This window comes from Geodermatophilus marinus (genome assembly GCF_003428645.1).
GTDB lineage: Bacteria > Actinomycetota > Actinomycetes > Mycobacteriales > Geodermatophilaceae > Geodermatophilus.
Genome location: NZ_QVQH01000007.1, coordinates 167968 through 225273 on the forward strand (window position 1 = coordinate 167968; position 57306 = coordinate 225273).

Below are 57306 nucleotides of genomic sequence, written 5' to 3' on the forward strand. Positions count from 1 at the left end.
AGCAGCCCGGCCAGGGTGCCGGTGGCGTCGCCCTCCCGGTGGGTGAGGTCGACCATCTGCCACAGGTCGGCCAGCGCCGCACCCGGCCGACCGGTGTCGACGAGCACCTTGGCCCGGATCCAGAGCACGGAGGAGTGCGCCCACGAGTGGCCGAGGTCGAGGGCCAGGCGCTCGGCGGCGTCCAGGTGGGCCAGCGCCCCGTCGACGTCACCGGCGACGCGGGAGAACTGGCCGAGGGTCATGGCGATCTCGACCTGCACCCACTCGATGCCCGAGGCCTGCGCCAGCTCGATGCCGCGGGCGATGTCGCTGGTGACGGCGCCCTCCTCGTCGGGCCGGCCGAGCAGCGCCCGGACGAAGCCGCGCAGCACCAGGGCGAGCGCCAGGACGCCGTCCCGCTCGTCCTGCGCCGCGGTGACGATCTCGTCGGTGCGGGCGAAGATGGCCGGCACGTCACCGGAGAGGTAGGCCAGCAGCGCGTCGCCCAGGAGCGCGCCGCTGCGCACCTGCGGCGCGGCGTCCGGGGTGGCCTCGAGCGCGGCGGCCAGCCAGCGGCGGCCCTCCTGCACGTGCCCGCGGCGGTACCACCACCAGGCCAGGGCGGCACCGATCCGCAGCGCGGTCTCGCCCTGGCCGGTGGCCAGGGCGTGCGCGAGCGCCGCCCGGATCCCGGGTTGCTCGGCGTCGAGCCGGCGGGCGCTCGCGGTCCACTCCGGCCGGCGCAGCGTCGGCTCCAGACGCTCGGTGAGGGCGAGCACGAAGGCGGCCTGGCGGTCGCGCAGCAGGCGGCCGGTGGCCGCGTCCAGGCCCTGCTCGGCGTACTGCCGCAGGGTCTCCAGCATCCGGTACCGCCCGGCGGCGTGGTCGAGCTCGACCAGCGACTTGGCGACCAGCTCCCGCAGCAGCTCCAGGGTGCGGCCCGCGACGTCCGGGCCGGCGACGGCGTCGACCGCGTCGGGGCCGAAGCCGCCGGGCAGCACCGACACCGCGCGGAACACCGCGAGCTCGGCCGGGCCGAGCAGGTCGACGCTCCACTGCACCGTGGCCGCCAGCGTGCGCTGGTGCGGGTGGGCGGTGCGCCGGCCGCCCGACAGGAGCGCGAACCGGTCGTCGACCCGGCCGGCGACCTCCGCCAGCGGCAGGGTGGTCAGGCAGGCGGCGGCGAGCTCGACCGCGAGCGGGAGCCCGTCGAGGGCGGCACACAGCTCGCGGACCTGCCGAAGCTCCTCGGGGGAGGGGTCGGCCAGGTGCGGCGCGGCGAGGCGGGCCCGGTCGAGGAAGAGCTGCTCGGCGTCACTGCCCGGGGTGCCGGCCGGCATGGGCCCGCACGGCAGCACGGCCTCACCGGGCAACCCGAGCGGCTCGCGCGAGGTGGCGAGCACCCGCAGGTCGGGGCAGCGGGGGAGCAGCGCGGCGCAGACCTCCGCGGCGGCCTCGACGACGTGCTCGCAGTTGTCGAGCAGCAGGAGCAGCGGGCGGTCCTGCAGCGCGGTCGCGACCGCGGCGAGCGGGTCGCCCGCGGTGAGGCTCACCCCGAGCACGGTGGCCACCTGGGTGGCGACCAGGTCGGGGTCCTCCACCCCGGCGAGCTCGACGAGCGCGGCCGGCGGCGCGTCGGCCGTCCGGCGGCGCGCGGCCTCCAGCGCCAGCCGCGTCTTGCCGCTGCCGCCGGGGCCGACGAGGGTCACCAGCCGCTGCGCGGCCAGGGCGCCGTCGAGGACGCCGAGCTCCCGGGCGCGGCCGACGAAGGTGGTCAGCGGCACCGGCAGCGGCGGGGGTGCCGGCGCGGCGGGCGCCGCGGGCGGGGCCGGCGCGGGTGCGGGTTCCGGCGCCGGGGCGGCCGGGGGCGCCGGGGCGGCCAGGCCGGGGTCCTGGCGGAGGATCCGCTCGTGCAGCTCCTGCAGCGGGCGGCCGGGGTCGACCCCGAGGCCGTCGGCCAGCAGCCGGCGGCCCTCCGTGTAGGTCTCCAGCGCCTCGGCCTGCCGGCCGGCCCGGTAGAGCGCCAGCACCAGGGAGGCGCGCAGCCCCTCGCGCAGCGGCTCGGCGCGCACCAGCTCCCGCAGGTCGTCGACCAGCTCGGCGTGCCGGCCCAGCCGCAGGTCCAGCTCTGCGGCCAGCTCCCGCGCGTCGAGGCGGGCCTGCTCCAGCCGCTCGGCCTCCTCGACGGCGAAGGTGGCGGCCACGTCGGCGTAGGCGGGGCCGCGCCACAGTCCCAGCCCCTCGGCGACCGCGGCCCGCGCGCCGGCGACGTCCCCCCGGGCGGCGAGCTCGCGAGCGGTGCGGACCAGGCGCGAGAAGCGGACGGCGTCGACGTCCTCGGGGTCGACGGCCAGCCGGTACCCCGGCTCCCGGGTGAGCAGCAGCGTCCACGCGCCGCCGGCGTCGGGCTCGAGCTCGCGGCGCAGCCGCGAGATCACCGCCTGCAGGGTCGCCGAGACCGCGGTGGGCGGCTGCCCGCTCCACACCCGGTCGGCGAGCACGTCGACGGCCACGGTGCGCCCGGCGTCGACCAGCAGCGCCGCCAGGACGGCGCGGTGGCGGGGCGTCTGCGCGGCCAGGGGACGACCGTCGCGCCAGACCTCGACGGGCCCGAGCACGCGGAACGAGGTGACGGACATCGCGCGGGATCCTAGGGCCGGGACGTGCGATCCAGGGCTCCGCCGCACGTCACCGGCCCGCGAGCGCCTCGTCCGGCGTACGTCACCGGGGGCGCAAGCGCCCGACAAGGTGACGCCAAGGGCCGGCGGCGACCCTCCGGGTGACCGATCCCCGCCGCCCGGAGACGCCCCGTGAACCCTGCTGCCGCCGTCCTGCCCCCCGACCTGGCCGTCCTGCTGCGCGGCCGCCTCTCCCCGTCGGCCGGGTTGACCGACGGCGCGGTGGTCCGCCCGGCCAGGCCCGAGGACGTGGTCGCCGCCGTCCGGTTGGCCGGCCGGCACGGCGTCGCGGTCGCGGTGGACGGGGACGGCGTCCCCCCGGGGGCGGGGCGGCTGCTGCGCGTCGACCCGTCGGCGCTCGACGATCTCGACGTCTCCGCCGGCGGGTGGGCGCGGGTGGGGGCCGGGGTCCGGTGGCAGCGGCTGCTCGACGCGGCGGCGCCGCTGTCCCTGGCCCCGGTGACCGGCGCCTCGCCGGCCGAGCGGGTGGTGGACTCGGTCGCCGGGGGCGGGGTGGGGCCTCTGGCCCGCACCTACGGGCTGGCCTCCGACCGGGTGCGCGCGGTGGAGCTGGTGACCGGGGACGGCGTGCTGCGGCGGGTGACGCCGGAGGGCGAGCCGGAGCTGTTCTGGGCGGTCCGCGGCGGGGGCACCGCCCTCGGGGTGCCGACCGCGGTGGAGGTCGACCTGCTGCCGGTCGGCCCGCTGTACGCCGGGACGCTGCGCTGGCCGGCGTCCGACGCCGCCGCCGTGCTGCACGCCTGGGGCGGCTGGGCGGCGACCCTGCCGATCCAGGCGGGCACGGCCGCGGTGCTGCACCGGCCGCGGCGCGGGGCGGCGGGCGTGGCGGTGCGCTTCACCTGGGCCGGCGAGCCCGACGACGGCGCCGCCGTGCTCGCGCCGCTGCGGGCGGCCGCCCGGCCCGCGGGCGACGACGTGGGGGTGCGGACCCCCGCGCAGCTCGAGGTGACCCCGGCGGGTCCGCGGCGCGGGGTGGAGTCCTCGCTGCTGCTCGACGCGCTGCCCGAGGGGGCCGTGGGCCCGCTGCTGCGCGCGGCCCGCGGGACCCCGCCGCGGCTGCTGGAGCTGCGGCTGCTCGGCGGGGCGGTGTCCTGGCTGCCGCAGCGGCCGAGCGCGGTCGGGTACCGCGACGCGCGGCTGGCGCTGCGGGTGGTCGGCGGGGCCGGGGCCGACGAGCGTGCGGCGACCCGGGCCTGCGCCGACGAGCTGGTCGCGGCGTTCGGGCCGCTGACCGGCGGGCGGGCGCCGGCGCACGGCAGCGGGCCGAGCCCCGACGTCCTGGCGCGCACCCCTCGTCCCGCCGTCCGGGAGCGGCTGGCCGCCGTCGCCGCCGCGACCGACCCGCACCGCATCCTCGAGGGGGCGCGCCCCGGGCTGCCGGTCCTGCGGGGGACCCGCTAGGAGCCGGCTGCGAGCTCGGCGCGGCCGGGCCGGGGCGGGTCGGGGCCGGTCGCGGGGCCGGGCGCGTGCGAGGAACAGGAAGCTCTGCCCACGTCCGCGGCCCGCCGACGTGGGTGAAGCCTCCTAACCCCCGGGGGTGGGTGGGCAGTCCGGGGTGCTGGCCGGGACCAGGGCGGCGGCGAGCGCGGCGGGGTCGGGCGCCGGGGCGGGGACGTCCGGGCCCAGGGTCAGCGTCAGGTGCGGGACGTCGCCGGCCGCGGTGGCGACCGCGAGGACGTCGGCCAGCGCCGCGGCCACCGCCTCCTGACCGGGCGGGTGCAGGAGGACCGTGGGCGTGCCGTCCGCGGTGGTGCGCACCCCGCCCACGTCGGCCCCTCCGCCGGCGAGCGCGGCGGCGAGCGCGGCGGCAGGGGCCGGGTCGCCCGTCGTGCTGACCACGTCGACGACCACGGGGGCCGGCTCGGCGGGGCAGGCCTCGGCGCTCTCGACGGGTTCGGCCGGTTCGGCGGGCGGCGCCGGTTCGGTCGTGAGCGGGGCCTGCGTGGTCGGCGCAGCCTCGGTGGTCGGTGCCGGCTCGACCGGCGCCTCGGTGGTCGGCGGTGCCTCGGTGGTCGGTGCCGGGTCGGTGGTCGGCGGCGCCTCGGTGGTCGGGGGTGCCGGCTGGGTGGGGGTGGGCGCGGGGACCTCGGTGGTCGGTGCCGGGTCGGTGGTCGGCGGTGCCTCGGTGGTCGGTGCCGGGTCGGTGGTCGGCGGGACCTCGGTGGTCGGGGGTGCCGGCTGGGTGGGGGTGGGCGCGGGGACCTCGGTGGTCGGTGCCGGGTCGGTGGTCGGCGGTGCCTCGGTGGTCGGTGCCGGCTCGGTGGTCGGCGGGACCTCGGTGGTCGGGGGTGCCGGCTCGGTGGGCGTGGGTGCCGGGACCTCGGTGGTCGGCGGTGTCTCGGTGGGCGTAGGCGCCGAGTCCGTGGTCGGCGCGGCGGGGGGCACGGGGTCCGGGGCCGGTGCGGCGGGCGCCGGGGGGTCGGGCAGCGTCGGCGGTGTCGTCCCGGCGTAGGTGGCGGCGAGGGCCAGCACCGTGGCGACGTACTCGGTGGAGTGGTTGTAGGCGAACACGGCCCGCGCCCGGTCGGCCGCCGTCGTCAGGTCCCGCCCGCCGGCGCAGAGGTAGGCGGCCGCGCCCGCGGCGGCGTCGTGGACGTCGAAGACATCCCGCAGGCCGTCGCGGTCGCCGTCCCGCCCGAAGAGGGCCCAGGTCGACGGGATGAACTGCATCGGGCCGACCGCCCGGTCGTACGTGGTGTCGCCGTCGTAGCGGCCGTCGTCGGTGTCGGGGATGACGGCGGTCCCGTTCCCGTCGAGGGCCACGCCGATCACGCGCGGCGTCGAGCGGCCGTCGGTGTGCAGCACCGCCCCGCCGAAGCGGCCGTGGTTGGACTCCACCCGCCCGATCGCCGCCAGCAGGGCCCAGTCGATGCCGCAGCCGGACGGCGCCCCGTCGGCCGCTGCCCGGTAGGCCTCCATCGCGGTGGCCGGGATGCCCCGCCCGGCGAGCGCCGAGACGTCCGGTGGTGCGGTGGTGGCCGGCTCGGGGCCCACCGGGTTGCCCGGCGCGGGTTCCGCGGGTGCCGCGGTCGGTCCCGGGGCGGGCGGCGTGGTGGACGGTGGCTGCTCCGACGGACGGGCGTCGGTCGGAGGGGCGTCGGACGGCGCGGTGCCGGACGGCGGTGCCGCCCGCAGCCCGGGGGCCGGCAGGTGCCCGGCCCGGAGCCGGTGCAGCACGGGCAACTCCGTCGGGGGCGCGGGCGAGACCGTCCCCCCGTCCGGGCGGGTGTCGGCGGAGGGCGCCCCCGAGTGGGGGACCACGGCCAACGCGACCGCGGTGACCCCCGCGGCCAGCCCGAACGGGAGGTGCCGGCGCCTCCTCATCGGGCCGGCAGTCCCACGCCGCCGACCCGTGGGCCGTTCCCGGTCCGCGTCCGTCCCTCGACCATGGCCGTCCCCCGTGTCGCCGTGCCGCCGGCACCCCGGTTCCCTGCGCGAGGCCACCCAACTCCGGCCGTGGGGCGTCGGGAAGGCCCTCCGCCGCGGCCAGGGGCCGTCCCGTCGGTCGTGCCGGTGGGTGATCGGCCGTGCGCGGTGAGTCCTGGGAGCTGCTGCGCGCGGCGCCGGGAGCCGGGCGGCGAGGTGGCCACGAGCGCGGCGGCCGGCGCTCCGGGTCAGTAGTAGGGGTAGCCCGGGTAGGTGTAGCCCGGTCCCCAGAACGGCGGGTGCCCCCACCAGCCGTAGAGGCCGGCGTAGTAGCCGGGGTCGTCCCCGAGGTCGGGGTCGTAGGGCGGCACCGACGCCATCTCGTCGCGGTTCCGGCCGATCCGCACGCGGTCGGCCTCCAGGGCGACGACGGCGTCGACCGGGACGAGGTAGTGCCGGGCGCCGATGCCCAGGACGCCGCCCTCGCTCACGCGCAGGAAGCGCACCCGGCCCTCCCGGTCGTCCACCAGCAGGTCGTCGACCCGGCCGAGGTCCTGGTCGAACGGGTCCACGACGCGGCGGCCGCGCACGTCGGCCTCGGGGTCGGTGACGGTCCGGTCGGTGTCGGTGAGCCGGACCAGCCGGCCGATGTCGTCGGTCATCGCTCCTCCTCCCGGGACGGCTTCCCGCAGCCCTACCCCGACCCGGGGGGCGGGCACGCCCGCGGCGTCCGCCTGGTTCACTGGTGGTTGAGCGTTGAACGGCCACCTCGGCCGGGCGGCGACCCGCACCCACCCAGGAGGACGCACCGTGCACCTCGGCGTCGACAGCTTCGTCTCGGCCGTGACCGACCCGCGCTCCGGCCACGTCGTCGGCCCGCAGGAGCGCATGGCCCACCTGCTCGAGGAGATCGAGCTCGCCGACCGGGTGGGCCTGCACTCCTTCGGCATCGGCGAGCACCACCGGCCCGAGTACTACGACTCCGCGCCGCCGGTGATCCTCGGGGCGGCGGCCGCGCGGACCTCCCGCATCCGCCTCGGCAGCGCGGTGGCCGTGCTCTCGGCCGCCGACCCGGTCCGGGTGTTCCAGCAGTTCGCCACGCTGGACCTCATCAGCGGCGGGCGGGTCGACCTGGTGGTCGGGCGCGGGTCGTTCGTCGAGGCGTTCCCGCTCTTCGGCCTGTCGCTGGCCGACTACGACGAGCTCTTCGAGGAGAAGCTGGACCTGCTGCTGCGGATCCGTGCCACCGAGCAGGTCACCTGGTCGGGCCGGCACCGCCCGCCGCTCACCGGGCAGGGGGTGTACCCGCGGCCGGTGCAGGACCCGCTGCCGGTGTGGGTCGGCGTCGGCGGGACGCCGGAGTCCTTCGTGCGCGCCGGGCTGCTGGGCCTGCCGCTCATGGTGGCGATCATCGGCGGTGAGCCGCGCCGCTTCGCCCCGCTGGTGGACCTCTACCGCCGGGCCGGCGAGCGCGCCGGGCACGCTCCCGAGCGGCTGCGGGTCGGGCTGCACGTCTTCGGCTTCGTCGCCGAGAACACCCGGGCTGCGGCCGACACCATCTACCCGGGCTGGCACGAGATGTTCACCAAGGTCTCCGCCGAGCGCGGGTTCGCCCCGCCCACCCGCGCGCAGTTCGACGCGACCAGCGGCCCGGACGGCGCCTTCTTCATGGGCGACCCCGACACCGTGGCCACCAAGCTGCGCCGGGTCTCCGAGCAGCTCGGCGGGGTGGACCGGGTGGCGCTGCAGATGACCAACCCACGCCTGGCGCACGCGGACCTGCTGCGCGGCATCGAGCTGCTGGGCACCGAGGTCGCCCCGAAGGTCGCCGACCTCTGAGGGCGGCTCAGCCGCCGGCGAGGAGCGCCCGGACGGCCTCGATCGTGTCGGCCTCCGCCGCCGTCTTGTCCGGCCGGTAGCGCACCACCCGCGCGAAGCGCAGCGCGACCCCGCCCGGGTAGCGGGGGCTGCGCTGGGCGCCGTCGAGGGCGACCTCGACGACCAGCTCGGGGCGCAGCTCCAGCCCCCACGGCGCCTCCGCGCGGGCGTGCTCGGGGAAGGTCCGGGTCTGCCACCCGAGCAGTTCGTCGGTCATCCCCTTGAAGGTCTTGCCCACCATGACCGGCTCCCCGCCGTCCGGGTCCCGGGCGCCGAGGTGGATGTTGGACAGCGTGCCGGTGCGCCGCCCGTACCCCCACTCGGCACCGAGCACGACCAGGTCGAGGGTGTGCACCGGCTTGACCTTCTGCCAGGCCCGGCCGCGCCGGCCGGCCGCGTACGGGGCGGTGAGGTCCTTGACGACGACGCCCTCGTGCCCGGCGGCCAGCGCCTCGTCGAGCACGCCGGCCGCCTGCTCGGGCGTGGGGCGCCGGATGCCGGGCATGCGCAGCGGCGCGTGCTCCGCCCCGGCCAGCAGCCCGGCGAGGGCGTCGAGGCGGACGTCGAGCGGTTCGTCGAGCAGGTCGCGCCCGTCGAGGTGCAGCAGGTCGAAGAAGAACGGGCTGAGCAGGACCCCGGCGTCCGGGGCGTCGCTGCCGAACCGGCTCATCGTGTCCTGGAAGGCCCGCGGGCGTCCGTCGTCGTCCAGGGCCAGGGTCTCGCCGTCGAGGACGGCGGTGCGGCACGGCAGCGCGCGGACCCGGTCGACCAGCTCGGGCACCCCGCCGGTCACCTCCCGCAGGCTGCGGGTCCAGACCCGCACCGCGGCGCCGTCCCGGTGCACCTGGATGCGGGCGCCGTCGAGCTTGTGCTCGACGGTCACCGCGGCGCCGAGGTCGGTCAGCGCCGCATCGAGCGACGCGCCGGGGGCGGCGAGCATCGGCCGGACCGGCCGGCCCACCTCCGGCCGGGCCGCGGCCAGCGCCGGCTCCCCGCCGGCGAGGGCGGCCGCCGCCGTGCCGGGCAGGCTGCCGGTGAGCATGAAGGCGCGGCGGGCGGCTGCGGGCGGGACGTCGGCGGCCGCGGCCACCGCGTCGAGCACCACCCCCTCGAGCGCCCCCTGCCGGAGCTCGCCGGTGAGCAGCCGGACGAGGAAGCGCTGCTCGTCGGCGGTGGCGGCGCCCAGCAGCTCCCCGAGGGCCGCGTCCCGGCGGGCGGCCGACCCGGTGCCCGCCGTCCCGGCCAGCGCGGTGAGGGTCGTGTGGACCGCGGCGACGGTGAGCGAGGCGGCGGGGGCGGGGGCCGGGGCGTGCCGCGAGAGCGTCCGCCACCCGACGCCGAGCCGGCCCTGCAGCGGCTCGCCGGCCAGCCACGCGGTGACCGCGGGCACCTCGTCGGCGCCGGCCCGGCGCAGCACCCCGGCGATCGCCGCGGTCTTCGCCGAGCGGGCGCGGGTGGCGGCGACCGCGGCGGAGGCGGCGACGACCTCGGCGAGCAGCACGCGGCCATGGTGGCAGCCGGGGGTGACACCCCGCCCGCTCGCCGTGCCGACGGCCCGGGCCGGGGCCACCATGCAGGTGCACGGCCACGCACCGGCCCAGGGAGGCACCATGGCCGACACCGGCACCGAGGGGTTCGTCCGGACGCTGGGGCGCTGGGACGTCCTCGCCGTCGCCTTCGGGGCGATGATCGGTTTCGGCTGGATCGTGCTCACCGGCGGCTTCCTCGAGGACGCCGGGACGCTCGGCGCGGCGCTGGCGTTCCTTATCGGCGGGGTCGTCGTGGCCCTCGTCGGGCTGACCTACGCCGAGCTGGTGTCGGCGATGCCGCACGTCGGCGGGGAGCACAACTACGTGCTGCGCGCCCTCGGCAGCCGGCCGGCCTTCGTCACCTCGTGGGCGCTGGTGCTCGGCTACGTCTCCGTGGTCGCCTTCGAGGCGGTGGCACTGCCGCAGACGGTGCTGTACCTGTTCCCCGACATGCTCGCCGGCCGGCTGTGGACGGTCGCCGACTACGACGTGTACGCCAGCTGGGTCGCCGTCGGTGTCCTGGCCGCGGTGGTGATGACCGGCCTGAACTACGTGGGCGTGCGGCCGGCCGCGGTGTTCCAGGCGATCGCGGTGCTCTTCCTCCTGGCCGTCGGGCTGGCGCTGGTGCTGGGCAGCTTCCTCGGCGGGGACACCGCGAACATGCGGCCGCTGTTCACCGGCGGCGCGGCGGGCCTGATCGCGGTGCTGGTGGCCACGCCCTTCCTGTTCGTCGGGTTCGACGTCATCCCGCAGTCGGCCGAGGAGATCCACCTGCCGTACCGGAAGATCGGCCAGCTGCTGCTGCTCGCGGTCGGGATGGCGGTCGCCTGGTACGTGCTGATCATGCTGACCGTGGGGTCGGCGCTCCCGGCGTCCGAGCTGGCCGCCTCGGAGCTCGCCGCCGCCGACGGCATGGCGGCGCTGTGGGGCAGCGGGCTCATGGGCGACGTGCTGGTGCTCGGCGGGATCGCCGGCATCCTCACCAGCTGGAACGGCTTCCTCATCGGGGCCAGCAGGCTGCTGTTCGCCATGGCCCGCTCGGGCATGCTGCCGGCCTGGTTCGGCCGGCTGCACCCCCGCTACCGCACCCCGGGCAACGCGCTGCTGTTCATCGGCGGGCTCTCCGTGCTCGCCCCCTTGTTCGGCCGGCCGGCGCTGGTGTGGATGGTCGACGCCGGCGGCCTGAGCATCGTGATCGCCTACGTCATGGTGGCGCTGTCCTTCGTCGTCCTGCGCCGCCGGGAGCCGGCGATGGAGCGTCCCTTCCGCGCGCCCGGCGGGGCGGCGACCGGTGTCGTGGCCGGGCTGCTCGCGCTCGGGCTGGGCACGCTCTACCTGCCCGGCATGCCCGCCGCCCTGGTGTGGCCCTACGAATGGGTGGTCGTCGCGGCGTGGTGGCTGCTGGGCCTGGTCTTCGTGCTCCGGGTGCCGTCGGTGGACCCCGGGCCGGACGCCGAGCAGCGCGTGCTCACCGCCCGCGCCCGCTGAGCGCCGCGGCGGGCGGTCAGCCGGCGACGGCGGCGACCCGCTCGGCGACGAGGGCGGCGACGTCGTCCGGGCGGCTCACCGGGGGGCAGTGCCCCCCGGCCCACTCCAGGCGCCGGGTCGCCCGCGCGGCCATGGCCCGCTGCAGCGCGGGGTGCACCACCTCGTCGGCCGTGCAGACCACGTAGGTCGAGGGCACCGTCCGCCAGGCGACGGCCTCGGGCGTGCCGCGGAACACCGCCCGCCCGACCGGGCGCAGCCGGCCCGCCGCCGCGGCGGCCGCGCCGGGGGAGGCGTCCGGGTAGAGCAGCGCGGGACCCAGCTCCGGGTCGAGGGCCACCTCCCCGCGCTCGCGGTCCACCCGCAGCGCCTCGCCCAGCCGGGTCTCCGGGTGCTCCTCGCCCGGCAGGACGCGGCTCACCGACTCGCCCTCGTCGAGGCAGAAGGCCGCCAGGTAGACCAGCTCCCGCACCGCCGGGTGCACGCCGGCCGCGGTGATCACCGCGCCGCCGTAGGAGTGGCCCACCAGCACCGCGGGGCGGCCCAGGCCGTCGAGCACGTCGCGCACCACCCGGGTGTCGGTGGCGAGGTCGGTGAGCGGCAGCTCCACGGCGACGGCGTCCACCCCCCGGCCGGTCAGCGCGGCCTGCACGGCGTCCCAGCTCCAGGCCCCGTGCCAGAGCCCGTGCACCAGCACGGCCACCGGGCTGCCCGTCGTCGCGTCGTCCGTCCGGTCGTCCACGGGCCCCATCCAACGCCACCGGCCCGCGCGGCCGGCGCAGGTGGCTCCTCAGGTGGGCCGTCCGCCGCCGGCGTCCGTGCCCGGAACGGGCGGTGCGGACCGCGGCCGGGGCGGCGACCGGCCGGGCGCCGGCGCAGGCGCCCGGCCGCCGGATTCAGCGGACGTGCTGCTCGACGGCGTACACGACCAGCAGCAACGGCCCGAAGGAGCCGAGGACCCCGCAGACCAGCCCGGCGGTCGCCCACCGCGCCCGGCGCCCGCGCCGGCGGCGCAGCACCAGGGCGACCGCGCTGAGCGCGGCCCCGAGCGCCGAGACGAGCAGCCCGAGGGTGAACGCCGCCAACAGCACCCCCGACCAGAAGCCGATCACCAGCAGCAGCCCGGTCAGCCCGGTGGCGAAGCCGGCGACCTCCAGCCCCGATCCCTGGGGCCGCGTGGCCCGACCGGGCCGGGTCCCCGCGGGCTCCGGCCCGTCGTGCGCCACGTGACCGGCTCCGGTCAGCGCTCGCCGGTCACCAGGTGGACGGCGGCCTCCTCGGCGGACGCGGCGCCGCCGGCGTACCCGCGGTCGCGGGCGTGCAGCTCCGGCTCGTCGTCCGGACCGCTGCCCTCGTCGTCCTCGGTGAGCCGGCCGGCGCGGACGTCCCCGACCTCGTCGTCGAGCAGCTCCCCGTCGGTGTCGGTGGCGTCGCCGAGCCCGTCGCCGTCCTGCGGGGCCTCGTCGGGCAGCTCCCGCGCCAGGCGGGCGGCCAGGCCCTCCCCGGCCGACTCCTCCGCACCGGTCGTCCCCCAGTCCTCGACCGCCCAGGGGCGCTCGGCCGGGGACCACCCCTCGTCCAGCGGGTCGACGCCCCGGTCGGCGAGGCTGTCCTCGGGGTCGAGGACGCCGGAGTCGTTCTCGCCGTCGAGGTCGTCGGGGGTCAGCTCGCCCGGCTGCGTGTCCACGGGGCGCTCCTCTCGGGGTGGCGGGGCCGTGCCAGGTGCCCGGCGGGCCCGTGCCGTCGTCGTCGACGACCCCGCCGATCATGGCGGAGGACCGCACCGGGCGGGTGCCCCTCCGACGCGGGTGCCGCGGTGGGCGTGCGACGGGTGCGCGTGCTGTTCGTCTGCACGGGGAACACCTGCCGATCGCCCACCGCGGAGGGGGGTGGTGCGCCACCTGCTGGCCGAGGAGAGGACGGTCGGCGCCGTCGAGGTCGACAGCGCCGGCACCGGCGGCCGGCACGCCGGCGGGTACGCCTGACCCCGTCCGCCCCCACCCGCCACTCGCGTGACACGGGGCCGACACGAGCCCGTGGCACTGTGGGATCGTGCCTCCCGCAGTCCCCGGCGCTCCGTTCGAGCCGCGCACCGCCCCTCCCGGCCCCCAGGACGCGGGCGGTCCCCGCAGTGCCGAGCACGCCCGCCTGGCCGGGTCCGCCGACATGTCGGCGCCGTGGCGGCTGTGGGGGCCCTACCTCGCCGGCCGCCAGTGGGGCACGGTGCGCGAGGACTACTCCGGGGACGGCGACGCGTGGTCGTCCTTCCCGTTCGACCACGCGCACGCCCGCGCCTACCGGTGGGGTGAGGACGGCCTCGGCGGCATCTGCGACCGCTACGGCTTCCTCAACTTTTCGGTCGCCCTCTGGAACGGGAAGGACCCCGTCCTCAAGGAGCGGCTGTTCGGCCTCACCAACGAGGAGGGCAACCACGGGGAGGACGCCAAGGAGTACTGGTGGGCCGTCGACGGCACGCCCACCCACTCCTGGATGCAGTGGCTCTACCGCTACCCGCAGGCCGAGTTCCCCTACGAGGAGCTGCGCCGCGTCAACGCCGAGCGGTCCCGGCTGGAGCGCGAGTACGAGCTGGCCGACACCGGCGTCCTCGACGAGGACCGCTTCTTCGACGTCCAGGTCACCTACGCCAAGGCCGCCCCGGACGACGTCTGCATCGTCGTCACCGCCACCAACCACGGCCCCGACCCCGCACCCCTGCACCTGCTGCCGCAGGTGTGGTTCCGCAACACCTGGTCGTGGGGCGGGGACAAGCGGCAGGGCGTGCTCACCCAGCTCCTGGCGCCGACGCTCACCGTCTCCGGCCTGGAGGCGGTCGAGGCCGAGCACGGCTTCCTGGGCCGCTACCACCTGGCCGCAGAGGGCGACCCCGTCGTCCTCTGCTGCGACAACGAGACCGACGCCGTGACGCTCTTCGGCGCCGAGCGCAACGCCAGCCGGTACCCCAAGGACGGGATCGACCGCCGGGTCGTGCACGGCGACGAGTCGCGGATCAACCCCTCGGACTCCGGCACCAAGGCCGCCTTCTGGTACCGGTGGGACGCCGTCGGGCCGGGGGAGAGCGTCAGCGTGCGGCTGCGGCTGCGCCGTGCGGCCCCGGACGAGGACGTCTTCGGCCCCGGGTTCGACGCGGTGCTGGCCGACCGCCGCGCCGAGGCCGACGACTTCTACGCCTCGGTCATCCACGAGAGCCTCTCCGACGAGGACCGGCACGTCGCCCGCCGCGCCTACGCGGGCCTGCTGTGGACCAAGCAGCTCTACCGCTTCGACGTCGCGCAGTGGCTCGACGGCGATCCCGACTTCCACGCCCCGGAGGCGCGGCGCCGGCGGGGACGGCGGAACACCGGCTGGCGGCACCTGGCGCTGGCCGACGTCATCTCCATGCCCGACGAGTGGGAGTACCCGTGGTTCGCCGCGTGGGACACCGCCTTCCACTGCATCCCGCTGGCCCACGTCGACCCGGACTTCGCCAAGGAGCAGCTGGTGCTCATGTGCCGGGAGTGGGCGATGCACCCCAACGGCCAGCTGCCGGCCTACGAGTGGGCCTTCGGCGACGTCAACCCGCCGGTGCACGCCTGGGCGGCCTGGCACGTCTACCGCATCGACGGCTACCGCGACCAGCAGTTCCTGGTCCGGGTGTTCACCAAGCTGCTGCTCAACTTCTCCTGGTGGGTCAACCGCAAGGACGCCGGCGGGTCGAACGTCTTCGAGGGCGGCTTCCTCGGGATGGACAACATCGCCCTGTTCGACCGCTCGGCGCCGCTGCCCCCGGGCTACCGGCTCGAGCAGTCGGACGCGACGAGCTGGATGGCGTTCTACTGCCAGCAGATGCTCAAGATCGCGCTGGAGCTGTCCCGGTTCGACCAGGCCTGGGACGGGACGGCGACCAAGTTCTTCGAGCACTTCCTCGCCATCGCCCAGGCGATGAACGCCTTCGGCTCGCACGAGGTGTCGCTGTGGCACGAGGAGGACGGCTTCTTCTACGACGTCCTCGTCGCCCCGGACGGCACGGCCGAGCCGCTGCAGGTGCGCTCCATGGTCGGGCTGCTGCCGATCCTGGGGGTCACCGAGATCCCGCGGTGGGTGGCCCAGCTGCCCGACGTCGCGGAGCGGGTGCGCTGGCTGCAGCGGCGCCGGCCCGAGCTGATGCGGCCGCTGCGCAGCCGGTCCGGGCCCGAGGGGCGCAAGATGCTGCTCTCGCTGGTCGGGGAGGAGCGGCTGGCGCGCATCCTGCAGCGGATGTTCGACACCGACGAGTTCCTGTCGCCCTACGGCATCCGGTCGCTGTCCAAGGCCACCGGTCAGGTGTTCGCCCAGGTCGGCGGCCGGGACGTCTCCATCGAGTACGAGCCGGGGGAGTCACGCACCAAGCTCTTCGGCGGGAACTCGAACTGGCGCGGCCCGGTGTGGTTCCCGGTCAACGTGCTGCTCGCCGACAAGCTGCGCACGCTCGGCCGGTACTACGGTGACGCGTTCACCATCGAGATCCCGACCGGGTCCGGCCACCGCTGCACCCTCGTCGAGGCCGCCGACCTCGTCGACAACAGCCTCACCGCGCTGTTCCGGCCGGTGGGCGGCAAGCGACCGGCCGACGGCAAGCGGATCGAGTCCAGCGACTCGGACCTCTGGCGGGAGCACCCGACGTTCAGCGAGTTCTTCGACGGCGACACCGGCGAGGGCCTGGGCGCCACCCACCAGACCGGCTGGACGGCGCTGGTGGCGCACCTGCTCAACCCGCGGCTGCCCCCGGACCCGCGCTTCACCTGACCGGGCCCTGGCGGTGACCCCTGCTCGACCAGGACGGTGACGCGCCGGGGTCGCCCTTGTACTCCGCGTAGGCAGGAACACGCCAGACCGTCGCGGAGTGGGGTGCATCACGGCGACAGTGCACATCACCCGCCGTAGTGTCTTGGCTGCGCTCAGCAAACGAGAGAGCGCGGCGCCGGTCCGCCCAACCCTGCCCACCGGTCGTCCACCGATCCGCCCAGGGCAGGGGTGGGGGACCCACACCCGTCGCCCGGTGCCGGCTGCGGCCGGACCGCGCGCCTCCGGGGTGAAGCCGCGCGCTCGCGGCCGGGCACCGATCGCCCGAACCCGACAGCTCACCTCGCCGGCGGTGATCGGGAGATCCATGTCCAAGCACCGCGCACCCCGCTACGTCCGCACCAAGCAGGCCCTCGCCGGGGTCCCGGTCGCCGCCGGCGCCACGGTGGTCGGCATCGGTGTCCTGGCCAGCCCGGCCCAGGCCGCCGCCACCCACGACTGGACCGGCGTCGCCCAGTGCGAGTCCGGCGGCAACTGGGCCATCAACACCGGCAACGGCTACTACGGCGGCCTGCAGTTCGCCCCTGGCACCTGGGCTGCCTACGGCGGCACCGGGTTCGCGCCGCGCGCCGACCTCGCCACGCCGGCCCAGCAGGTCGAGGTGGCCGAGGCCGTGCTCGCCGGGCAGGGCATCGGCGCCTGGCCGACCTGCGGGAAGCACCTGGCCGGGGGCACCACCCCGGCGGCCGTCCCGTCCGCCGCCCCCGCGGCGCCGGCCGCCGCACCGGAGCAGGCGACCGCCGCCCCCGAGCAGGCCGCCCCCGAGCAGGCCGCTCCCGAGCAGGCCGCCCCCGAGCAGGCCGCCCCCGAGCAGGCCGCCCCCGAGCAGGCGGGGGAGCGGGGTGGCGCCGCTGCCGGGGAGGCCCACACGGTCCGGCGCGGTGACACCGTGGCCCGCATCGCGGCGGCGTACGGCGAGCGGTGGCGGGACCTGTACCAGCGCAACGCGGACGTGATCGGCGGGAACCCGAACCGCATCTACCCCGGCCAGGTGCTGCGCTTGACCGGGGCCGCGCCGGCCCAGGAGGGGGCGGGGGAGAGCTCCGCGGACCGCTCGTGGGACCGCGACGGCTCGTGGGACCGCGATGGCTCGTGGGACCGCGACGGCTCGTGGGACCGCGACGGCTCCGGGGACCGCGCGTCCCGCGGTGAGCGCACCGGTGGGTGGGAGCGGGACGGGGCCGCCGAGGCCGCGCCGGCGCCCCAGGCCGCCGCTCCCGAGGCGCCTGCACCCGAGGCCGCCGCGCTCGAGGCCGCTCCGGTTCCGTCCGCGGGGGAGTCCGCCCCGGCGGTCGCCGCGCCGGTCGCCGCCCAGGCTGTCGAGGCCGCGCCCGCCCCGGAGCAGGCGGCCGTGACCAGCGGCGCCGCCGTCATCAGCAACACCGCCGGAGCCGTGAAGCCGCAGGTCCAGGCCGCCGCCGACCAGGTGGTCGCCAACGTGCGGGGCGCCGCGCTGATCACCATCGGCGGCACCCGCGCCAGCGCGGCCGATCCGGGCGGGCACCCGGCGGGCCTGGCGCTGGACTACATGGTCCACGACGACGCCGCCCTGGGCGACGCGATCGTCGCCTACCACCTGGCGCACTGGGACGAGCTGGGCGTGGACTACCTCATCTGGCAGCAGCGCATCCTCTCCTCGCCGGACGGCGCGTGGAAGCCGATGGCCGACCGCGGCAGCGCCACGGCCAACCACCTCGACCACGTGCACGTCAACCACGTCGGCTGACGCGTCCCCGTGCGGGCACCCCCGCGCAGACGTCCTAGACATCTGTTGCGGCGCCGATCCGGTACCCGCATGCTTCAGGCGGGCGGGGCCCTGGGCGTGGTCCCGGGTGAGCCCCGCCCGCCAGACGGCAGCGGATCGATGTGTGGGGCGCATCGCTCCGGGTAACCATGAGCATGAAACCGGCCCCGGCGTGGTCGTGCAGTCCCCGCGCCGGGGCCGTGCCGTGTCCGGGGTCTGCCGGGGCCAGGGCCTGCCGGGGCCGGGGCCTGCCGCCGGGCGGGCCCGACGGCCACCCCCGGCGCCCCCGCGGCCCGCCGCTAGGGTCGGTGCCCATGCCGTCGAGTCCACCGCGCGAGGCCACCGCGGACACCGTCCGGGACCTCGGGCTGCCCACCCGGACGGTCAGCGCGCTGACCCGGGCCGGGGTGACCCGCACCGAGCAGCTGGCCGCGCTGACCCGGCGGGAGCTCGCCGCCATCGACGGCGTCGGCCCGGGGGCGATCGCGGCCATCCGCGCCGTCGTCCCCGAGCCGCCCGGCCGGCTCGCCCCGGGAGGCCGGCCCGCGCCGCTCCCCGGCATGCCCGGCGCCGCGGACGACGGCCCGGACGACGGCCCCGACGACGGCCCGGCCTCGCCGGCCATCCCGTCGTTCGCGTCGCTGCGCGGCTCGTGGCGGCCGGCGGTCGACGCGCTCGTCGGCGGCGGCCCGGCGCCCGCGCCGCCATCGGGGGAGCGGGGTGCAGGGGAGCCGGGCCCGCCCGAGCCCCGGGCGCAGGAGCAGGACCCGCCCGGGCCCGGTGCGGGGCAGCGGCGTCCGCAGGCACCCCGGCCGCCGGAGTACGCCGACCTCGTGGTGCTCGGCGTGCGCCTGGTCCAGGCCGCCGCGGCAGTGCCGTTCCGGGTCGTGCGGTGGTCGGTGTGCGCCCCGGTCCGGTGGCTCGGCGCGCGCCGCTGACGCCGGCGCCCGGACCGGAGCGGAACACCGCGACGACCGTCACTTGACGAATCGACGATCGCCGATTGTCACGAGTCGATAACGCGTCTACGGTGAGCCGGTCCGGTCGGTCGATCCGTCCCCATCCGGGGGCCCGGCCGGGCGCCGCCGAGTCGCCCCCCGGGGCGAGCCGGGGACCCACCGCAGTTCTGGGGTGAATCCGCCCCGGGCGTCCCGCCCGGGCCGGTAGGGCCGCTTCCCGCCCGAACCCGTCAGCTAACCCGGTAGGCGGCTCCAGGGAGAAGGAGAGCCGCCCGATGGCGTGCCCGCGCACCGCACCAGCCCGTCGTACCCGGGTGGCCCCCCGCCACTGACCCGGCGCGACCGGCCCGGCCTCTCCACCGCACCCGAGCACCCCCGCTCGACCGGCTCCCCCCGGCTGCCCCGGTGGGCCCGTGCCCGAGGACGGTCGCCGCCTCCGCCCGACCGCACCCCGCCGCAGCGGCGCGCCCCTGCCCGCCGCTGCGCCCGCACCCCCGGAGCACCCCCGCATGGACCCCCGCACCACCACCATCGGACGTCGGCGCCGCGCCCTGCGCCGCCCGCCGGTGCGCCGCCGTCCCGCCCTGCTGCTCGGCGTCGCCGCCGCCGGCGCGCTCACCGTCAGCGTGCTCACCGGCACCGGCCCGGCCGCGCAGGCCGAGGCCGGGACGGCGGAGACCGCCAGCAGCCGCTCGGTCGACGTCGCCGAGGAGCTCGGGCTGCCCGGCGAGGCCGCGCCCCCCGCCGAGGCCGTGCCCGCGCCCGACCTGGAGGCGCTCGAGCAGCTCACCGCCAGCCGCAGCACCCGGCAGGCCGACCGCAGTGCCGCCCAGCAGGCCCAGGCCGCGGCCGACCAGGCCGAGCTGGACCGCCGGGCCGCCGAGGAGGCCGCCCGCGCCGCCGAGGCCGAGGCGGCCGCGCAGGCAGAGGAGGCGGCCGCGCAGGCCGCGGCGCAGGCGCAGGAGGCCGAGGCGCAGCAGTCCGGGGAGCAGGAGGCCCAGGCGCCGGCCGCGAGCACCCCGGCACCCGCCGCGGCTCCGCCGCCGGCCGCGTCGGGCACCGCCGCGCCGGCCGGGGCCGCGCGCGTCACCAACACCGCCGGGGTGATCAAGCCGGTGGCGCAGGCCGCCGCCGACGCCGTCGTCACCCACGTCCCGGGCGCCGCCGGCATCACCATCGGCGGCACCCGCGCCAGCGCGGCCGACCCGGGCGGGCACCCCTCGGGTCTGGCCCTGGACTACATGTGCACCCCGGCCCTCGGTGACGCGATCGTCGCCTACCACCGCGCCCACTGGGACGAGCTCGGCGTCGACTACCTCATCTGGCAGCAGCGGATGCTCAGCTCGCCGGACGGCGCGTGGAAGCCGATGGCCGACCGCGGCAGCGCCACGGCCAACCACCTCGACCACGTCCACGTGAACTACGTGGGCTGACCCACCACCGGGCCCCGGCGGCGGTCAGTCGACCAGGTCCAGCGCCACGCCCACGACGGTGTCGGTGTCCAGGCCGTGCCAGCGGTAGACGGAGGCGAGGTCGCCGCTCTGCCCGAAGGACGTGACCCCCAGGTGGGTGGCGGGCACCCGGTGCACGCCGGCCAGGAACGCCAGCGTGTGCGGGTGGCCGTCGAGCACCGTGACCAGCGGGGCGGCGCGATCGGCCGGGAAGACGCTGTCGAGCACCCACGATGGCGCGTCGCCGAGCCCCCGGCGGGCCTGCAGCGCCCGGAACAGCAGCCCGGGGCTGGTGACGCAGACGACGTCGGCCCCGATGCCGAGCGCGGCGAGCCGGTCGGCCGCGGCCAGCGTCTCCGGCACGACCGCGCCCATGGCGACGAGCGTGACCGCCGCTGACGCGGCCCGGCGCAGCGGGTAGGCGCCGGCGACCACCTGGCGGCGGCGCCGCTCGCGGGCGGCCGGGTCGGCGGGGACGGCGGCCAGCGACTGGTCCACCGGCCGGGTGGACAGCCGGAGGTAGGCCGAGCGCCCGCCCGCCCGGCCCAGCCGGGCCATGGCCGCGAGCAGGCACCACTCCGCGTCGAGGGCGAACGCCGGCTCCCAGGTGTCGCACCCGGGCTGCTCCAGCCCGAGGGAGGGCGTGGTGACCGACTGGTGCGCCCCGCCCTCGGGCGCCAGCGTCACCCCCGAGGGCGTGCCGACCAGGATCGACTGGCCCCCGGCGTAGATGCCGAACGACCACGGCTCCAGCGCGCGGGCCACGAACGGGTCGTACAGGACGCCGATCGGCAGCAGCGGCTGCCCCCACCGGCTCCACGTCGCCCCGAGCTCGCCGAGCAGCCCCACCAGGTTGGTCTCCGCGATGCCGAGCTCGACGTGCCGGCCGTCAGGGCGCTCCCGCCAGTGCAGGACGGTCTCGGCGTCGTCGGCGAACCAATTGTGCCGGTCCTCCGACGCCCAGACCCCGACCTTGTTCACCCAGCCCCCGAGGTTGGTGCTGGAGCTGACGTCGGGGCTGACCGTGACCACGCGGTCGGCGACGTCCGGGGCGGCGCGGGAGAGGTCCAGCAGGGTGCGGCCGAGCGCGGCCTGGGTGGTCGCCGTCCCCGAGGGGGTGCGCCCCAGGTCCGCGGGGACGGCCGGGGGCGGCACCGGCTCGACCGGCGCGCGGCGGAGCCGTTCGGACGCCGCGGCCACCAGCCGCCCGCCCGGGCCGTCCGCGGGCAGCGCCGCCCACGGGTCGGCGGGGTCCGCCCCGAGCAGCGCGGCCAGCTCGTGCAGCTGGGCCTCGGTCAGCAGGGCCGAGTGGTTCTGCGGGTGGCCCTCGGTGGCCAGCCGGTGGCCCTTGAGGGTGTAGGCGAGGACGACGGTGGGGCGGGTGTCGTCGATCGCGGCGAACGCCTCCCGCAGCGACGCGAGGTCGTGCCCCCCGAGGTTGCGGACCGCCGCGGCCAGCTCGGCGTCGGGGACGTCGGCGACCAGGCGGGCGACGTCCCCGGCCCCCGGACCGTCCCCGGGCAGCGCCGCGCGCAGCTCCGCCGGGCCGCGGCGGAGCATCCGCTGGTACTCGGCGTTGGGCATGTCGTCGATGCGCCGGCGCAGCGCGGCCCCGCCGGGGCGGGTGAAGAGCTCCTCCAGCAGCCGCCCGTACTTGACGGTGAGCACTTGCCAGCCCGCCGCGGTGAACATGCCCTCGAGCCGGCCGGCGCCGAGGGTGGGCACGACCCGGTCCAGCGACTGCCGGTTGAGGTCGACCACCCACACCACCTCGCCGAGCTCGGCCACCATCGGGTCCAGCACCGCCTCCCAGACCGCGCCCTCGTCGAGCTCGGCGTCGCCGACCAGCGACCACTGGCGGCCGGACCCGCCGCCGCCGAACCGCCGGTCGACGTAGCGGCGGGCGAGCGCGCCCCAGAGCGGCGCCGTCGCGCCGATCCCCACCGAGCCGGTCGAGTAGTCCGCCGGCACCGGGTCCTTCAGCCGCGACGGGTAGGACTGCAGCCCGCCGAACGCGCGCAGCGTGGTCAGCCAGGATGCGTCGAGCTGGCCCAGCAGGTACTCCAGCGCGTGCAGCACCGGCGAGGCGTGCGGCTTCACCGACACCCGGTCCCCGGCGCGCAGCTGCTCGAGCCACAGCGCGGTCATGATCGTGACCATCGACGCGCTGGAGGCCTGGTGCCCGCCGACCTTGAGGCCGGAGGGGTCCGGCCGGAGCCGGTTGGCGTGGTCGACGATCGCGGTGGCCAGCCACAGCACGCGGTCCTCGACCTGCCGCAGCGCGGCATCGGCGTCCGCGGCGGCGCCGGTGTCCGCGGTGGTGCCGGTGTCCGCGGTGGTGCCGGTGCTCGGCTCGGTGCCGGCACGGCCGGGTGCGGGGTCGACGGTCAGGCTCATGGCGGGTGCTCCCGGCTGCGGTGGCGGAGGGGACGCCCGCGAGCGGACCACGCGAGGTCGGCGGCGCACAACCGGGGTCCACCCGGCTGGGCAGCGTGCGCAGCCCGGGCGGTGCGCCGGGAGGGCGGCGGGCGTGGTGGGATCGGCGGTGCCCGGCAGCGGAACCCGGGAGCACCAGGAACGGAGCACCACGATGACCAGCACCACGATGACCAGCACCACGATGACCAGCACCACCGCGACCGGCACGATCCCGGCGCTCCCGCCGGTCGTCGAGCGGATCTACGAGGACGTGCTGCGGCGCAACGCCGGCGAGCGCGAGTTCCACCAGGCCGTCCACGAGGTGCTGGAGTCGCTGGCCGTCGTCCTGAACCGGCACCGCGAGTACACCGACCTGAAGACGGTCGAGCGGATCTGCGAGCCCGAGCGGCAGATCATCTTCCGCGTCCCCTGGCAGGACGACCGCGGCGAGGTGCACATCAACCGCGGCTTCCGGGTGGAGTTCAACTCCGCGCTCGGCCCCTACAAGGGCGGGCTGCGCTTCCACCCGTCGGTGAACCTGGGCATCGTCAAGTTCCTCGGCTTCGAGCAGGTCTTCAAGAACGCGCTCACCGGGATGCCGATCGGCGGGGGCAAGGGCGGGTCGGACTTCGACCCCAAGGGCCGGTCGGACACCGAGATCATGCGCTTCTGCCAGTCCTTCATGACCGAGCTCTACCGGCACCTCGGCGAGTACACCGACGTCCCGGCCGGCGACATCGGCGTCGGGGCCCGCGAGATCGGCTACCTGTTCGGCCAGTACAAGCGGATCACCAACCGCTACGAGTCCGGCGTCATCACCGGCAAGGGCCTGGGCTGGGGCGGTGCGCTGGTGCGCACCGAGGCCACCGGCTACGGCGCGGCGTTCTTCGCCGCGGCGATGATGGCGGCGGCCGGGGAGTCCTTCGACGGCCGGCGGGCGGTGGTGTCCGGCTCGGGCAACGTCGCCGTCTACGGCATCGAGAAGATCCACCAGCTCGGCGGCACCGTGGTCGCCTGCTCGGACTCCAGCGGCTACGTCGTCGACGAGAAGGGCATCGACCTCGAGGTCCTCAAGCACGTCAAGGAGGTGCAGCGGGCGCGCATCGACGTGTACGCCGAGCGGGTGCCGTCGGCCTCCTTCGTGCCGGGCGGCAGCATCTGGGACGTCCCCTGCGACGTCGCCGTCCCGAGCGCCACGCAGAACGAGATCGACCGGGACGCCGCCGCGACGCTGGTCCGCAACGGCTGCCGCTACGTCGTCGAGGGCGCCAACATGCCCTCGACCCCGGAGGCGGTGGGCCTCTTCCGGGAGGCCGGGACCCGGTTCGCGCCCGGCAAGGCGGCCAACGCCGGCGGGGTCGCCACCTCGGCGCTGGAGATGCAGCAGAACGCCTCGCGCGACCGGTGGACCTTCGAGCACACCGAGGACCGGCTCGAGGAGATCATGCGCGACATCCACACCCGCTGCTTCGAGACGGCCGACGAGTACGGCTCGCCCGGTGACCTGGTGCTCGGCGCCAACGTGGCCGGCTTCCTCGAGGTCGCCGAGGCGGTGCACGCCCTCGGTCTGGTCTGATCGGACGGCGGGCCCCGCACCCGGCCCGCACCGGGCGCGGACCCCTGTCGGGGGCGCCGGGTCGGCGGCAGACTGGCATCCCCGCCCCTCCGAGCCGCCGGGAGGTCCCGTGCCCCGCAGGCAGGTGGTGCCGGCCGGCACCGGGACGGCGCGGCTCGCCCGCGTCGGAGCCGCCGGGGTGGCTGCCGTGGTCGTCGGTGTCGCCGGCTGCGACGCCGGTCTGGACGCCCAGACCGCCCAGGAGGTCCCCGACACCCCGGGCGTCGACGGCTCGGTGGGCCAGGTCGACCTCGACGACGTCTACCTCGACTCCGGCTCGGACGTCGCGGCCGGCACGGAGGTCCCGCTGCGGGCGGCGCTGACCAACGAGGGCGAGTCCCCGGACACGCTGACCAGCGTCACCACGCCGGCGGCGCAGTCGGTGCAGCTGCTGGACGAGAACGGCGACCCGGCCACCGGCGGGATCCCGCTGCCGGCCGACGGCCAGGTGGACGCGACGACCGGCCCGCAGCGGATGCGGCTCGAGGGGGTCACCTCGACCATCGGGACGACGGAGACGGTCCCGGTCACGTTCGTGTTCGCGACCGCCGGTGAGGTGCGCCTGGACGTGCCGGTCGGCACCGCCGGGTAACCGGTCGGGTGACCGGGCTCGCGGCCGCGCTGGCGCTGCTCGCGGCCCTGCTGTTCGCGGTGGCCTCGGCGGTCCAGCAGCGCTCGGCGGCCGACGTCCCCGACGAGCGCGCCCGCGGTCCGGCGCTCCTGCTCTCCCTCGTCCGACGCCCGCGGTGGTGGGCGGGCACGCTCAGCGACACGGCCGGGTACGCCGCCCAGGCGGCCGCGCTGGGCCTCGGCTCGCTGCTGCTGGTCCAGCCGCTGCTGGTCACCACGGTGCTGTTCGCGCTGCCCCTGGCCGCCCGGTGGGCGGGCCGGCGGCTGCGCCGGTCGGACTGGGCGTGGGCCGCGGCGCTCGCCCTCGCGCTGGCGGCCTTCGTGGTGACCGGCGAGCCCACCGCCGGCGCCGACCGCGCCGGCGTGCGGGAGTGGGCGCCGGCCCTGGTCGTCCTGGGCCTGCTGGTCGGCGCGTGCCTGCTCGGGGCCGCAGTCCGCCGCGGGCCGGTGCGGGCACTGCTGCTCGCCGTGGTCAGCGGGGTGGCCGCCGGCCTGGCCGCGGCGCTCACCAAGGGCGTGGTGAGCCTCCTCGACGACGGTGTCCCCGCCCTGCTGAGCAGCTGGGAGACCTGGCTGCTGGTCGTCGCCCTGGTCGGCGGGACGGTCGTGCAGCAGTCGGCGTACCAGGCCGGGGCCCTCGAGGCCTCGCTGCCGGCGATGACCGTCGGGGAACCGGTGGTCGCGGTCGCGCTCGGCATCGCCGTCCTCGGCGAGCACCTGCGGGCCGGCGGCACGGAGTGGGTGCTGGTCGGGGTGCTGGTCGCCGTCATGGCCGCCGCCACCCTGGCCCTGGCGCGCGCCGCGGCCAGGAGCGCGCCCCCGGTGCCGGCCGCGGTGCCCTGAGGAACGCGGTGCCCTGGGACCCGGTCAGGCCGACCGGGCGGCCTCCGGAGCCGGTCCGGCCCGCCGGCGGGACAGCAGGGCGAACACGAACGGCGGGAGCGACAGCACCACGGTGGCCAGCGCCAGCAGCAGCACGTAGCGCACCGTGTCGCCGGTCTGCAGCTGGCTCGGCGGGACGAAGCCCAGCAGGAAGGACGCGACGCAGCCGAGCAGCCCGACCCCGCCGACGAGCCACACGCCCGGCAGACCCCCGGGGATGCGGTAGGGCCGCGGCGTGCCCGGCTGGGTGTAGCGCAGCCGGATCACCGCGGCGAACACCAGGGCGTACATCGTCACGATGACCTGGGCGGTGACGGCCGAGAGCATCCAGTAGGACGTGCTCACGCTCGGCACCGCGACGAACAGCAGCGCGAACACCGAGCCGGCCACCCCCTGGACGAGCAGCAGCGCCACCGGGACGGCGTTGCGGTTGGTGCGCCCCAGCCGCGGCGGCGCCAGCCCCTCCTGCGCCACCGCCGCGACCCCCTTGGCCGGGCCCAGGACCCACGGCATGAGGTGGGCGACCCCGCCCAGCGCCACGAGCAGTGCCAGCGGGGCCAGCAGCCAGCCCAGGGAGAACGTGTCGAGCACGCCGGCGAACAGCTCCATCGTCCCCGACACGAGGCTGATCTCGTGCCGCGGCAGCACGAAGGCCATGAACAGCGAGCCCAGCACGGAGAACGACACGGTGATCGCGACGGCGAGGAAGATCGCCCGGGGCACCGTCCGGCCGGGGTCGCGGGTCTCCCCGGCGTGGAAGCCGGCCATCTCCATCCCGGTGAACAGCAGGATGATGCCGCCGAGGAAGGCCAGGTTGCCGAGCCCGACGTCGGGGACCAGTGCGCCGGGGGAGAACGGGATCTGCGACGGGTTGCCCTGCAGCAACCAGGCCGCGCCCAGGGCCACGACGAGCAGCGCCGGGAGCAGGGACCCGGCGACGGTGCCGACCGCGCCGATCGCCGCCGACGCGCGCGCCCCGGCCAGCGCGGCCGCCGTGGTGCCCCAGAAGAACACCAGCATGACCGCCACCAGCCAGAGCCGGTCGCCGGCCAGCCCGGGGTCGACGGCGTAGGCGAGGGAGGCCGCGATGAAGGAGAGCACGGTCGGGAACCAGGCGACGTTCTCGGCGTAGTCGCACCAGACCGCCAGGAAGCCGGTGCGCCCGCCGAAGGCCTCCTTGACCCAGGCGTACACGCCGCCGTCCCGCGGCCAGGCGGTGCCGAGCTCGGCGGCGGCCATGGCGACCGGGACCAGGAACACGGTGACCGACAGGGCGAACAGCAGCAGCATCGCCCACCCGTACTCGGCCATGACCGGCAGGTTCCGCGCGCTCACGATCGACGCCACGTTGATCATCGCCAGCGCCAGGACGCCGAGCCGGGCGCTCCGCCCCGCGCGCGTCACCGGGCACCGGCCGCGTCGAGCGCGCGGGCGAGGGCCCGGTGCACGTCGTCGTCCCCCTCCCCGCGCACGAGCACCGTCCCGTCGCCGAGGGTGCGCACGGCACCGCTGCCGCGGGGGCGGAGCAGCGACTCGAACCGCCGCGCGGCGGCGTCGCGGTCGGCCGCCGTGGCGAAGCGGTCGACGACGACCGTCGCGCCCTCCGCCGGGCAGCGCACCGCCAGGTCGTAGACGCGGCTGGCGACGGCGCCGCCCGCCAACCCGCCGGGCTCGTCGACCACCCGGCACACCTGCAGCCCCGCCGCGGCGGCGGCCGCCTCGACCCGCTCGAAGACGACGTCCCCGAAGGGGGCGCGGCCGTGGCCGGCCCACTGCACGAGCCCCAACGCGCCGAGGGTGGCGGCGAGCACGAGGACCACAGCCGAGGCGGTGCGGCCCGTGCCCGCCGCGGTCACGCCGCGGCCCGCCCCGGCGCGGACGGCGGCGCGGACGGCGGCGCGGACGGCGAGGGCACGCCGCCGACGGCCTTCGGGACGAGCAGCCGACCGAGCCCCGGGACGGCGAGGAACCCCTCGGCGCCGGCGTAGCGCAGGCCCACCCGGGGCAGGTCCGAGCGGTGCCGGTAGGCCAGGACCCGGGGCAGCCACTCGGGGCCGAAGCGGGCGTTGAAGTCGTGCAGCGACTCGATCTGGAAGAACGGGTTGAGCAGCCCGACCGCCCGGCGGGCCACCCGCTGGAGGGGTGTGAACGGCACGTCGTCGGCGAACAGCCGCCCCCACATCGCGAAGTTCATCGACAGCCGGGCGACACCGCGGGCACCCAGGGCGCCCGCCGTGGAGGCGATCAGGAACTCGGTCATGCCGTTCGGGGCGTCCGGGTCGTGCCGCATCAGGTCGAGCGTGTAGCCGAACGACGGGCCGTAGGCGGGCACCAGCCGGAGGAACCCGCCCGGCACCCCGTCGGCGTCGAGCGCCACGCAGAGCAGGAACTCGGGGTCGGCGCCGGCCCCGCGCACGTCCTGGGACAGCGACATGGTGAACCCGCGCTCGGGGGCCTTGCCCCGCCACCGCGCGCTGATCGCGTTGAGCTGCTCGACGAGGCCGGCCGGCGCCTGCGACTCGGCGATCAGCCGGAAGCGGTGCGTGCGCCCCACCCGGCGGACCGCCGCCCGCAGCCCCTTGCGTGCCGGTCCGTCGAGGCCGAACCGCCGGCAGTCGAGGACCGCCTCGTCGCCGAGGTAGAACGCCGAGAAGCCGCGCGAGGCGTACAGCGGCATGCTCGCCTCGCGCACGGCGAGCAGCGCCGGGGTCCAGGCCCGGTCGTCGCACAAGTCCAGGAACTCGTCGAGCACCCGCACCACCGACTCGCGCGCGCCGATCGGGTCGCCGGAGACCAGCGCGTACCCGCCGAGGTAGGTGTAGGCGAGGAAGGCCTCCCCGTCCCGGGAGAAGAAGAAGCTCTTGTCGTCGCGCAGGGCGAAGTACGCCAGGGTGTCCCAGCCGTGGGCGCGCACCAGGTCGCGGGCGCGCTCCCAGTCCTCGGCGGTGTGGGGTGGCCGGGCGGTGAGCGGGCGGAAGAGCAGGACGGCGAGCACCCCGAGCCCGGTGATCCCCAGCGCGAGCAGGGCCGCCGGGAAGAGGGCGGCGAACAGGTCCGAGCCGTACGCGTAGGCGCCGTCCAGCCCGACCAGGCCGGCCAGCACCGTGCGCAGGGCACCGGGGAGGGTGAGATCCGGGCTCAACTGCCCGCGCTGGCTCCACAGCGCGGCCAGGCCGAACAGCAGGACGCCCGCGGCGTAGACCGGCAGGACGCGCAGCAGGCGCAGCAGGGACGGCGGGTCGGGCGGGGCGCGGAAGGCCGACCGGTAGCGCACCAGGGCCAGCAGCAGGGCCGCGTCCAGCACCGCGGCGACCGGGTGCGGGCCCTTCACCAGGTGCGCGACCGCGCCCACCGCCAGCAGGGTCACGGCCAGCCGCCAGGCGAGCAGCTTGCGCCGGGCGAGCTGGTCGGCGAGCAGCAGGAGCAGCACGCCGACGACCACCGACGCGACGTGCCCGGCCGCCGGCACCCCCACCGGGTCGAGCGCCGGCAGCTCCCCGCCGATCCGGGAGTGCGCGACCGGCAGCAGCGGCAGCAGCTGGAGGGCGCCCGCGAGCGCGACCAGCCCGGCGATCACCCGGACGGCGGTCCCGTGCGCGACGGCCGGGCGCCGGACCGAGGTGACGGGGGAGGCCGACGGCGCGGTGGCGGGCAGCGCGACGACCGAGCCCCCGGCCGGGGCGGCCGGACCCGGCGGTCCGGGTGGCTCGGCCGGCCGCGGTGACGGGACCGCGGCCGCCGGGCCGGGCGTGGGCGGCAGCAGCGGGCGCGGCGCCCCCGACGGGCCCGAGCCGGGCGGCGGCGGGGACTCCGGCCGCAGGGTGGGGAAGAGGATGACCTCGCGGATCGAGTCCACGCCCGCCAGCAGCATCACCAGGCGGTCGACGCCGATGCCCAGGCCGCCGGTGCACGGCATCCCGTACTCCAGCGCGCGCACGTAGTCGAGGTCGACGTCGCCGGCCTCGGGGTCACCCTGGGCCTTGGCGCGGGCCTCGGCCTCGAACGCGGCGAGCTGCTCGAGGGGGTCGTTCTGCTCGGAGTAGGCGTTGCACAGCTCGAAGCCGGCGACGACGAGCTCGAAGCGCTCGACGTAGGCCGGGTCGTCCCGGTGCACGCGGGCCAGCGGCGAGACCTCGCGGGGGTAGTCGGTGCAGAAGACCGGCCCGACGACCGCGTGCTGCACCTTCTCGTCGTAGACCTCCTTCATCAGCCGCCCGGCGCCCCAGCGGCTCTCGTACGGGATGCCGAGCCGGTCGAGCACCGCACGCGCCTCGCCGACGGGCATGGCGGGGTGCATGGTGGCCCCGGTGGCCTCGGCGATCATGTCGGCGAACCGCTTCCGCGGCCACGGCGTGGCGGCCAGGTCGATGGCGTGCCCGCCGAGGTGGACGGTGAGGGCGTGGTCGTCGACCCCGCCCAGCGCGGCCCGCGCGGCGGCGGTGACCATGCCCTCGACCAGGTCCATCATGTCGTGGTAGTCGGCGAAGGCCTGGTAGGCCTCGAGCATCGTGAACTCCGGGTTGTGCCGGGTGTCGATGCCCTCGTTGCGGAACACGCGGCCGATCTCGAACACCCGCTCCAGCCCGCCGACGACCAGCCGCTTGAGGTGCAGTTCGAGGGCGATCCGCAGGTAGAGGTCGAGGTCGAGCGCGTTGTGGTGCGTGACGAACGGCCGCGCGCTGGCCCCGCCCTGGGTGCTCTGCAGCACCGGGCCCTCGACCTCGGTGAACCCCCGGTCCTCCAGGTGGTGGCGGAGGGCGCGCACCGCGGCGTGGCGGATCCGGAAGACCTCCCGGGTCCGCTCGTTGGCCTCGAGGTCGGCGTAGCGCCGGCGGTAGCGGGTCTCGACGTCGGGGAGCCCGCGGTGCTTGTCGGGCGGCTCCCGCAGGGCCTTGCCGAGGACGGCGAAGCCCGCCACGCAGACCGACAGCTCGCCGCGGCGGGTGGTCATCACCGTGCCCTCGACCCCCACCCAGTCGCCCCGGTCGACGTCGTCGAACTCCCGGTGCCGGTCGGCACCCAGCACGGAGCTGTCGACGAAGAGCTGGATCGCCCCGGTGCGGTCGCGCAGCGTGGCGAAGGTCAGCCAGCCCTGCCGGCGGATCAGCTCCACCCGGCCGGCCAGCCGGACCCGGTCGGTGGTCCGCACGTCGGGCCCGAGGCCGGCGTGCGCGGCGCGGATCCCGCCCGCGGTCGCGTCGGTGGGGTAGCGGTAGGGGTAGGCGTCCTGGCCGCGCTCGCGCAGCGCGCGGAACTTCTCCAGGCGCCGCTCGCGGACGTCGGCGGGGTGGGTCGAGGTGTCCGCCTCCTGGACCATCGCGCCACGATAGGGGCGGCCCGGCCGGCCGGGGAGGGGTCCGGAGCCGCCGCGGCGGCCCACCGCCGGGACGCGGGGCCGGTGCTACACCGTGCTGTCGTCGCGCGACGGTGGGTCCGGGCGCTGCGGGGCCCCGACGGCCGCACCGGCCGCCGGGCGCGGCGGGACGACGGCGAACAGGTCCACCAGCGCGTCCCAGCGGGTGCGTCGCCCCGGGGGGAAGCGCGCGACCGACCGGCGCCGGCGCCGCGACCCCTCGGCGTACCTGCGCCGCGCCCACGGCGACCCCGGCCGGGCCAGCCGCAGGGCGCCGACGGCCGCGACCAGCGGGACGAACACCCCCACCACGCCGAGCACGGTCCGGCCCTTGAGGACCGCGACGACCGCGAACCCCAGGTTCGCCGCGAGGGTCAGCGCGAGGACCGGCTCGCCCTCGTCGCGGTCGAGGTCGAAGGGGTTGGCGCCGACCAGCAGCAGCCCACCCACGACGAGGGCCACGAGGACGGCGTCGACGGAGCTGCGGCCCTCCTGCGTCCAGTAGACGTCGTCGAGGTGCAGCCACAGCGCGAACTCGTCGAGGGTCAGGGCGGCGCCGATGCCGAAGAGCACGGCCAGGACGTGGAGCCACGGCGGGTCGGGCCGGTAGGTGAACTCCAGCGTGCCGGTGCCGAGGAGGAGGAAGATGCCGTAGACCTCGTGGTGCACGTGCACGCCGCCGACGCTGGCGTCGCGGAACGGGCCGCGGCCGGTCCGGATCGCCCGGGTGACGAAGCGCGTCACGAGGAAGGTGACCAGGAAGGCGGCCAGCAGCCACGCCACGACCGCCCGGCGGCCGGTCACCGCCGGCAGGATCTCCAGCTCGAGGACCACCGGCCCACCCCAGCCTCGTCGCGGACGTCCCCGATCGTCGCGTCGCCGGCGCGGCGGACGGCCAGGGTCGGAGGTCCCGCCGGGGTTCCGGTGCGGGACGGCGGCGAGCACGATGGCACGGGCACAGCGACGACGCCAGCCCGCACAGCCGCCGGGAGGCCCCGATGTCCGCCGAGCCGACGTCCGCCCCGCCGCCCGCGCCCGCCGAGCCGGCGGGCGCCCGGCCCGCGGCGGACCGCGGCTGGTTCGTCCGGGGGCCGTACGCCCCGGTGACCGAGGAGGTCACGGCCGTCGACCTGCCGGTCACCGGGACCCTGCCGGCCGGCCTGGACGGGCGGTACCTGCGCAACGGGCCCAACCCGCTCGGCCTCGACGAGCCGGTCGAGCACTGGTTCCTCGGCCCCGGGATGGTGCACGGCGTCCGGCTGCGCGACGGCCGGGCCGAGTGGTACCGCAACCGCTGGGTCCGCTCCGGTGAGGTGGCCGCCGCGCTGGGGGAGCGGTGGCCCGGGGGGCCGGTCCACGCCGGCATGGACTTCGCCGCCAACACCCACGTCATCGCGCACGCCGGGCGGACGCTGGCCACGGTCGAGGCGGGCGCGCTGCCCTACGAGCTCACCGACGAGCTGGACACGGTCGGCCCCTGCGACTTCGACGGCACGCTGCCCGGGGGGTACGCCGCGCACACCAAGCTCGACCGGCGGACCGGGGACCTGCACGCCGTCGCCTACTTCTGGGGCTGGGACCACGTGCAGCACGTCGTCGTCGGCCCCGACGGGCGGGTCCGCCGGACCACCGACGTGCCCGTCCCGGACGGGCCGATGATGCACGACTTCGCGCTCACCGAGCGCTACGTGGTGCTGCTGGACCTGCCGGTCACCTTCAGCATGGACGCCGCGGCGGCGGGCTCGTCGCTGCCCTACACCTGGAACCCGGCGCACCCGGCGCGGGTCGGCCTGCTCCCGCGGGACGGCGCCGGCGGGGACGTCCGCTGGGTCGAGGTGGACCCCTGCTGGGTGTTCCACACGGTCAACGCCTTCGACGGCACCGCCCCCGACGGCGGCGACCGGGTCGTGCTCGACGTCTGCCGGTACGCCGGCTCCTACGACATGTCCGGCCTGTCCGGGCGGGGGCCGCTCACGCTCGACCGCTGGACGCTCGACCCGCGCACCGGCACGGCCGGCCGCCAGCTGCTCGACGACCGGCCCCAGGAGTTCCCGCGGGTGGACGAGCGGGTCGTCTCCCGGCCGCACCGCTACGCCTACAGCGCGGCGCTCGGTCAGGTCGACCCGGGCACCGTGCGGCCCGACGGCGGCTTCGGCGACGACGCGTTCGCCTCCGCGCTGCTCCAGCACGACCTGGCGAGGGGCACCGTGGCGGCGCACCGGTTCGGCCGGGACGCCGCCGTCGGCGAGGCCGTGTTCGTCCCGGCCGCGCCCGACGCGGCCGAGGACGACGGGTACGTGCTGGCCTTCGTCCACGACCCCGACCGCGGCGCCACCGACCTCGTCGTCCTCGCGGCGCAGGACCTCGTCGGCGCGCCCGTCGCCCGCGTCCACCTGCCGGCGCGGGTCCCGCTGGGGTTCCACGGCAGCTGGGTCCCCACCGAGCAGGGCTGAGCGCGGCCGACGGTACGGCGGACCCACGGGCCTTTTCCGCCCGTGGACGACCCGCCGGCCGGCTACGTCACGCGGATCACCGTCGAGCGGATCGGCGGGATCGGCCCCTGGCGCCCGCGGCGCCCGCCGGGGTGAGGCCGACGGCGCCGACCGGCACGGGCGGTCAGCGCTTCCCCCGGTCCCGGCGACGGCGTGCCCGCATCCGGGTCCGGGCCACCCGTGACCGCGTCAGGAAGAAGGTGACGAGCACCAGGCCGACCACGCCGGCCAGCCGGTTGACGTCGACGGCCGGGCGCCACGCGACGTCGCCGTCCTTGATGACGTAGACGCCGGCCGGCCGGGCACCCATGCCGAAGCCCGCGCCCTGCCCCTCCTGGCCCTTCTCGTCGTGGCCGCTCCCCCCGCCGCCCGCCCCGCCGACGGCGGCGGCGGGGATGACCGTGACGCCGTCCTTCTCGTACGGCTCGGCGAAGACCCGCTTCACGGTGATCGCGTCGCGGGCGCCGCTCAGGACCTCTTCCGGCTTCACGGGGGCCTCCTCGGCGTCGGCACTGGTCTCGGCGCCCCGAGCCTCGCCGTGCGGGCGGGACGCGGGAACGGCCCAACGTCCCCGGGTGCCAGGGACCGCGGCCGGGCGACCCCTGGCCCGCGGCGGCGATGCGGGGTGGAATCGGCACCACCGCCCACCCCGGGGCGGTCCCCGGCGGCACCGGGGCCGCCCCGGCCCGACGAGGGAGCGAGACGACCGTGACCGGACCCGCCGGCCCGCCCGCCCGGTTCGAGGAGGAGCGCTCGGCCGAGATCGTCGCCGCCAGCTTCGCCCGCACCGCCGACCCGCGGCTGCGCGAGGTGCTCACCGCGCTCGTCGGCCACCTGCACGCCTTCGTCAAGGACGTCGGGCTGACCCCGGAGGAGTGGGCGCGGGGGATCCGGTTCCTCACCGAGACCGGGCAGACCTGCGACGACACCCGGCAGGAGTTCATCCTGCTCTCCGACGTCCTCGGGGTGTCGATGCTCGTCGACGCGCTCGCCCACCCCGCCGGCGACGGGGTGACCGAGTCGACCGTCGAGGGGCCCTTCCACCTGGTCGCCTCGCCCGCGCGGGAGCCGGGCGACAGCATCGTCGAGGCCGGGGACGGCGAGCCGTGCCTGGTCACCGGCCGGGTGCTCGACACCGCGGGGGTTCCGGTGGCCGGCGCCGCCGTGGACGTGTGGCAGGCCGACGCCGACGGCTTCTACGACGTGCAGCGCCCCGGCGAGGTGCCGCGGGACAACCTGCGCGGGGTCTTTCCCACCGACGCCGAGGGCCGGTTCCGGTTCCGCACGATCGTGCCCCGCTGGTACCCGATCCCGGACGACGGCCCGGTGGGCCGGCTGCTGGCGGCCACCGGCCGGCACCCCAACCGCCCGGCGCACCTGCACGTCGAGGTGACCGGCCCGGGGATCCGGACGCTGACCACGCACGTCTTCGTCTCCGACAGCCCCTACCTGGACTCCGACGCCGTGTTCGGCGTCCGGGCCAGGCTCGTGCGGGACTTCGTCCGCGTCGACGACCCGGCCCGTGCCGCCGAGGCCGGCCTGCCCAGCCCGTTCCGCTGGCTGGACTTCCCGGTCACCGTCCGCCGGACCTGACCGGGCGGTCAGCCGCGCAGCCGCGCGCGCAGGCCCTCCACCTCGGCGGCGAGCGCGCCCACCCGCTCACCGGCCCGGCCGGCGCGGACGTCGGCCTCGCCCGCCCGGGTCTCGGCCTCGGCGGCCCGGCGGTCGGCGTCCTCCGCGCGCTGCACGGCCCGCGCCGCCGTCGTGACCGCCTCCTCGCGGCGCGCCTCGGCCTCCGCCGTGCGGGTGTCGGCGGCCGCGGCCCGGACCCGGGCGTCCCGCTCGGCCCGGCGGGCCTCGTCCCGGTCGCGCTCGGCGGCGCGGGCCCGCTCGGCCGCCGCTGCCGCGGCGGCGCGCGCCTCGTCGCGGGCGGCGAGGGCCTCGTCCCGGGCGGCGAGGGCGTGGTCCCGGGCGGCGAGCGCCTGGTCCCGCTCCTGCGCCCGGGTCTGCGCGGCGCCGGTGAGCGTGCGCTCGGTGGCGCCCCACCGGGCGCGCGCCTCGACCAGGGCGTCGTGCTCCCGGGCGGCCTCGGCGCGGGCGTGCCGCTCGGCCCGCCGCGCGTCCGCGGCGTCCCGGTCGGCCGCCTGGCGGCGCAGCTCGGCGTCCGCGGCGCCCCGGAGGGCGGCGTCGCGGGCGTCGGCGGCCTGGTCCCGCTCGGCCAGCGCCCGGTCCCGCGCGGCGTCGGCCGCCGCGCGGGCCTCCTCGGCCCGCCGCACCGCGCGCTCGGCCTCCGCTCCGGCCTCCGCCACCCGGCGCTCGGCGGCGGACCGGGTGGCCGCGGCATCGTGCTCGGCGCCCTGCCGGGCCGCCTCGGCCTCCGCGCGGAGCTGCCCGGCCAGCCGGGCCTGCTCCTCGGCGCGCAGGCGCCCGGCGTGCGCGGCCTCCACGTCGGACCGGGCCTGCGCCAGCCGGGCCTCCACGGTCGTCTCGTCCCGGTAGCCCTCCAGGGCCTCGGTCGCGGCGGCGAGCAGCGCGGCCTGCGCCTCCGCCGCCGCGGTCGCCTCCCGCGCCGCCGCCGCCCACCGCGCCACGAGCTCCCGCACCCGGCCCTCCGGCGGCAGGTCGGCGGCGGCCCCGCCCGGCTGCCCGCCGGTCCGCGCGCGGGCGCGGCGGGCGGTCTCGGGGTTGTGGTCCGGGCGGGCGCAGAACCGGGGGGAGGGGCCGCTGCGACCGGGGGTGCGCGATCGGGGCGGCTCGGAGCAGCCGGGGAACGCGCAGCGCTCCTGGCCCCCGTCGGCGGTCGTCACGCAGCGACCGTAGATGCATGGGCGGACACCCACACATCCATGTTTCGTGCCGCGGCGCACGACCGGCTGATAGCTTCCGAGAAGCACCTGTTCTCGGTAGCGATCGGTGCGCGGAGGGAGGGTCGCCGATGAGCGCCACGAGCGCGCGCCGATCCGGCCCGGAGGAGACGCCGGTCGCCGCGTCGGCGACCACGGCGACCGGCGGGCTGCTCCTCCCGGGCGACCTGACCGCGGTCGGCGGCTACGTCGCCGCGTCCCGGGCCGAGGCCACGCGGACGGCCTACGCCCGCGACGTGGCCGCCTGGCAGCGGTGGTGCGCCGGCCGGGCGCTGCCGAGCGGGCCGCCGGCCGACCCGCTGGCCGTCGCCGCCTGGCTGGCCGAGCTGGCCGACGACGGGCGCAGCCCGAGGTACATCGCCCGCCGGCTGTCCGCGCTCAACGACGTCCACCGCACCGCCGGGCACCCGGCGCCCGGGGACAACGAGGGGGTCCGGCGGACGCTGGCCGGCATCCGCCGCAGCGCGGTGCGGGCCGGCGCCCGGCCGCGGACCGCGCGGGCGCTGGACACCGCGACCGTCCGGGCGCTGGTCGAGGACCTCCCCGACACCCCCGCCGGCCGGCGCGACCGCTGCCTGCTCCTGCTCGGGTTCGCCCTGGGCCTGCGCGCCTCCGACCTGTGCCGCCTGCACGTCGAGGACCTCACCCCGGCCGGGCACGGCGGGCTCGACGTCCTCGTCCGCTTCTCCAAGACCGACCAGGACGGCGCGGGGGAGACCCTCGCCCTGGCCGAGGGCGTCCGCGAGGTCACCTGCCCGGTCCGGGCCGCGCGCGCCTGGCTCGACACCCTGGCCGGGCAGGGCGTCACCGCCGGGCCGCTGTTCCGCGCGGTGGGGAAGGGCCGCACCTCCCGGCTGGGGACGGGCGCGCTGAGCACCCGGGGCGTCACCCTGGTGCTCGCGCGGGCCGCCGAGCGCGCCGGCGTCCCCACCGAGGGCCTCTCCCCGCACTCGCTGCGCCGGGGTTTCGCCACCACGGCCTACGCCCAGGGCGTGCCGGAGAAGGAGATCAGCCGGACCGGCCGCTGGCGGTCGCTGGTGGTCCGCTCCTACGACGCCTCCAGCCGGTGGGCCGATCCCGCCTCCGGGTCCCTCGGCCTCTGACCGGCGTCCCGGGCAGGCCCACCGCGGGTGAGCGGGGTCAGCGGCGGCGCTCGCCGTGGTAGGGCGGCGTGCTGTCGGCCACGACGGCTCCGCGCTGGCCCAGCGGCCGTTCGGGCCCGACGGTCGAGTCGCGGGTGGTCTGGCGCTCGGCCTCCGCGTTGAGGGCCGCGCCGACGATCACCAGGAAGACGGTGACCCACAGCCAGAACATGCTGATCGCCACCCCGGCGAGGGAGCCGTACGTCGACTGGTAGCTGCCCAGGTTCTGGACGTAGCTGAAGAAGGCGATCGTCGTGGCGAGCCAGAGCAGCGTCGCGGCGGCCGAGCCCGGCGTGATCCACCGCCAGCGGGCCTGGCGGCGGTCGGGTGCGTACCGGTAGAGGACGGCGAGCACCCCGGCCATGAGCAGGGCGAGCACCGCCCACGACCCCGCCGTCACCACCGCCCCGAGCGGGCCCGGGGCGTCGGGGAGGGCCTGCGAGAGCACGCCGCCCCCGGCGATCAGGCCGCCGAGGGCGACGGCGCCGGCGAGCACGAACACCAGGGCCAGCCCGCTGCGGCGCAGCAGCCCGCGCGTCTCGGTCTCGTGGTAGGCCAGTGTCAGCCCGTCGACGAGGTAGGTCATGGCGGTCGTCGCCGTCCACAGCGCCACCAGGAGCCCGGTCACCCCGCGCCAGGTCAGCACCTGCGTCGACGCGGCGGTGATCGTGGTCAGCTGGTCGGCCACGATCGCCTCGAGGTCGGTGGGCAGCACGTCGGCCACGCGGGAGAGCTGCTGCAGCGCCCGCTCCGGGGTGTTCACCGCGCCGTACACCGACAGCGCGGTGACGAGCACCGGCGCGACGGAGAGGACGGCGAAGAACGCCACCGCCGCGCTCTGGACCATGAGGCGGTCGCTGACCACGTGCGCCCCGACGCGCCGCAGCACCCGCCCCCACTCGCGGGGCGTGAGGTGGTGCGGCGAGGCGGCGTCGCTCGCCCCGCCGTGGCGGCCCGTGACCGCCGTCCCCTGCCCGCGGGTCATGCGTCATCCCACCGCGCGGCCGGGGCCGCCGCAACGCGCGGCGGCCCCGGGGACCCCGTCCGGCCGCGGTCGGCGGTCAGCCCCGCGCCACCCGGCGGACCTCCCGCCACAGCCACGCGGCGAGGGCCACCGGCACGACGACGAACGCCGCCAGCGCCGGGACGGTGCCCACCAGCCCGCCCAGCCACGCCAGCAGCAGCGGGGTCCCGAAGCCGGTGTAGGCGAAGGCGTAGAACGCGCTGTTCACCGCACCCCGGGTGTGCGGCGGTGCCAGCCGCGCGGTGAGGGTGAGCCCGGCGGTGAGGCAGAGCCCGCCCCCGGCCCCCATGAGCGCCGACGCCGGCAGCAGCAGCGGCTCGGAGCCGGCGACGACCGCGGCGACGCCGAGGGCCAGGCCGGCCGCGCCGAGCGCCATCCCGAGCGGCCCGGCGCCGCGCTCGGCCCGCCGGCCGACCCGGGCGGCGACCGCGCTGGCGGCGAGGGCCAGCCCGGCGATCAGCCCGGCGTAGGCGACCCCGACGCCGTCCGGCACCACCAGCAGCGGCAGCAGCGTCGCCGCGACCGCCGGGAAGGCGAAGACGCCGACGGCCGTCGGGGCGAGCACCGCCCAGAACGGCCGCCGCGCCTCCGGCGGCAGGCCGAGCGTCATCAGCCGGCCGCGCCGCCGCACCTGCACCGTCTCCGGCACGGTCAGCAGCGCGCCGAGGCCGACGAGCAGGACGGCGACGTGCACGAGGTAGGGCAGGGTCGTCGGCGCGGGGCCGTACTGGGCGAGCACCCCGCTCATCGCCGGGGCGACGGCGAAGCCGAGGGAGGTCGACACCGCGCCGCGGGTGGCCGCCGACCGCTGGCCGTCGGGGCCGGCCAGCTCCTGCAGCCAGGCGTTGGCCACGGAGAACACCACGCCGGAGACGACGCCCTGCAGCAGCCGGCCCAGGTAGAGCAGGGGCAGGTGGTCGACGGCGGGCAGGAACAGCAGCGAGACCAGGCCGGCGAGGACGGCGAAGGGCAGGACGAGGGCCCGCCGGCCGAAGCGGTCCGAGGCCGCGCCGGAGACGGTCAGCGCCGCGATGAGCCCGACGGCGTAGCAGCCGAAGACCGCGGTGAGGTCGGCGTCCGACAGCCCGAGGGTGCGGCGGTAGACCAGCAGCAGCGGGGTGGGGATGTTGGTGCCCAGGGCCACCGTGAACAGCCCGAAGGTGAGGGCGTCGAGCCGCCGGCGCGTGGTGTCCCGCGGGAGCGTGGCCTCCGTCACCGGCCGGACGCTACCGGCCGCCCCTCCGGGCCCCGGGCCGGCGCGGACGCCCGGCCCGCCGGCGCAGCCAGGCCTCGACGGTGGCGGCGTCGGGGACGAGGGCGAGCGTGGCCCGCGGGTCGACGTCCAGGGCGGCGGTCCGGGTCCAGCGCCAGAGGGCGGCGATGTCCGGCGCGAACCGCTCGAAGAGCGGGACGGGCATCGGGAACCGCCGCGGAGGGCGGCCCAGGACGCGGGTGTGGATCTCCCGGCACTCCGCGAGCGAGCGCACGTCCGAGGCCAGCTGGAGCGCGCGGCCGGCGAACCGCCGCGGATCGGCGAGGACGCGGGCGGCGACCCGGCCGAGGTCGGGGCAGGACAGCCACGGGACGCGGACGTCCCACCCGGCCAGCGCCGGCCACACGTGCCACACGCCGGCGGCCGGGGAGAACGCCCGGTCGGTCATGAGCTCCATGAAGGCCATCGGGCGCAGCACGGTCACCGGCAGCCCGAGCCCGGCGAGGTGGGCCTCGACGTCGAGCTTGGACTCGAAGGACCCGACGCCGGTGCCGCGCTGCCCGGTGCCCGCGGACCCCTGGACGAGGTGCCGGACGCCGGCCCGGGCGGCGGCGTCCCCGACGTTGCACCCCTGCCGGACCTCGCCCTCCAGGCCGCAGGTCATGGGGTTCTGCACGCTGTAGATCCCGTAGGCGCCGGCGAGGGCCCGGTCCAGCGAGGCGGGGTCCTCCATGTCGGCGGCCACGACCTCCGCGCCGGCCGCCGCCAGCGCCCGGGCCGCGCGCCGGTCGGGGCGCCGGCTCACCGCCCGCACCGGCCAGCCGTCCGCGAGCAGCGCACGGGTGACGGCACCGCCCTGCCGTCCCGTCGCCCCCATGACCACGACCAGGCCGCTGCCGACCACGGCGTCCCTCCTCGCACCGCCGGGGACGGGCACGAGCGTGGACCCCGCGCCACCCGGTGTCCAGGGACGGCCGGCCCGGCGGACGCTACCGGCCGCTCCCCGCGGTCCCGGGCTCCCAGCCGCCCCGGCGGGGCCGCTGCCGGGTCGCGGCCGCCTCGTCGTCGGCCCGCTGTCGCGCGTCCCGTGCCGCGGTCAGCATGCGGACGACCTCCTCGCGCCCCAGCGCCCGGGTGAGGGCCGCGTCCGCGGCGGCCTCCCGCCGCAGCCGGGCGGCCTCCTCGGCCGCGCACCGCTGCACCGCCCGGGCCTCCTGCAGCCGGGCGGCGGCCTCGTCCCGGGCCGCGCGCGCGGCCGGTGCCGTTGGTCCCTTTCCCTGCTCCGGGGCGCCGGTCCACCGTGACGGTGTCCCGTCGCGGCCCGGAGGAGGACCGATGCACGTCTCCCTGATCGAGTACCGGCTCAGCGGCGTCGACCGCGAGGAGTGGGCCCGCGTGTGCGTCGAGCAGCTCGCGCCCGTGTTCGCCGCGGTGCCCGGCCTGGTCAGCAAGATCTGGCTGACGACGCCCGACGGGCAGCTCGGCGGCGTGTACGTGTGGGAGGACGAGGAGAGCTACCGGGCGTTCCTCGCCGGCGACCTCGGTGCCGCGCTGGCCGCGCACCCCCACATCGCCGGCCTGACGATGCGGGACTGGCGGGTGGACGAGGCCCCCACGGCGATCACCACGGGCCGGCTGCAGCCGGCCTGACCGGGGCGCTCCCGCGCCGCACCGCACCCCTCGGGGGGACGATGGCGGGCATGCCCGACCCCTCGGAGGACCGTCCCCCCGAGGTGGACTGCGTCGTCGTCGGTGGTGGTCCGGCGGGCATGGTGCTGGGCCTCCTGCTGGCCCGCGCGGGCGTGCGCGTGACCGTCCTGGAGAAGCACGCGGACTTCCTCCGCGACTTCCGCGGCGACACCGTCCACCCCTCCACCCTGCGGCTGCTCGACGAGGTGGGCCTGGCCGGGGCCTTCCTCGCCCTGCCGCACCAGCAGGTGACCCGCATCGGGGTCACCACCGACGACGGCACGTACGTGCTGGCCGACTTCGGCCGGCTCCGCGGCCGGTACCGGTTCCTGGCGCTCGTGCCGCAGTGGGACCTGCTCGACCTGCTCGCCGACGCCGCGCGGGGCCTCCCGCACTTCTCCCTGCGCATGGGGGCCGAGGCGGTCGGCCTGCTCCGGGTGGGCGGGGAGGTCCGCGGCGTCCGGTACCGCACCGCCGACGGCGAGCACGCGCTCCGGGCGCGGCTCACCGTGGCCGCCGACGGGCGGCACTCGCTGCTGCGCGCCGACGCCGGCCTCCGGTTGCGCGAGTTCGGCGCCCCGATGGACGTCCTGTGGTTCCGGCTGCCCCGGGTGCCCGGCGTGGCGGCGCCGGCCTTCGGCGGCGCGGGCCGGGTGGCCCGGGGGCGGCTGCTCGTGCTCATCGACCGGGGCAGCTACTGGCAGACGGCCTTCCTCGTCCCGAAGGGCGGTGCAGCGGCCCTCCGGGACGCCGGCCTGGACTCCTTCCGCAGCGGGCTGGTCGAGCTGCTCCCGGGCATGGCGCCCGCGCTCGGGGTGCTCCGCAGCTGGGACGACGTCCGCGTGCTCAGCGTGCGGGTGGACCGGCTCCGGCGGTGGCACCTGCCCGGGCTCCTGGTGATCGGCGACGCCGCGCACGCGATGTCGCCGATCGGCGGGGTCGGGATCAACCTGGCCGTGCAGGACGCCGCCGCCGCGGCCCGGCTCCTGGCCGGGCCGCTGCGCCGGCGCCGGGTGACCCCGCGGCGGCTCGCCCGGGTGCGCCGCCGGAGGCTGCTGCCCACCGTGGTGACCCAGCAGCTGCAGCGGCAGGTGCAGCGCCGCTTCCTCGCCCGGGTGCTCGCCGGGGAGGACGTCGGCACCCCGCGGGTGCTGCGGGTGCTGCAGCGGCACCCCGTGCTGCAGGGCCTGCCGGCCCGGCTGATCGGCATCGGGCTGCTCCCCGAGCACGCCCCGCCCGGGCCCGCGGTGCGCCCCGCCGGCTGACGGTTCCGCCGGGCCGACGCCCGACGGCCGGCGCCCCCGGGCGGCGACCCGGCCCCTGCCGCGCGGGCGGCGGCCGGGGTAGCGTCGGCGGGGTGACGCCCCCGCGGCGGCGGCTGGACGCCCCCACGGACCTGCGGCCCGGCGACCACGTCTGCTGGACGTTCAGCGGTGCCGCGGGCCTCGCGGCTGCGGTGCTCCCGTACCTCGACGAGGGGCGCCGGCTCGGCGAGCAGCTGCTCCTGGTGGGGCGCTCACGACCCGCGCTGGAGGAGGCCGTGTCGGCCCTGCCGGGGCGGGCGGACCTGCTGGCCGGCGGGCAGCTGGTGGTGCGGACCACGGACGAGGCCTACGCGGCCGCCCGCGGGGAGGACCCCGCCGCGCAGGTCGAGGTCTACCGCCGGGAGGTCGAGCAGGCCCTGGACCGCGGGCGCACGGGGTTGCGGGTGGCCGCGGACGCGACGGGACTGGCCGGGGGCGGGGCGGCCGAGCACCGCCGGTGGCACCGCTACGAGCGGCTCGCCGACGAGCTCATGGGCGCCGTCCCGATGACGGCGCTCTGCCTCTACGACGCCGCGCTGGGCCGGGACGTGCTCGGCCCGCTGGCGCTGCTGCACCCGGGCGGGCACCGCGGTGCCCGGGAGCCGCTGGTGCACCTCTCCGGTCGCGGTCCCCGGCTCTCCCTGCACGGCGAGGTCGACGTCACCCAGGTCGACGACCTGGTCCGCGCCCTGGTCGACGTGGCCGGGGCCGCACCCGGCGAGGGGTACCCGCCCGAGGGGTCCCGGCGCGACGGACCCCGGCGCGACGGACCCCGGCGCGAGGTCGTCCTCGACCTGTCCGACCTCGACTTCCTCGACGTCGCCGGTGCCCGCGGTCTGGTCACGGCCGGCCGGCGGCTCGCCGAGGCGGGCACCGGGCTGCGGCTGGTCGGGGCCCGGCGGCTGGTCCGGCGGTGCCTGGAGCTGTTCGACGGGGGTGTTCCGGTGGAGCCGGCATGACCGAGGTCCGACCGACGGGGGACTGGGACGGCGGGGGGCTGGCCCACGAGGCCTTCGCCTTCCGCACCGACCGGGAGCTGACCGACCGCGTGGTGCCGTTCGTCCTCGAGGGGTTCTCCCGCGGGGAGCCGGTGCTCCTGGTCGCCGGTGAACGGGTGCGGACGCTCGTGGCCGAGGAGCTCGGCGCGGACGTCTGCCGGCTGGCGCGGGTCGCGGCGGCGGAGAGCTGGTGGCAGGGCGGGCACCGCACGCTGCACGCCTACGCCCGGGACCTCCGCGCCCTGCGCGCCACCGTGCCGAACTGGCGGCTGGCCGCGGAGCCGGTGTGGCTGGCCCGCGACGACGGCCGGGAGTGGAGCCGCTTCGAGGCCGTGGCCAACCACTGCTTCACGGCGATGCCGTACTACAGCCTGTGCCTGCACGACCGGCAGCTGCTCCCCGCGCCCGTCCTGGACGCGGTCGAGCGCACCCACCCGCTGACCTGGGGTGGCACCGCCCCGGTGCCGACGCCGGCCTACGACGACCCGCGGTGCTTCCTCCGGTCGGCCCAGCCGGCGATGGGGGAGCAGCCGGCCTCGGCCGGCACCGTGCCGGTGACCACGCCGCGGGAGGCCCGCCGCGCGGTCGCGGCGGCCGTCGCCGACTGGTGGCCGGCCCGGCTGGGGGACGTCGTCCCGGCCGTCCACGAGCTGGTGGTGAACGCCCTCCGGGTGGCCGCGTTCGCGGAGGTGTCCTGCTGGACCGAGGCCGGCACCCTCGTCGTGCAGGTCGCCGACGCGGGGCCGGGGCTGCCGGACGAGACGCTGGGCTACGTCCCGCCGGCCGACGAGCCGCGCTCGTCCCGCGGGATGTGGCTGGCCTGGAGCCTCGCCGACGACGCGGCGCTCGACTCGGGGCCGGCCGGGACCACGATCCGGCTGTTCTTCCGCCGCTGAGCGCCCCGGCCGGCGCGCGCCCGGCGGGCGGCGCCTCAGCGAGCCAGGAAGTGGACGCCGAGCCAGACCCAGGCGACCAGCACGAGGACCCGCCCGGGCGTGGTGCGCAGGGCCGCCTCCACCGCCTCGGCCGCGCGGACCGGTCCCCGCTCCCGGTCAGCGCGCTCGCGGTGACCCCACCCCCGGCGGGCCCGCACCTCGAGGAGAAGCGCGGCGACGAGCAGCAACCCGAACCCGGCGGCGCTCACCGCGGTGCCGCTCACGACGGGCGCGATCGGGCGCGCGGGCGGGTGAGCAGCCAGGCGCCGACCGCCAGCCAGCACAGCGTGGCCGCGGCGCGGGCCACCGGGTGCGCCAGGAGCGGGTCGGCCAGGTCGCTGGCCGTCGGCAGGTCGTCGTCCAGGAGCGTCACCAGCTCCCAGCCGAGGGCCGCGGCCGCCCACGCCGCCCACGGCAGGCCGCGCCGGCCCACCGGCCGCGCGGCCGCACCCGACCGCCGGGCCGTCGCCAGGACCGCGACGACAGCGCCGGCGACCCCGACGGCCCCGAGCGCGCCGGGCGAGAGCTCGCCGGCGACCCCGACCACCGCGGCGACGGCCAGCGCGGCTCCGACGGCGAGGCAGGCGACGGCCGCGGTCGCCGGGCCGGGCCGGCGCGGCCCCGGGGGAGACTCCACCCGTGCATGCTCGCCCGGCCGGCCGGCGCAGGGGACTCGCGCTGGCCGTCCCGCTCGTGCTCGTCCTGGGCGCCTGGAACAACCTCGTCGTCCCCCGGTTGCCCGGCGGGGCGTACGTGGCCACGAACCTGATCGCCACGGCGGTGCTGCTCGGCGCGGCGCGGGCGGCCGGTCTGTCCCGGGCGGAGCTGGGCCTGGACCCGCGGCGGGTCGGCGCCGGGCTGCGCTGGGGCGGGGCCTTCGCCGCGGTGGTCGTCGCGGGCTGCGCGGCCGGCGTCGCGGTCCCGGCGACCCGGCCGCTGTTCGCCGACGCGCGGGTCGCGGGGGCCGGTGCCGCGGAGCTGGCCCACGACGTGCTCGTCCGCATCCCGCTGGGCACCGTCCTGTGGGAGGAGACGGCCTTCCGCGGGGTGCTGCTCGCCGTGCTGGCGCGCCTGCTGGCCCCGCGCACCGCGGTCGTGGCCTCGGCGCTGCTCTTCGGGGTCTGGCACGTCCGCCCGACCGCGAGCGCGGTGGCGGCCAACGACCTGGCCGGCGGCGCGGCCGCGCAGGCCCTCCTGGTGGCCCTGGGCTGCCTGGTCACGGTGGGGGCGGGCCTGCTGTTCGCCTGGCTGCGGGTCCGCAGCGGCAGCCTGCTCGCCCCCGTCCTGCTGCACCTCGCGACGAACACCTCGGGCCTGCTGGCCGCCGCGGTGGCGCAGCGCTGAGGACCGCGCCGGCGACCGTGCCGGCAGGGGTGGCTCCCGGCGGCGGTCTGTGAGGAGATGCCCACGGGGCCCCGGCGGCGGGGCGGGAAGGGGGAGCGCCGGTGCCCACGGTCCGCGCGCTGGTGATCGGCGGCGGGGTGGCCGGCCCCGTCGTCGCCATGGCCCTGCAGAGGGTGGGTGTCGAGGCCACCGTCCACGAGGCGTACGCCGCCCCCGCGGGGGACGTCGGCGCGTGGCTCGGGGTGCAGGTCAACGGGTTGGACGCGCTGCGGGCGATCGGCGCGGACCGGGCCGTGCTGGAGGTGGGCGTGCCCACGCCGGTGATCGAGTTCCGCAGCGGGACGGGGCGGGTCCTGGGTGCCGTCCCCACCGCCGGCCCGGCGCCCGGCGCGGCGCCGGGGGTGTCGGCGAAGCGCTCCGACCTGTACCGCGCCCTGCACGGCGAGGCCCTGCGCCGCGGCATCGACATCCGCTACGGCTCGCGCCTGACCGGAGCGCGCAGCACGCCCGAGGGGGTGACCGCGACCTTCGCCGACGGCGGCACCGCGTCCGCCGACCTGCTGATCGGGGCCGACGGGGTGCGGTCCACGGTGCGCGCCCTGCTGGACCCCGGCTGCCCGCCGCCCCGCTACGTGCCGGTGCTCAACACCGCCGGCTACGCCGACCACACCCCGCCGGGGGCCGAGGTCGGCCGGCTCACCATGGTCTTCGGCCGGCGCGCGTTCGCCGGCTACCTGGCCGCGCCCACCGGTCAGACCTGGTGGTTCGCCAACCCGCCGCTGCCGGTCGAGCCGGGTCCCGGCGAGGTCGCCGCCATCCACGACGGCGCCTGGCGCGCCCGGCTGCTCGACCTGCACCGGGCCGACCGGTCCCCGGTGGCCGACCTCGTGGAGGCCACGCCCGGCCCGCTGCGCGGCTGGACCACCTACGACCTGCCGACGGTGCGCCGGTGGCACGGCGGGCGGGTCGTCCTCATCGGCGACGCCGCGCACGCGACCTCGCCCGCGGCCGGGCAGGGGGCGTCGCTGGCCGTCGAGGACGCCGTGACCCTCGCCCGGTGCCTGCGCGACCTGCCCGTCCCGCAGGCCCTCGCCCGGTTCGAGCAGCTGCGCCGCACGCGGGTGGAGCGGGCCGTCGCCCAGGGGTTCCGGACCAGCAGCGCCAAGTCACCCCCCGCGGTGGGGCGGGTCGTCCGCGACCTGGTGATGCCCGTGGCGCTGCGGTGGGCCGCCGCCCGCGGCAGCGACCCGCAGGCCTGGTTCCGCGCGCACCGCGTCGACTGGGACGCCCCCGTCGGGGCCGCCTGACCGCGCACCCGTGCGCAGCTGCGCGGACCGTTCCCCGTCACGGCACGCCGCAACCGCCGGGAGCAGGGCGCACCGGCACCACCGGCTGTGACCTCGGTCATGGATTCGGCGCCCATCCTGGCGCCGAACTGCTGCCGGGCCGTGGGGAGGAGAGCGCCGTGGGACGTGTCGAGGGCAAAGTCGCCTTCATCACCGGAGCCGCCCGGGGACAGGGTCGCGCGCACGCGGTCCGGCTGGCCGAGGAGGGCGCCGAGATCATCGCGGTGGACGTGTGCCGCGGCTTCGACACGGTGCCCTACGCCGGTGCGACGGAGGCCGATCTGGCACAGACGGTGAAGGAGGTCGAGGCGCTCGACCGGCGCATCGTGGCCCGGAAGGCCGATGTGCGGGACCTGGCCTCCTTGCAGGCGGTGGTCGACGAAGGGCTGGCGCAGTTCGGCCACATCGACATCGTCTGCGCCAACGCCGGGATCGGCAGCTTCGCACCGGCGCTGGAGCTCACCGAGGAGACGTGGCAGGACGTCGTCGACATCAACCTGACCGGGGTGTGGAAGACGGTGAAGGCGACCGCGCCTGCGATGGTGGAGCGGGGGCAGGGCGGGTCCATCGTCCTGACCAGCTCCATCGCGGGGCTGATCGCCTTTCCCAACCTCGCGCACTACACCGCAGCCAAGCACGGCGTCACCGGTCTGATGCGCACCCTCGCCGTCGAGCTCGCGCCGCACCGCATCCGGGTCAACTCGGTCCACCCCACGACGGTGGACACGCCGATGGTGGCCAACGAGGCCATCTGGGGGCTGTTCCTGGGCGGTGCGCAGGGCGCCACCCGCGAGCAGGCGGCCGAGGGCATGACGGCGCTCAACGCCATCCCGGTGCCCTGGGTGGAGGCGGTCGACATCAGCAATGCCGTCCTCTTCCTCGCCTCGGACGAGGCGCGCTACGTCACGGGGACGACCACGGTGATCGACGCCGGCGCCATGCAGCCGTTCAAGATCCCGCACCAGGGCTGACGTCACCACCGGGCCGGCCGCGCGCGGCTGCCGGCGAGGGCATCCGCCGCCGCACGACGACGGCGGCGAGGGCGCAGACGGCCGCGGCGAGGACCGCCCCCGGCCAGTCGACGGCCGCGGTGGCCGCCCACCCCGCGCCGCCGGTCGCCGACCGCCGCCACCGTGGTGCTCAGCACCAGCGGGGCCAGGGCCGCGCCGACGCCCACGCGTCGCCCACCCGGCCGGCGACCACCATGAGGGCGGCCAGCACCAGCAGTTAGGACGTGACCACCCACTGCAGGTCGTCGGTCCGGGCCCCGCACTCGCGTCCGATGGCGGGCAGCGCGACGGTCACCGCGGTCTGGTCGAAGAACACCAGCGCGCTGGCCGACCGGGTGCAGGCGAGGACCTGCCGCTGCCGCCGGTCGAGCGAGCGCCACGGCCGGGCCCCCGCGGGTCAGCGCGGCGCGAGCCGCCGGCCGACCAGCGCCACCACCTCGGCCGGCTCGGGCAGGCCACCGGAGGCCACCGGCACGCCGTCGACGAGCACCGACGACACCGCCATGCCCGCCCGGACCGACCGGCGCAGGGCGGCGCCGCGCAGGCCGCGCCGGCGGCCGCCCCGCACGAGCTCGGGCAGCAGCCACAGCCAGTTGGACGGCGACACCACCTGGACGTCCACGTCGGCGGGGAGGGCGGAGCGCAGCGCCCGGTAGACCGCGCCGACGTCGTCCGCGGGCGGCGGGTGGCGGTGTGCGCCGCCGCCCTCGTCGAAGAGGCGGACGTCTCCGCCGCAGCACCCGCCGGCGGCCGGGGCCGCCGAGCGGGTGCCGCGGACGAGGACGACGCGGGAGCTCACCGCCCGGCTCGCCCGCCCGGGCCCTCGGTGGGACCGGCGGTGGAGTCCCCGTGCTCCGGGTTGGCCCGGGCCACCGCCGACTCCTCCCCGCCCCCGGTCGGGTCCTCGGCGGGCACCGCCCGCCCGCGGTCCCGGAACGCCGACCGCAGCGAGAGCGCGGCCTCGACCATCAGCCAGATCGCCAGGACGAAGATCACCGCGTCCAGGGGCGCCAGGACCCACTGGCCGGCCTCGACGAAGTTGCGCAGGTTGGTGATCAGCGCCCACGACGTCATCACCAGCAGGAACACCAGCGGGACCAGCACCGCCACCGGGTTCCGGCCGCGGCGGGTGACCCAGACCGCGATCACCGACAGCGCCAGGCCGGCGGTCAGCTGGTTCGTCGTCCCGAACAGCTGCCAGAGGACGCCGAAGGTGTAGCCGGCCTCGCCGCCGCCGGGCAGCAGGGCCATGGCCAGCGGGATGACCACGGCGACCGTCGTGGCGAGGGTGAGGTTGCGCGCCAGCACCCGGATGCCGGTGAGCTCGCCGATCTCCTGCACGACGTAGCGCTGCAACCGGACGCCGGTGTCCATGGTCGTCGCGGCGAAGCTGATGACGACGACGGCGGCGAAGATCGTCGCGAGGTCCAGCGGGACGCCGAGGTTGTTCGCGAACTCGGCGACGCCGTTGACGAAGTTGCCGGTCGCCCCGCCCGACGCGGTGGCGAAGTCGGGGTACAGGGCCTCCCAGTCGGCCTGCGTCGCGGCCACGCCGGCGGTGGTCGCCAGCACCGAGCCGGTGGCCAGCGAACCCTCGCCGACGGCACCCATGTAGCCGACGTAGCGGGCGTCGGTCTCCTTGTCGAGCTGCTTCGACGACGTCCCGGAGGCCACCAGGGAGTGGAACCCCGAGATGGCGCCGCAGGCGATGGTGATGAACAGGAACGGGAAGAAGCTCGGTGCCCCCTCGGGGACGTCGTTGACCACCGGCGCCTCGATGGTGTCCATCCCGACGATCACGCCCAGGGCGATCACGCCGAGGGCGATGAACAGCTGGTGGCTGTTGATGTAGTCGCGCGGCTGCAGCAGCACCCACACCGGGATGCGCGAGGCCACCCAGGTGTAGGCGAACAGCAGGACCACCCACAGGTTGCGGGTCTGCTCGAAGCCCAGCGCCTCGGCCCACCCGTCCAGGGAGATCGGGAACGCGTTGCCGACGAGGATCAGCGCGTACAGGACCAGCACCCCGACGATCGACGGGAGCAGGGCCGAGGAGCGGGTCCGGTAGATGTAGATGCCGATGAAGATCGCCAGCGGGATCTCCAGGACGATCGGGATCACCGCGCCCGGGTTGGCGACGAACAGGTTGCCGATGACGACCGCGAACACCGCGTTCACCAGGGTCAGCAGGAAGAAGATGATCGCGAGGAACAGCATCCGGGCGCGGCCGTTGATCACCTCGCCCGCGAGGGTCCCGATGCTCCTGGCCTTGTGCCGGACCGAGACGGCCAGGGAGCCGAAGTCGTGCACGCCGGCGGCGAAGATCGTCCCCAGCACGATCCAGGCCAGCGCCGGGCCCCAGCCCCAGAACACCGCGATCGCCGGCCCGACGATCGGCGCGGCGCCGGCCACGGAGGTGAAGTGGTGGCCGAACAGGACGTGCTTGTTGGTCGGCACGAAGTCCACGCCGTCGTTGAACCGGTGCGCCGGGGTGACGAAGGCCGGGTCGAGGGCGTAGACCCTCCGGGCCAGGTAGGACGAGTAGTAGCGGTACCCGACGAAGAACAGGATCCCGACCACCGCGCCCACGACGAATGCCGGCATCGGCACCTCCTCGGACGGGGCGGCCCCGTCGCCGCCGCTGCAGGGGAGTAGACAACTCCCCGATGGACCCCACAACCGCACGAGCAGTGCATTCGGCCGGTGTGGCCGAACTGTTGTGGCGGACGCCGGGCGGGCCGCCCGGCGCGACGGGCGTCGTCCCCCTGGTGCTCGACGACCGGCCGGTGGTCGCCCTGCCCTGGGCGCAGGCCGCCACGGCCCGGTCCGCGGCGTCGGCGGGCGAGGTCGCGCTGGTCCTGTCCGACCCCCGGCTCACCGGGTCGGCGTGGCGGCCGCTGGTGCTGTCCGGGCGCCCCGCGCTCGTCGAGGACGGCGACGGGTCGCTGTTCACCGAGCGGCTGCTCGACCAGGAGCTGCGCAAGCACCCGCCGTCCCGGGCGCTGGCCGACTCGCCGATGCTCCGCCGGGAGCACTGGTGGTACCTGCCGCGGCTGGTCCTCGTGCTCGACCCGGTGCGGGTGGGCGGGACGCGGCGCAGGGAGGGGCCGACCGACGCCGTCCTCGCCGTCGACGACGGCGGGCTGCACGTCGGCACCGTCCGGGTGGCCGACTGGGAGGCCGACCCGGTGCCCCTGCGCGACGCCCCGACCGGCGTGCGGGGTCCGGCGGTCCTGGTCGGGCAGGAGGTGTCGGTCCCCGACGTGGAGCGCTGGACGGTGCACACCACCACGGGGCGCTACGCCGACGGCCGGCTCGCCGACGCGCGCCGGTCCGGTCCCCGGGAGCTCGAGCCCGTCCCGGGCCTGCTGGCCCGCGTGCGCCGGCAGTGGTCCCTGGAACGGGCCTGCGTGCGGGAGCTGCGCGCCGCCGGTCACGCCTGAGCGCCCGGTGCCGCCGGCGGGCCCGCGCCGACGGTCCTGGACGGCCGCTCCGCCGCGGGGCTACGGTCCCGGCTCACCACGGGTGCTCCGCGAGCCGTGCGCCCGGCCGGCCCCGCCCGTGGCGCTCACGACCGGGCGCCGGACCGCGGTGCCAGTCTGGATCGTGCACCGTGCCGAACCCGCGCAGCGCACCCCTCCCGGACCCCCGCCGGCCGCCGCGGCCCCGGCTGCTGCGCTCGGCGGGTGCAGCGGCGGTCGTCGCCGCGGTGGCGGCGTCGACGGCGGTCTGGGCCGCGGTCGGGGCGGTGGCCGCCCCCGCGGAGCCCACCGTGCCGCCCGGCTCGACGCTGCCCACCGCCCCGCCGGTCCAGGTGCCGCCCCTGCTCACGCAGCAGCAGGTCGACTCCGCCGTGGCCGCGCTGGACGGGCTGGTGGCCGACGCGATGGAGCGGACCGGGGTCCCCGGCGTGGCCGTCGCCGTCGTCCACCGGGACCGGGTCGTGCACGCCGAGGGCCACGGGGTCCGGGAGGTGGGCGAGCCGGGGGCGGTCGACCCGGACACCGTCTTCCAGCTGGCCTCGGTGTCCAAGCCGCTGGCCTCCACCGTGGTCGCCGGTGTCGTCGGGCGGGGCGCGCTCGGGTGGGACGACCCGGTCCGGCAGCACGACCCCTCGTTCGCGCTCGGCGACCCCTACGTCACCGAGCACGCCACCGTCGCCGACCTGCTCTCCCACCGCAGCGGCCTGCACACGGGCGCGGGGGACCTGCTGGAGGACCTGGGCTTCGACCGGGAGTACATCCTGGCGCACCTGGACCAGCAGCCCCTGGACCCCTTCCGGTCCAGCTACAACTACAGCAACTTCGGGTACACGGCCGGCGCGGAGGCCGCGGCCGTCGCCACCGGCACGGCCTGGGAGGACCTGGCCGGGCAGGTGCTCTTCGAACCGCTGGGGATGACCGCGACCAGCTACCGCCACGAGGACTACGAGGCCGCGGCGAACAAGGCCGTCCTCCACGTGCCGACCGGCGACGGGACGTGGGAGGCGCGCTACACCCGGGACGCGGACGCCGAGGCGCCCGCCGGCGGCGCCAGCTCCTCCGTGCGGGACCTCGCCCAGTGGGTGCGGCTGCAGCTGGCCGGCGGTGTCCACGACGGCACGCAGGTCATCGACGCCGACGCGCTGGCCGAGACGCACGTCCCGCACTCGGTCTCCGGCCCACCCGCGACACCCGAGGCGCGCACCGGCTTCTACGGCCTGGGCTGGAACGTCTCCTACGACGACCGGGGACGGCTGCAGATCGGGCACTCCGGCGCCTTCAACCTCGGCGCGGCCACGACGGTCCTCATGCTCCCCGGCGAGGACCTCGGCATCGTCGTCCTCACCAACGGCCACCCCGAGGGGATCCCCGAGGCCATCGCCGCCGGCTTCTTCGACGTCGCGAACCACGGCGAGCCCACCGTCGACTGGCTCACCTTCACCTCCGGCGTCTTCGCGCAGATCGAGGCGGCCGACGCCCCGGAGACCGACTGGACGCAGCCGCCCGCCGACCCGGCACCGGCCCGGCCGCTCGACGCCTACACCGGGACCTACGACAACTCCTACTACGGGCCGCTCACCGTGACCGCCGACGGGGGAGCCCTGACCATGGCGATGGGCCCGCCCGGGGCCCCCACGACGTTCCCGCTGACCCACCACTCGGGGGACACGTTCACCTTCGAGACCACCGGCGAGAACGCCAACGGTCTCGCGGGCGCCCTGTTCGCCACCGGCCCGGACGGGCGCGTGACGAGCGTGCGGCTGGACTTCTACGACCGGGAGGGGCTGGGCACCTTCACCCGGGGGTGAGCCGCGACGCCGGCGTCACCCGGCCGGGGGAGTGCCCCGGCGGGGCCCTCCGGGCACCGTGGGGTCGCCGGCTGCCGCGGGTGCGGCGGCCGGCTGCCGCACCGCCTCCCCGGCGGCGGCGTCGACCCGGGGAGGCGGCCGTGACCGACGACCGGAGCAGCGCGATCCTCATCCGGGTGTGGTTCGAGGGGGAGGGCGCCTTCCGTGCGCGCCTGACGGCGGTGGGGGACGCCTCCGCCGGCGCCCCCGACGGCACCCCGGGGCAGGCGACGGTCGCGGTCGTCGCCTCCCCCGGGGCCGTGGTGGCCGCCGTGGAGGAGTGGCTCGCGGGCCTCCTCCACCCGGATCCGGGATCGCCGGGTAGTTAGACCCTGACGGTGCGCCACCGAACCGTCCTATGTTCCGAACCGACGTCGTCCGGGTCGTCGTCCGGCTCGGCTGCACCGTCGGCTCGGCAGGGGGTGGTCGGGATGGGGGTCGGGACACCGGTCCGCGTGACGCTCCTGGACGGTTTCGGACTGCACCTCGGCCCACCGGGCGCCCCGGCCGGCGACGGGGAGCTGCCGCACGGGGTGCAGCGGCTGGTGGCGCACCTGTGCCTGTCCGGCCGGCCGCCGCGCGCGGCCGTCGCCGGGCAGCTGTGGCCCGACGTCCCGGAGGACCACGCCCACGGCAGCCTGCGGTCGGCCCTGTGGCGGTTGCAGAAGGTCGCCCCCGGGCTCGTCCAGGTGTCGGCGTGCACCCTCGCGCTCGCCGAGGGCGTCCGGGTGGACGTGCGGGAGTTGCAGGACTGGGCCCGCCGGGTCCGCGACCCGCACGCGGGCCCGGAGGACGTCGAGGTGCCCGGTGGGCTCCTCGGGGACCTGCTGCCCGGCTGGTACGACGACTGGGTCCTGCTCGAGCGGGAGCGGCTGCGGCAGGTGCGGATGCACGCCCTGGAGCAGGCCGCCGCCCGGCTGGCGGCGGCCGGCCGGTACGCCGACGCGCTGGAGGCGGCCCACGCCGCGGTCCGCGCCGAGCCGTTGCGGGAGAGCGCGCACCGCGCGGTGGTCCGCGTGCACCTGCAGGAGGGCAACCTCGCCGAGGCGCTGCGGTCCGCCGACCGGTTCCGGGTGCTCCTCGCCGAGGAGCTCGGCGTCCAGCCCAGCGAGCAGATGGCCCGGCTCGTGCGGGACCTCCGGCCGCGCTCCTCCCGGGTGCCCGCAGGCGGCTGACCCCGCCCCCCGCCTCACCGCGGCAGCGGCGGGCCCGGCTCCCGGACCGTCGCCGCCGCCACGAGGAAGCGGCGCAGCAGCACCAGCGCGTCGTCGACGTCGGCGACCGTCCACCGGTCCTCGGTCGCCCACCGCTCGACGTCGGTCCGCGACAGGACGCGGATGACCACGCCGTCCCCGTGGGGCCACACCCGCACGACGCAGACCCCGCAGCGGTCGCCGCCGGGGGCGGGCGCGGTCACTGCCCCTCCCGCCCGGCGGACCGGCTCCCGGCGGCGCGCGCCGCCGGGTGGCCGACAGCCGTGGCCGTCATCGCGCTCGCCTCCCGTCGGCCCGTCCCGGCCGCACCCGATCGGGTCGCCCCGCGACGGCCGCCCCCGATCCTGCGCGCCCCGCGTCACCGGGGCGTCACCGCGGCACCCGACCGGCAGCGGCCCACCGGCCCGGTGGCCGCCGGAGGTTCGGGCTCAGACCGGCAGGATGCGCAGCGAGGTGCCGTAGCCGTCGACCACCGCCCGGCCGGAGCTCAGCAGCGCGTCGCACGCCTCGCGCGCCGTGAGGCCGTCCTCCTGCACGAGGCGGGCGATCGCCCCGGCCACCTGCGGGGCCGCGAACGAGGTGCCGCTCCACGTCGCCCACGCGTTCGGGGGGAAGCAGTCGGGCCCGTGGACGTCACCCCGCGGCGACTCCCGGCCCACCACGTAGGTCGAGACGACGCCCTGCCCCGGTGTCGAGCAGGTGACCCACCCGCGCGTGGACCACTCGGCGCCGACCACGTGCGTGTCGTCGTCGTGGTCGAGGCGGAGGGCCGCCACGGCGACCACGTGCTCGGCGAACTCGGGGTCCCGGCAGAACGCCGCGGGCCAGACGAGGCGCTCGTCGCCGTAGTTGCCGGCGGCGCAGACGAGCAGCAGGTGCCGCCCCCGCTCCCGGGCGGTCCGGATCGCGGCCCGGACGGCGGCCTCGAGGGCCAGGGGCGGTTCCTCGCCGTCGGGGGTGGCGAAGCCGAGGGAGAGGTTGACGATGTCGGCGCCGTCCGCCGCGGCGCGGACGATCTCCCGCGCCACCTCGACCTCGTCGCCCACCCCGTCGGTGTCGAGCGCGCGGCGCACGTCGATCCGGGCGGCCGGCGCGACCTGCTGCACGATGCCGGCCACGAAGGTGCCGTGCCCGGCCCCGAGGTCGAGGAAGGAGTCCTGCGGGACGACGTCGAGCAGGTCCAGGTTGTCGGTGCGGGCGAGGCCGGCCAGCCAGCCGTCGGCGCGGCACTCGGCGGTCACCCCGTTGTCGACGACCACCACGAACGGGGCGTCCGGGCCGCCGTCCCCGCGCCCCTGCGCCGGGCCGCGCTCCCACAGCCCGCCGTCCTGCGGCCCGGAGGGTTCCGGCCCGCCCTCGGCCTTGCGGACGGCGCCGAGCAGCACCACGTGGCTGGGCGCCACGCGCCCGGCGGGGAGGGCACGGGCCACCGACCCCGACGAGCGCAGGCGCCGCGGGCCGGCCCCGACGTCCTGCAGGACGCAGATCTCCTCGAGGTCCGGGACGGGGACCTCGTACGGCGCGTACCGGTCGCGAAGTTCCGCGAGGACGCCGGCCGCGTCCTCCCGGCGCACGACCAGCCGGTTCGGTGCCACCGGGTACTCGTCGTCCTCGACCTCGAACCGGGCCGTCCCCGCCGCGCCCTGCCGGTCCCGCAGCACGGTGAGGGCACGGGCCTCCAGGGCCCGGCGCCGCGCGCCGTCGGTGGTCTGCTGCACCCAGCGGTCGATCTGGACCCGCACGGCCGCGCGCTGCTGCCGGATCTGGCCGGGGGTGCGCCTGTCCTGCGGGGCGTGGCGGAACACGGGGACCTCAGGCATCTCGCATCTCCTCCTCGGCGAGCCGACGACCCGGCAGAATCGTGATGTGACCACCGTCACAGCGGAAGAGGCGGCGGCCCGCCTCCTGATACGCGCCCAGGAGGCCTACGACGGGGTGGTCGGCGACCCGCGGCGGTTCGGGCCGGTGGCCGCCGGTCTCGTGGCGGAGGCCCGCCGGGCCGGTGACCGGGAGGCCCTGGTCGTCGCGCTGCGGGCGCTGGCCTGGGCGGCGCGGGCGCGGCGGGAGAACGGGCAGGCCCTCCGGCTGCTCGACGAGGCGGTCCGCCTGGCCCACCGCGCCGGGCTGACCCGGCGGCTCCCGGAGCTGCTCGTCACGCGGGCGGCGGTCGTCCTGGAGCTCGGGCGCGTCGCCGCCTGCGTGCGCGACCTCGACCGGGCGGCGCGCGGTGACGGCCGGCCGCCCCCCGCGGTGGAGTTCATGCGGGCCGTCCTCCTGCACAACCTCGGCCGGCTGGAGCCGGCGGCGGCGTCCTACCGCCGGGTGCTCGCCGACCCCGCGGCCACGCTCGACAACCGGGGCAGCGCCGCGAACAACCTGGCCCTGGTCGCCGCCGCCGCGGGCCGGTTCGACGAGAGCCTGCGGCACCTGGACCACGCCGAGGAGCTGGCGGCCGGGATCGGCCCCTCGCTGTACGCCTTCGCGGCCCACAACCGGGGCCTGGTGCTGGCGCAGAGCGGGCGGCCGGCCGAGGGGCTCGCCGAGCTCGACCGGGCCGCGCAGCTGTTCGCCGGCA

Annotated in this window: 49 protein-coding genes and 1 riboswitch (2 of these 50 cut by a window edge); of the genes, 25 read left to right on the top strand and 24 right to left on the bottom strand. The window is 77.5% G+C overall.

What is annotated here, in order from left to right:
- A protein-coding gene (locus tag D0Z06_RS10495) for a BTAD domain-containing putative transcriptional regulator (RefSeq protein ID WP_117377313.1) crosses the window boundary here: on the bottom strand, window positions 1-2618 show its 5' portion. It extends 274 nt beyond the left edge of the window; only the first 2618 of its 2892 coding nucleotides appear in the window; its start codon is at window positions 2616-2618; its stop codon lies off the left edge, out of view.
- 171 nt (window positions 2619-2789) lie between these two features.
- On the opposite strand from D0Z06_RS10495, the gene D0Z06_RS10500 reads away from it, so the two are divergent.
- Complete coding sequence (locus D0Z06_RS10500; protein WP_117377314.1) at window positions 2790-4079, top strand: FAD-binding oxidoreductase; 1290 nt, start codon at window positions 2790-2792, stop codon at window positions 4077-4079.
- 123 nt (window positions 4080-4202) lie between these two features.
- On the opposite strand, the gene D0Z06_RS10505 is transcribed toward D0Z06_RS10500, so the two are convergent.
- Together D0Z06_RS10505 and D0Z06_RS10510 are read right to left on the bottom strand one after the other, a co-directional pair.
- Window positions 4203-5855 carry a lytic transglycosylase domain-containing protein gene (locus D0Z06_RS10505; protein WP_147332013.1) on the bottom strand — a complete coding sequence of 551 codons (1653 nt, stop codon included), beginning with the start codon at window positions 5853-5855 and terminating at the stop codon, window positions 4203-4205.
- Window positions 5856-6292: 437 nt separating this feature from the next.
- Window positions 6293-6706: a PRC-barrel domain-containing protein gene (locus D0Z06_RS10510; RefSeq protein WP_117377316.1), complete on the bottom strand. Its 414-nt coding sequence runs from the start codon at window positions 6704-6706 to the stop codon at window positions 6293-6295.
- Window positions 6707-6854: 148 nt separating this feature from the next.
- Between D0Z06_RS10510 and D0Z06_RS10515 the strand changes: the two genes are divergently transcribed.
- Window positions 6855-7883: an LLM class flavin-dependent oxidoreductase gene (locus D0Z06_RS10515; RefSeq protein ID WP_117377317.1), complete on the top strand. Its 1029-nt coding sequence runs from the start codon at window positions 6855-6857 to the stop codon at window positions 7881-7883.
- A 7-nt stretch (window positions 7884-7890) separates the two neighbouring features.
- On the opposite strand, the gene D0Z06_RS10520 is transcribed toward D0Z06_RS10515, so the two are convergent.
- Complete coding sequence (locus D0Z06_RS10520) at window positions 7891-9423, bottom strand: ATP-dependent DNA ligase (RefSeq protein ID WP_117377318.1); 1533 nt, start codon at window positions 9421-9423, stop codon at window positions 7891-7893.
- A gap of 109 nt (window positions 9424-9532) precedes the next feature.
- Between D0Z06_RS10520 and D0Z06_RS10525 the strand changes: the two genes are divergently transcribed.
- On the top strand, window positions 9533-10939 hold the full coding sequence (locus D0Z06_RS10525) for an APC family permease (protein WP_117377388.1): 1407 nt from the start codon (window positions 9533-9535) through the stop codon (window positions 10937-10939).
- A 16-nt stretch (window positions 10940-10955) separates the two neighbouring features.
- On the opposite strand, the gene D0Z06_RS10530 is transcribed toward D0Z06_RS10525, so the two are convergent.
- The 3 genes from D0Z06_RS10530 to D0Z06_RS10540 all read right to left on the bottom strand — a co-directional run bounded on the left by D0Z06_RS10530 (window position 10956) and on the right by D0Z06_RS10540 (window position 12623).
- Window positions 10956-11678: an alpha/beta fold hydrolase gene (locus D0Z06_RS10530; protein WP_158579934.1), complete on the bottom strand. Its 723-nt coding sequence runs from the start codon at window positions 11676-11678 to the stop codon at window positions 10956-10958.
- Window positions 11679-11832: 154 nt separating this feature from the next.
- Window positions 11833-12162 carry a hypothetical protein gene (locus D0Z06_RS10535; RefSeq protein ID WP_117377320.1) on the bottom strand — a complete coding sequence of 110 codons (330 nt, stop codon included), beginning with the start codon at window positions 12160-12162 and terminating at the stop codon, window positions 11833-11835.
- A gap of 14 nt (window positions 12163-12176) precedes the next feature.
- Window positions 12177-12623 carry a DUF5709 domain-containing protein gene (locus tag D0Z06_RS10540; protein WP_117377321.1) on the bottom strand — a complete coding sequence of 149 codons (447 nt, stop codon included), beginning with the start codon at window positions 12621-12623 and terminating at the stop codon, window positions 12177-12179.
- A 365-nt stretch (window positions 12624-12988) separates the two neighbouring features.
- Between D0Z06_RS10540 and D0Z06_RS10545 the strand changes: the two genes are divergently transcribed.
- From D0Z06_RS10545 to D0Z06_RS10560, 4 genes are all read left to right on the top strand, one after another.
- Window positions 12989-15718: an MGH1-like glycoside hydrolase domain-containing protein gene (locus D0Z06_RS10545; protein WP_117377322.1), complete on the top strand. Its 2730-nt coding sequence runs from the start codon at window positions 12989-12991 to the stop codon at window positions 15716-15718.
- Between the two features lie 364 nt (window positions 15719-16082).
- Window positions 16083-17501, top strand: a complete 1419-nt coding sequence (locus tag D0Z06_RS26275; RefSeq protein ID WP_199522245.1) for a LysM peptidoglycan-binding domain-containing protein — start codon at window positions 16083-16085, stop codon at window positions 17499-17501.
- A gap of 332 nt (window positions 17502-17833) precedes the next feature.
- Window positions 17834-18457 (top strand): hypothetical protein, encoded by a 624-nt coding sequence (locus D0Z06_RS10555; protein WP_117377323.1) that lies wholly within the window; start codon window positions 17834-17836, stop codon window positions 18455-18457.
- Window positions 18458-18592: 135 nt separating this feature from the next.
- Window positions 18593-18743, top strand: a riboswitch (cyclic di-AMP (ydaO/yuaA leader).
- Window positions 18744-18987: 244 nt separating this feature from the next.
- Window positions 18988-19911: a hypothetical protein gene (locus D0Z06_RS10560; protein ID WP_117377324.1), complete on the top strand. Its 924-nt coding sequence runs from the start codon at window positions 18988-18990 to the stop codon at window positions 19909-19911.
- Window positions 19912-19935: 24 nt separating this feature from the next.
- Here D0Z06_RS10560 and D0Z06_RS10565 read toward each other — a convergent pair whose 3' ends face one another.
- Window positions 19936-22326, bottom strand: a complete 2391-nt coding sequence (locus D0Z06_RS10565) for a transketolase-like TK C-terminal-containing protein (protein WP_117377325.1) — start codon at window positions 22324-22326, stop codon at window positions 19936-19938.
- A gap of 193 nt (window positions 22327-22519) precedes the next feature.
- Here D0Z06_RS10565 and gdhA point away from each other — a divergent pair, with 193 nt between their 5' ends.
- From gdhA to D0Z06_RS10580, 3 genes are all read left to right on the top strand, one after another.
- The gene (gene gdhA / locus D0Z06_RS10570; RefSeq protein ID WP_458339533.1) at window positions 22520-23923 is read left to right on the top strand and encodes an NADP-specific glutamate dehydrogenase; all 1404 of its coding nucleotides are present in this window, start codon (window positions 22520-22522) and stop codon (window positions 23921-23923) included.
- Window positions 23924-24032: 109 nt separating this feature from the next.
- Complete coding sequence (locus tag D0Z06_RS10575) at window positions 24033-24554, top strand: copper chaperone PCu(A)C (protein WP_158579935.1); 522 nt, start codon at window positions 24033-24035, stop codon at window positions 24552-24554.
- Between the two features lie 8 nt (window positions 24555-24562).
- Window positions 24563-25435: a DMT family transporter gene (locus D0Z06_RS10580; RefSeq protein ID WP_117377327.1), complete on the top strand. Its 873-nt coding sequence runs from the start codon at window positions 24563-24565 to the stop codon at window positions 25433-25435.
- A gap of 24 nt (window positions 25436-25459) precedes the next feature.
- Here D0Z06_RS10580 and D0Z06_RS10585 read toward each other — a convergent pair whose 3' ends face one another.
- From D0Z06_RS10585 to D0Z06_RS10600, 4 genes are all read right to left on the bottom strand, one after another.
- Window positions 25460-26878 (bottom strand): amino acid permease, encoded by a 1419-nt coding sequence (locus tag D0Z06_RS10585; protein WP_117377328.1) that lies wholly within the window; start codon window positions 26876-26878, stop codon window positions 25460-25462.
- Window positions 26875-27294: a hypothetical protein gene (locus D0Z06_RS10590; RefSeq protein WP_147332014.1), complete on the bottom strand. Its 420-nt coding sequence runs from the start codon at window positions 27292-27294 to the stop codon at window positions 26875-26877. Before D0Z06_RS10590 ends, D0Z06_RS10585 begins: the two co-directional genes overlap by 4 nt.
- A gap of 32 nt (window positions 27295-27326) precedes the next feature.
- Window positions 27327-30791, bottom strand: coding sequence for a lysine--tRNA ligase (lysS, locus tag D0Z06_RS10595; RefSeq protein WP_117377330.1), 3465 nt, complete (start codon window positions 30789-30791; stop codon window positions 27327-27329).
- 84 nt (window positions 30792-30875) lie between these two features.
- Window positions 30876-31661: a hypothetical protein gene (locus D0Z06_RS10600; RefSeq protein ID WP_117377331.1), complete on the bottom strand. Its 786-nt coding sequence runs from the start codon at window positions 31659-31661 to the stop codon at window positions 30876-30878.
- 164 nt (window positions 31662-31825) lie between these two features.
- On the opposite strand from D0Z06_RS10600, the gene D0Z06_RS10605 reads away from it, so the two are divergent.
- Window positions 31826-33280, top strand: a complete 1455-nt coding sequence (locus tag D0Z06_RS10605; RefSeq protein WP_117377332.1) for a carotenoid oxygenase family protein — start codon at window positions 31826-31828, stop codon at window positions 33278-33280.
- Between the two features lie 163 nt (window positions 33281-33443).
- Here the strand turns inward: D0Z06_RS10605 and D0Z06_RS10610 are convergent, their stop codons facing one another.
- Window positions 33444-33809 (bottom strand): spore germination protein GerW family protein, encoded by a 366-nt coding sequence (locus D0Z06_RS10610; RefSeq protein ID WP_117377333.1) that lies wholly within the window; start codon window positions 33807-33809, stop codon window positions 33444-33446.
- A gap of 218 nt (window positions 33810-34027) precedes the next feature.
- Here D0Z06_RS10610 and D0Z06_RS10615 point away from each other — a divergent pair, with 218 nt between their 5' ends.
- On the top strand, window positions 34028-34912 hold the full coding sequence (locus D0Z06_RS10615) for a dioxygenase family protein (RefSeq protein WP_233517591.1): 885 nt from the start codon (window positions 34028-34030) through the stop codon (window positions 34910-34912).
- Between the two features lie 8 nt (window positions 34913-34920).
- Here the strand turns inward: D0Z06_RS10615 and D0Z06_RS10620 are convergent, their stop codons facing one another.
- The gene (locus D0Z06_RS10620; protein WP_117377335.1) at window positions 34921-36126 is read right to left on the bottom strand and encodes a coiled-coil domain-containing protein; all 1206 of its coding nucleotides are present in this window, start codon (window positions 36124-36126) and stop codon (window positions 34921-34923) included.
- 128 nt (window positions 36127-36254) lie between these two features.
- On the opposite strand from D0Z06_RS10620, the gene D0Z06_RS10625 reads away from it, so the two are divergent.
- On the top strand, window positions 36255-37286 hold the full coding sequence (locus D0Z06_RS10625) for a tyrosine-type recombinase/integrase (protein WP_117377336.1): 1032 nt from the start codon (window positions 36255-36257) through the stop codon (window positions 37284-37286).
- A gap of 37 nt (window positions 37287-37323) precedes the next feature.
- Here D0Z06_RS10625 and D0Z06_RS10630 read toward each other — a convergent pair whose 3' ends face one another.
- From D0Z06_RS10630 to D0Z06_RS25325, 4 genes are all read right to left on the bottom strand, one after another.
- Complete coding sequence (locus D0Z06_RS10630) at window positions 37324-38310, bottom strand: YihY/virulence factor BrkB family protein (RefSeq protein ID WP_117377337.1); 987 nt, start codon at window positions 38308-38310, stop codon at window positions 37324-37326.
- A 76-nt stretch (window positions 38311-38386) separates the two neighbouring features.
- Window positions 38387-39565 (bottom strand): MFS transporter, encoded by a 1179-nt coding sequence (locus D0Z06_RS10635; RefSeq protein WP_158579936.1) that lies wholly within the window; start codon window positions 39563-39565, stop codon window positions 38387-38389.
- A gap of 10 nt (window positions 39566-39575) precedes the next feature.
- Window positions 39576-40466: an NmrA family NAD(P)-binding protein gene (locus tag D0Z06_RS10640; RefSeq protein ID WP_117377339.1), complete on the bottom strand. Its 891-nt coding sequence runs from the start codon at window positions 40464-40466 to the stop codon at window positions 39576-39578.
- An 85-nt stretch (window positions 40467-40551) separates the two neighbouring features.
- Window positions 40552-40764: a hypothetical protein gene (locus D0Z06_RS25325; RefSeq protein WP_158579937.1), complete on the bottom strand. Its 213-nt coding sequence runs from the start codon at window positions 40762-40764 to the stop codon at window positions 40552-40554.
- Window positions 40765-40897: 133 nt separating this feature from the next.
- Between D0Z06_RS25325 and D0Z06_RS25330 the strand changes: the two genes are divergently transcribed.
- From D0Z06_RS25330 to D0Z06_RS10660, 4 genes are all read left to right on the top strand, one after another.
- Window positions 40898-41212 carry a YdhR family protein gene (locus tag D0Z06_RS25330; RefSeq protein WP_158579938.1) on the top strand — a complete coding sequence of 105 codons (315 nt, stop codon included), beginning with the start codon at window positions 40898-40900 and terminating at the stop codon, window positions 41210-41212.
- A gap of 50 nt (window positions 41213-41262) precedes the next feature.
- Window positions 41263-42516, top strand: coding sequence for an FAD-dependent oxidoreductase (locus D0Z06_RS10650; protein WP_117377341.1), 1254 nt, complete (start codon window positions 41263-41265; stop codon window positions 42514-42516).
- A gap of 92 nt (window positions 42517-42608) precedes the next feature.
- Window positions 42609-43514: an MEDS domain-containing protein gene (locus D0Z06_RS10655; protein ID WP_117377342.1), complete on the top strand. Its 906-nt coding sequence runs from the start codon at window positions 42609-42611 to the stop codon at window positions 43512-43514.
- Window positions 43511-44449 (top strand): anti-sigma factor RsbA family regulatory protein, encoded by a 939-nt coding sequence (locus D0Z06_RS10660; RefSeq protein ID WP_117377343.1) that lies wholly within the window; start codon window positions 43511-43513, stop codon window positions 44447-44449. Before D0Z06_RS10655 ends, D0Z06_RS10660 begins: the two co-directional genes overlap by 4 nt.
- A 35-nt stretch (window positions 44450-44484) precedes the next feature.
- Here D0Z06_RS10660 and D0Z06_RS10665 read toward each other — a convergent pair whose 3' ends face one another.
- Together D0Z06_RS10665 and D0Z06_RS10670 are read right to left on the bottom strand one after the other, a co-directional pair.
- Window positions 44485-44712: a DUF6186 family protein gene (locus D0Z06_RS10665; RefSeq protein ID WP_117377344.1), complete on the bottom strand. Its 228-nt coding sequence runs from the start codon at window positions 44710-44712 to the stop codon at window positions 44485-44487.
- Complete coding sequence (locus D0Z06_RS10670; protein ID WP_233517592.1) at window positions 44709-45125, bottom strand: hypothetical protein; 417 nt, start codon at window positions 45123-45125, stop codon at window positions 44709-44711. The genes D0Z06_RS10665 and D0Z06_RS10670 overlap by 4 nt, the downstream gene beginning before the upstream one ends.
- A 2-nt stretch (window positions 45126-45127) precedes the next feature.
- On the opposite strand from D0Z06_RS10670, the gene D0Z06_RS10675 reads away from it, so the two are divergent.
- The 3 genes from D0Z06_RS10675 (at window position 45128) to D0Z06_RS10685 (ending at window position 48149) form a co-directional block, all read left to right on the top strand.
- The gene (locus D0Z06_RS10675; protein WP_199522246.1) at window positions 45128-45832 is read left to right on the top strand and encodes a CPBP family intramembrane glutamic endopeptidase; all 705 of its coding nucleotides are present in this window, start codon (window positions 45128-45130) and stop codon (window positions 45830-45832) included.
- A gap of 101 nt (window positions 45833-45933) precedes the next feature.
- The gene (locus tag D0Z06_RS10680) at window positions 45934-47139 is read left to right on the top strand and encodes an FAD-dependent oxidoreductase (RefSeq protein WP_117377345.1); all 1206 of its coding nucleotides are present in this window, start codon (window positions 45934-45936) and stop codon (window positions 47137-47139) included.
- Between the two features lie 158 nt (window positions 47140-47297).
- The gene (locus tag D0Z06_RS10685) at window positions 47298-48149 is read left to right on the top strand and encodes a mycofactocin-coupled SDR family oxidoreductase (RefSeq protein ID WP_117377346.1); all 852 of its coding nucleotides are present in this window, start codon (window positions 47298-47300) and stop codon (window positions 48147-48149) included.
- A gap of 436 nt (window positions 48150-48585) precedes the next feature.
- Here D0Z06_RS10685 and D0Z06_RS10690 read toward each other — a convergent pair whose 3' ends face one another.
- Together D0Z06_RS10690 and D0Z06_RS10695 are read right to left on the bottom strand one after the other, a co-directional pair.
- Complete coding sequence (locus tag D0Z06_RS10690) at window positions 48586-48987, bottom strand: hypothetical protein (RefSeq protein WP_117377347.1); 402 nt, start codon at window positions 48985-48987, stop codon at window positions 48586-48588.
- Window positions 48984-50792 (bottom strand): carbon starvation CstA family protein, encoded by a 1809-nt coding sequence (locus tag D0Z06_RS10695; RefSeq protein ID WP_117377348.1) that lies wholly within the window; start codon window positions 50790-50792, stop codon window positions 48984-48986. The genes D0Z06_RS10690 and D0Z06_RS10695 overlap by 4 nt, the downstream gene beginning before the upstream one ends.
- A gap of 101 nt (window positions 50793-50893) precedes the next feature.
- Between D0Z06_RS10695 and D0Z06_RS10700 the strand changes: the two genes are divergently transcribed.
- The 4 genes from D0Z06_RS10700 (at window position 50894) to D0Z06_RS10715 (ending at window position 54692) form a co-directional block, all read left to right on the top strand.
- Entirely contained in the window at window positions 50894-51631 is a 738-nt protein-coding gene (locus tag D0Z06_RS10700) for a pyridoxamine 5'-phosphate oxidase family protein (protein ID WP_117377349.1), read from the top strand.
- A 170-nt stretch (window positions 51632-51801) separates the two neighbouring features.
- Complete coding sequence (locus tag D0Z06_RS10705) at window positions 51802-53478, top strand: serine hydrolase (RefSeq protein ID WP_117377350.1); 1677 nt, start codon at window positions 51802-51804, stop codon at window positions 53476-53478.
- A 140-nt stretch (window positions 53479-53618) separates the two neighbouring features.
- Complete coding sequence (locus D0Z06_RS10710; RefSeq protein ID WP_117377351.1) at window positions 53619-53846, top strand: hypothetical protein; 228 nt, start codon at window positions 53619-53621, stop codon at window positions 53844-53846.
- A 126-nt stretch (window positions 53847-53972) separates the two neighbouring features.
- A complete protein-coding gene (locus D0Z06_RS10715; protein WP_370453305.1) occupies window positions 53973-54692 on the top strand; it encodes an AfsR/SARP family transcriptional regulator in 720 nt (239 codons plus the stop codon).
- Between the two features lie 14 nt (window positions 54693-54706).
- On the opposite strand, the gene D0Z06_RS10720 is transcribed toward D0Z06_RS10715, so the two are convergent.
- Together D0Z06_RS10720 and D0Z06_RS10725 are read right to left on the bottom strand one after the other, a co-directional pair.
- The gene (locus tag D0Z06_RS10720) at window positions 54707-54934 is read right to left on the bottom strand and encodes a hypothetical protein (RefSeq protein WP_117377353.1); all 228 of its coding nucleotides are present in this window, start codon (window positions 54932-54934) and stop codon (window positions 54707-54709) included.
- A 225-nt stretch (window positions 54935-55159) separates the two neighbouring features.
- On the bottom strand, window positions 55160-56551 hold the full coding sequence (locus D0Z06_RS10725; RefSeq protein WP_117377354.1) for a S8 family peptidase: 1392 nt from the start codon (window positions 56549-56551) through the stop codon (window positions 55160-55162).
- A gap of 46 nt (window positions 56552-56597) precedes the next feature.
- Here D0Z06_RS10725 and D0Z06_RS10730 point away from each other — a divergent pair, with 46 nt between their 5' ends.
- On the top strand, window positions 56598-57306 hold the start of the coding sequence (locus D0Z06_RS10730) for a CHAT domain-containing protein (RefSeq protein WP_117377355.1). The gene runs 1916 nt beyond the window's last position; 709 of the gene's 2625 nt are visible here — the first part of the coding sequence; its start codon is at window positions 56598-56600; its stop codon lies off the right edge, out of view.

What these genes read in the sequence shown, in the direction of transcription:
- D0Z06_RS10510 (WP_117377316.1), bottom strand. Translation starts at nt 6,706, where the DNA reads ATGACCGACGACATCGGCCGGCTGGTCCGGCTCACCGACACCGACCGG.
- D0Z06_RS10525 (WP_117377388.1), top strand. Translation starts at nt 9,533, where the DNA reads ATGGCCGACACCGGCACCGAGGGGTTCGTCCGGACGCTGGGGCGCTGG.
- D0Z06_RS26275 (WP_199522245.1), top strand. Translation starts at nt 16,083, where the DNA reads ATGTCCAAGCACCGCGCACCCCGCTACGTCCGCACCAAGCAGGCCCTC.
- D0Z06_RS10555 (WP_117377323.1), top strand. Translation starts at nt 17,834, where the DNA reads ATGCCGTCGAGTCCACCGCGCGAGGCCACCGCGGACACCGTCCGGGAC.
- D0Z06_RS10560 (WP_117377324.1), top strand. Translation starts at nt 18,988, where the DNA reads ATGGACCCCCGCACCACCACCATCGGACGTCGGCGCCGCGCCCTGCGC.
- D0Z06_RS10565 (WP_117377325.1), bottom strand. Translation starts at nt 22,326, where the DNA reads ATGAGCCTGACCGTCGACCCCGCACCCGGCCGTGCCGGCACCGAGCCG.
- gdhA (WP_458339533.1), top strand. Translation starts at nt 22,520, where the DNA reads ATGACCAGCACCACGATGACCAGCACCACGATGACCAGCACCACCGCG.
- lysS (WP_117377330.1), bottom strand. Translation starts at nt 30,791, where the DNA reads ATGGTCCAGGAGGCGGACACCTCGACCCACCCCGCCGACGTCCGCGAG.
- D0Z06_RS10605 (WP_117377332.1), top strand. Translation starts at nt 31,826, where the DNA reads ATGTCCGCCGAGCCGACGTCCGCCCCGCCGCCCGCGCCCGCCGAGCCG.
- D0Z06_RS10625 (WP_117377336.1), top strand. Translation starts at nt 36,255, where the DNA reads ATGAGCGCCACGAGCGCGCGCCGATCCGGCCCGGAGGAGACGCCGGTC.
- D0Z06_RS10630 (WP_117377337.1), bottom strand. Translation starts at nt 38,310, where the DNA reads ATGACCCGCGGGCAGGGGACGGCGGTCACGGGCCGCCACGGCGGGGCG.
- D0Z06_RS25330 (WP_158579938.1), top strand. Translation starts at nt 40,898, where the DNA reads ATGCACGTCTCCCTGATCGAGTACCGGCTCAGCGGCGTCGACCGCGAG.
- D0Z06_RS10650 (WP_117377341.1), top strand. Translation starts at nt 41,263, where the DNA reads ATGCCCGACCCCTCGGAGGACCGTCCCCCCGAGGTGGACTGCGTCGTC.
- D0Z06_RS10660 (WP_117377343.1), top strand. Translation starts at nt 43,511, where the DNA reads ATGACCGAGGTCCGACCGACGGGGGACTGGGACGGCGGGGGGCTGGCC.
- D0Z06_RS10695 (WP_117377348.1), bottom strand. Translation starts at nt 50,792, where the DNA reads ATGCCGGCATTCGTCGTGGGCGCGGTGGTCGGGATCCTGTTCTTCGTC.
- D0Z06_RS10725 (WP_117377354.1), bottom strand. Translation starts at nt 56,551, where the DNA reads ATGCCTGAGGTCCCCGTGTTCCGCCACGCCCCGCAGGACAGGCGCACC.